This window comes from Candidatus Thermoplasmatota archaeon, assembly GCA_035541015.1.
In the GTDB taxonomy this organism is placed as follows: domain Archaea; phylum Thermoplasmatota; class SW-10-69-26; order JACQPN01; family JAIVGT01; genus DATLFM01.
Window position 1 is genome coordinate 1 of the sequence record DATLFM010000112.1, and the last position, 43,450, is coordinate 43,450.

General features: G+C 67.3%; 45 protein-coding genes and 1 tRNA gene. 12 read left to right on the plus strand and 34 right to left on the minus strand.

Going from position 1 to position 43,450, the window contains the following annotated elements; all coding sequences use genetic code 11:
* The 12 genes from VM681_11070 to VM681_11125 form a co-directional block, all read right to left on the minus strand.
* The coding region (locus VM681_11070) for a hypothetical protein (protein HVL88526.1) at positions 1-854 on the minus strand (854 nt) is incomplete at its 3' end.
* Between the two features lie 273 nt (positions 855-1,127).
* The gene (locus tag VM681_11075) at positions 1,128-1,673 is read right to left on the minus strand and encodes a hypothetical protein (GenBank protein HVL88527.1); all 546 of its coding nucleotides are present in this window, start codon (positions 1,671-1,673) and stop codon (positions 1,128-1,130) included.
* 491 nt (positions 1,674-2,164) lie between these two features.
* Positions 2,165-2,608, minus strand: a complete 444-nt coding sequence (locus tag VM681_11080) for a PaaI family thioesterase (protein HVL88528.1) — start codon at positions 2,606-2,608, stop codon at positions 2,165-2,167.
* 1 nt (position 2,609) lies between these two features.
* The gene (locus tag VM681_11085; protein HVL88529.1) at positions 2,610-3,764 is read right to left on the minus strand and encodes an acyl-CoA dehydrogenase family protein; all 1,155 of its coding nucleotides are present in this window, start codon (positions 3,762-3,764) and stop codon (positions 2,610-2,612) included.
* Between the two features lie 25 nt (positions 3,765-3,789).
* Positions 3,790-6,450, minus strand: a complete 2,661-nt coding sequence (locus tag VM681_11090; GenBank protein HVL88530.1) for an AAA family ATPase — start codon at positions 6,448-6,450, stop codon at positions 3,790-3,792.
* A 69-nt stretch (positions 6,451-6,519) separates the two neighbouring features.
* Positions 6,520-7,752 carry a hypothetical protein gene (locus VM681_11095; protein ID HVL88531.1) on the minus strand — a complete coding sequence of 411 codons (1,233 nt, stop codon included), beginning with the start codon at positions 7,750-7,752 and terminating at the stop codon, positions 6,520-6,522.
* The gene (locus VM681_11100; GenBank protein ID HVL88532.1) at positions 7,704-10,181 is read right to left on the minus strand and encodes a hypothetical protein; all 2,478 of its coding nucleotides are present in this window, start codon (positions 10,179-10,181) and stop codon (positions 7,704-7,706) included. Before VM681_11100 ends, VM681_11095 begins: the two co-directional genes overlap by 49 nt.
* A gap of 68 nt (positions 10,182-10,249) precedes the next feature.
* Entirely contained in the window at positions 10,250-10,507 is a 258-nt protein-coding gene (locus tag VM681_11105; GenBank protein ID HVL88533.1) for a hypothetical protein, read from the minus strand.
* Between the two features lie 29 nt (positions 10,508-10,536).
* Positions 10,537-10,761: a hypothetical protein gene (locus VM681_11110; protein ID HVL88534.1), complete on the minus strand. Its 225-nt coding sequence runs from the start codon at positions 10,759-10,761 to the stop codon at positions 10,537-10,539.
* A 10-nt stretch (positions 10,762-10,771) separates the two neighbouring features.
* On the minus strand, positions 10,772-10,990 hold the full coding sequence (locus VM681_11115) for a hypothetical protein (GenBank protein ID HVL88535.1): 219 nt from the start codon (positions 10,988-10,990) through the stop codon (positions 10,772-10,774).
* Between the two features lie 28 nt (positions 10,991-11,018).
* Complete coding sequence (locus VM681_11120) at positions 11,019-11,186, minus strand: hypothetical protein (protein ID HVL88536.1); 168 nt, start codon at positions 11,184-11,186, stop codon at positions 11,019-11,021.
* A gap of 54 nt (positions 11,187-11,240) precedes the next feature.
* Positions 11,241-11,477 carry a hypothetical protein gene (locus tag VM681_11125; protein ID HVL88537.1) on the minus strand — a complete coding sequence of 79 codons (237 nt, stop codon included), beginning with the start codon at positions 11,475-11,477 and terminating at the stop codon, positions 11,241-11,243.
* A 326-nt stretch (positions 11,478-11,803) separates the two neighbouring features.
* Here VM681_11125 and VM681_11130 point away from each other — a divergent pair, with 326 nt between their 5' ends.
* Genes VM681_11130 through VM681_11140 form a run of 3 tightly spaced genes read left to right on the plus strand, consistent with a single transcriptional unit; the run spans position 11,804 to position 14,304 of the window.
* Entirely contained in the window at positions 11,804-12,955 is a 1,152-nt protein-coding gene (locus VM681_11130; GenBank protein ID HVL88538.1) for a winged helix-turn-helix transcriptional regulator, read from the plus strand.
* A gap of 29 nt (positions 12,956-12,984) precedes the next feature.
* The gene (locus tag VM681_11135) at positions 12,985-13,263 is read left to right on the plus strand and encodes a hypothetical protein (protein HVL88539.1); all 279 of its coding nucleotides are present in this window, start codon (positions 12,985-12,987) and stop codon (positions 13,261-13,263) included.
* A gap of 9 nt (positions 13,264-13,272) precedes the next feature.
* The gene (locus VM681_11140; protein ID HVL88540.1) at positions 13,273-14,304 is read left to right on the plus strand and encodes a zinc-binding dehydrogenase; all 1,032 of its coding nucleotides are present in this window, start codon (positions 13,273-13,275) and stop codon (positions 14,302-14,304) included.
* Between the two features lie 18 nt (positions 14,305-14,322).
* On the opposite strand, the gene VM681_11145 is transcribed toward VM681_11140, so the two are convergent.
* On the minus strand, positions 14,323-14,691 hold the full coding sequence (locus VM681_11145; protein ID HVL88541.1) for a hypothetical protein: 369 nt from the start codon (positions 14,689-14,691) through the stop codon (positions 14,323-14,325).
* Between the two features lie 193 nt (positions 14,692-14,884).
* On the opposite strand from VM681_11145, the gene VM681_11150 reads away from it, so the two are divergent.
* Positions 14,885-16,012: a winged helix-turn-helix transcriptional regulator gene (locus tag VM681_11150; GenBank protein ID HVL88542.1), complete on the plus strand. Its 1,128-nt coding sequence runs from the start codon at positions 14,885-14,887 to the stop codon at positions 16,010-16,012.
* A 36-nt stretch (positions 16,013-16,048) separates the two neighbouring features.
* The gene (locus VM681_11155) at positions 16,049-17,146 is read left to right on the plus strand and encodes an MFS transporter (protein ID HVL88543.1); all 1,098 of its coding nucleotides are present in this window, start codon (positions 16,049-16,051) and stop codon (positions 17,144-17,146) included.
* On the opposite strand, the gene VM681_11160 is transcribed toward VM681_11155, so the two are convergent.
* From VM681_11160 to VM681_11215, 12 genes are all read right to left on the minus strand, one after another.
* A complete protein-coding gene (locus VM681_11160) occupies positions 17,140-18,048 on the minus strand; it encodes a ketopantoate reductase family protein (protein HVL88544.1) in 909 nt (302 codons plus the stop codon). The genes VM681_11155 and VM681_11160 overlap by 7 nt on opposite strands.
* Positions 18,045-18,950 (minus strand): THUMP domain-containing protein, encoded by a 906-nt coding sequence (locus tag VM681_11165; GenBank protein ID HVL88545.1) that lies wholly within the window; start codon positions 18,948-18,950, stop codon positions 18,045-18,047. Before VM681_11165 ends, VM681_11160 begins: the two co-directional genes overlap by 4 nt.
* A 7-nt stretch (positions 18,951-18,957) precedes the next feature.
* On the minus strand, positions 18,958-20,139 hold the full coding sequence (locus VM681_11170; GenBank protein ID HVL88546.1) for an MFS transporter: 1,182 nt from the start codon (positions 20,137-20,139) through the stop codon (positions 18,958-18,960).
* A 54-nt stretch (positions 20,140-20,193) separates the two neighbouring features.
* Positions 20,194-20,715 carry a hypothetical protein gene (locus VM681_11175; protein HVL88547.1) on the minus strand — a complete coding sequence of 174 codons (522 nt, stop codon included), beginning with the start codon at positions 20,713-20,715 and terminating at the stop codon, positions 20,194-20,196.
* 449 nt (positions 20,716-21,164) lie between these two features.
* Positions 21,165-21,249 (minus strand) — tRNA-Leu (locus VM681_11180).
* Between the two features lie 56 nt (positions 21,250-21,305).
* Positions 21,306-21,824: a hypothetical protein gene (locus VM681_11185; protein ID HVL88548.1), complete on the minus strand. Its 519-nt coding sequence runs from the start codon at positions 21,822-21,824 to the stop codon at positions 21,306-21,308.
* 46 nt (positions 21,825-21,870) lie between these two features.
* A complete protein-coding gene (locus VM681_11190) occupies positions 21,871-22,287 on the minus strand; it encodes an OsmC family protein (protein ID HVL88549.1) in 417 nt (138 codons plus the stop codon).
* An 18-nt stretch (positions 22,288-22,305) separates the two neighbouring features.
* Positions 22,306-23,754 carry a ubiquitin-like small modifier protein 1 gene (locus tag VM681_11195; protein HVL88550.1) on the minus strand — a complete coding sequence of 483 codons (1,449 nt, stop codon included), beginning with the start codon at positions 23,752-23,754 and terminating at the stop codon, positions 22,306-22,308.
* Positions 23,751-24,179 (minus strand): M67 family metallopeptidase, encoded by a 429-nt coding sequence (locus VM681_11200; protein HVL88551.1) that lies wholly within the window; start codon positions 24,177-24,179, stop codon positions 23,751-23,753. Before VM681_11200 ends, VM681_11195 begins: the two co-directional genes overlap by 4 nt.
* Before the next feature lie 26 nt (positions 24,180-24,205).
* Positions 24,206-24,655: a hypothetical protein gene (locus VM681_11205; GenBank protein ID HVL88552.1), complete on the minus strand. Its 450-nt coding sequence runs from the start codon at positions 24,653-24,655 to the stop codon at positions 24,206-24,208.
* A 364-nt stretch (positions 24,656-25,019) separates the two neighbouring features.
* Entirely contained in the window at positions 25,020-28,157 is a 3,138-nt protein-coding gene (locus VM681_11210; GenBank protein ID HVL88553.1) for a type I restriction endonuclease subunit R, read from the minus strand.
* Positions 28,158-28,378: 221 nt separating this feature from the next.
* Positions 28,379-28,642, minus strand: a complete 264-nt coding sequence (locus tag VM681_11215) for a hypothetical protein (GenBank protein HVL88554.1) — start codon at positions 28,640-28,642, stop codon at positions 28,379-28,381.
* A 141-nt stretch (positions 28,643-28,783) separates the two neighbouring features.
* Here VM681_11215 and VM681_11220 point away from each other — a divergent pair, with 141 nt between their 5' ends.
* Entirely contained in the window at positions 28,784-29,506 is a 723-nt protein-coding gene (locus VM681_11220; protein ID HVL88555.1) for a hypothetical protein, read from the plus strand.
* Between the two features lie 133 nt (positions 29,507-29,639).
* Positions 29,640-30,395 carry a DNA-processing protein DprA gene (locus VM681_11225; protein ID HVL88556.1) on the plus strand — a complete coding sequence of 252 codons (756 nt, stop codon included), beginning with the start codon at positions 29,640-29,642 and terminating at the stop codon, positions 30,393-30,395.
* A 4-nt stretch (positions 30,396-30,399) separates the two neighbouring features.
* On the opposite strand, the gene VM681_11230 is transcribed toward VM681_11225, so the two are convergent.
* Entirely contained in the window at positions 30,400-30,693 is a 294-nt protein-coding gene (locus VM681_11230) for a hypothetical protein (GenBank protein ID HVL88557.1), read from the minus strand.
* Between the two features lie 129 nt (positions 30,694-30,822).
* Between VM681_11230 and VM681_11235 the strand changes: the two genes are divergently transcribed.
* Positions 30,823-30,978 (plus strand): hypothetical protein, encoded by a 156-nt coding sequence (locus tag VM681_11235; protein HVL88558.1) that lies wholly within the window; start codon positions 30,823-30,825, stop codon positions 30,976-30,978.
* A 178-nt stretch (positions 30,979-31,156) separates the two neighbouring features.
* Here the strand turns inward: VM681_11235 and VM681_11240 are convergent, their stop codons facing one another.
* On the minus strand, positions 31,157-31,933 hold the full coding sequence (locus VM681_11240; protein ID HVL88559.1) for a DUF6293 family protein: 777 nt from the start codon (positions 31,931-31,933) through the stop codon (positions 31,157-31,159).
* Positions 31,934-32,009: 76 nt separating this feature from the next.
* Here VM681_11240 and VM681_11245 point away from each other — a divergent pair, with 76 nt between their 5' ends.
* Together VM681_11245 and VM681_11250 are read left to right on the plus strand one after the other, a co-directional pair.
* The gene (locus VM681_11245; protein ID HVL88560.1) at positions 32,010-32,873 is read left to right on the plus strand and encodes a hypothetical protein; all 864 of its coding nucleotides are present in this window, start codon (positions 32,010-32,012) and stop codon (positions 32,871-32,873) included.
* A gap of 9 nt (positions 32,874-32,882) precedes the next feature.
* Positions 32,883-33,062 (plus strand): hypothetical protein, encoded by a 180-nt coding sequence (locus VM681_11250; protein HVL88561.1) that lies wholly within the window; start codon positions 32,883-32,885, stop codon positions 33,060-33,062.
* Here VM681_11250 and VM681_11255 read toward each other — a convergent pair.
* Genes VM681_11255 through VM681_11265 form a run of 3 tightly spaced genes read right to left on the minus strand, consistent with a single transcriptional unit; the run spans position 33,055 to position 37,462 of the window.
* Positions 33,055-34,386, minus strand: a complete 1,332-nt coding sequence (locus VM681_11255) for a restriction endonuclease subunit S (GenBank protein HVL88562.1) — start codon at positions 34,384-34,386, stop codon at positions 33,055-33,057. The two genes, VM681_11250 and VM681_11255, sit on opposite strands and share 8 nt — an antisense overlap.
* Complete coding sequence (locus tag VM681_11260) at positions 34,376-35,977, minus strand: class I SAM-dependent DNA methyltransferase (protein ID HVL88563.1); 1,602 nt, start codon at positions 35,975-35,977, stop codon at positions 34,376-34,378. The genes VM681_11255 and VM681_11260 overlap by 11 nt, the downstream gene beginning before the upstream one ends.
* A gap of 27 nt (positions 35,978-36,004) precedes the next feature.
* Complete coding sequence (locus tag VM681_11265) at positions 36,005-37,462, minus strand: aldehyde dehydrogenase (GenBank protein ID HVL88564.1); 1,458 nt, start codon at positions 37,460-37,462, stop codon at positions 36,005-36,007.
* 339 nt (positions 37,463-37,801) lie between these two features.
* On the opposite strand from VM681_11265, the gene VM681_11270 reads away from it, so the two are divergent.
* Positions 37,802-39,364, plus strand: a complete 1,563-nt coding sequence (locus VM681_11270; protein ID HVL88565.1) for an FAD-dependent thymidylate synthase — start codon at positions 37,802-37,804, stop codon at positions 39,362-39,364.
* Here the strand turns inward: VM681_11270 and VM681_11275 are convergent.
* Genes VM681_11275 through VM681_11285 form a run of 3 tightly spaced genes read right to left on the minus strand, consistent with a single transcriptional unit; the run spans position 39,361 to position 42,039 of the window.
* The gene (locus tag VM681_11275; protein ID HVL88566.1) at positions 39,361-39,897 is read right to left on the minus strand and encodes a cob(I)yrinic acid a,c-diamide adenosyltransferase; all 537 of its coding nucleotides are present in this window, start codon (positions 39,895-39,897) and stop codon (positions 39,361-39,363) included. The two genes, VM681_11270 and VM681_11275, sit on opposite strands and share 4 nt — an antisense overlap.
* 7 nt (positions 39,898-39,904) lie before the next feature.
* Positions 39,905-41,062 (minus strand): hypothetical protein, encoded by a 1,158-nt coding sequence (locus VM681_11280; GenBank protein HVL88567.1) that lies wholly within the window; start codon positions 41,060-41,062, stop codon positions 39,905-39,907.
* Positions 41,059-42,039 carry a hypothetical protein gene (locus tag VM681_11285; GenBank protein ID HVL88568.1) on the minus strand — a complete coding sequence of 327 codons (981 nt, stop codon included), beginning with the start codon at positions 42,037-42,039 and terminating at the stop codon, positions 41,059-41,061. Before VM681_11285 ends, VM681_11280 begins: the two co-directional genes overlap by 4 nt.
* Before the next feature lie 180 nt (positions 42,040-42,219).
* Here VM681_11285 and VM681_11290 point away from each other — a divergent pair, with 180 nt between their 5' ends.
* Positions 42,220-42,942, plus strand: a complete 723-nt coding sequence (locus tag VM681_11290) for an FAD-dependent oxidoreductase (protein ID HVL88569.1) — start codon at positions 42,220-42,222, stop codon at positions 42,940-42,942.
* Between the two features lie 63 nt (positions 42,943-43,005).
* On the opposite strand, the gene VM681_11295 is transcribed toward VM681_11290, so the two are convergent.
* A partial coding sequence (locus VM681_11295) for a right-handed parallel beta-helix repeat-containing protein (GenBank protein HVL88570.1) occupies positions 43,006-43,450 on the minus strand: 445 nt, incomplete at its 5' end.

The following is a 43,450-nucleotide window of genomic DNA, read 5'->3' on the forward strand; positions in this document are numbered from 1 at the left end:
AGGACGATGATGACCGCGCCCACCTTCCCCAGGATGGGCAGGACGATGTCGTCCATGGTGGTCTCGGTGCGCTTGGCAAACACCAAGGCGATCGCAAGCGCCGCGCGGAAGAGCTTGTAGATGACGTACACCCAAACGAGGATGAGGGCAGCGTCCACGATGCGGATCGCAAGCCCGACATACCCGACCGGCGGCAGGGTTTCGAACGACTGGCGGAACCCGTAGAACAGGACGCCCACGAACACGGGCACGCGCAGCATCTGCACGATGCGCAGGCTGGCGCGCCGGCTCGCGTGGCGGGTGAACCACTTGAGGATCGGCTCCTGGAAGGCGATCGTCATGGCGGCAAAGAGCACCCAGAAGCCGAAGGTGAGCAGGAACGCGCCCATGGAGCCGTCAAGCGGCGGGGGAAGGGGGTTCTCGAAGAAGCCGAGCACCAGCGGGTTCCCTTCCACGACGAGGCCGACGCGGAGGACCACCGGCGCGTGCACGGCGCCTTCCTCGACGGCGCGGAGGGCGACCGACGCGGCCGCGCGCGTGGACTCGAGCACCTGCGGCGACTGGACGCGGAAGAGGAGCTCCGTGGCCTGCTCGGGCTCGAGCACGAAGCTCGAGGGAAGGACGGTGGCGTTCCAATCGAGGCCCGGAAGCGTCGTGTCGGCGAGCACGACGAGACGCGTGGTCCCTCGGTTGACGATCCACCAGCGGAAGTCGGCCACGCCGCCGGGCCCGATCGTCTTCTCGTACGATTCGCCGTCGAGCGTCTCCACGAGGAGGGGGCCGGCGTCCTGCGCCCCGGCCGCGGGCACCGCCAGAAGCAGGAGGATGGCCCAGGCGGCCGCTGCCCGTCGCATGGACGGGCGAACGAGGGGTATCTGTAATAAATGGAACGGTTGGACCGCGAGGAAAAGGTGCCGCTGTGCCCGCCTGCTAACAGTCCGGCATCACAGCAGCCGTACGGCTTTGCTCGCCATCCTGACCCGCAGACGGCTCGTCTCGCGGCATTTTGGGAAACGCGTTGTCCCGCGGTCAGCGCATAAGCCCTGAGGGCTCGCTCGCGCGGGGGCCCATGGCGTTGCCCGCTTCGCCTAGGGACCCGCGGTACTTGAAGGTTGGGACGCTCGCGTTCAATAGGCCGGCGGGCGGACGCCCAAGTACGCGACCGCGTCCACGGTGTTTGCGCGCTGGGGCTCGACGAGGCCCACGTCCACGAAGGAGACGAAGTTGTAGGCCGCGCCCGCCGTCCGGTCGAAGGCGCGCGGGCCGGCTTCCGACACGAACGCGCGGTGCGGACCGCCCTCGCCCGCCCGCGCGCCGCCGTACGCGTACTCGACGACGCGCCAGCGCAGGCCGTTTGGGTCCGTGAAGGGCACGACAAGCCCGGTCGGAGCCAGGCTCGCGTCCCCGCGCGGGTCGGGCGCGCCCGGCGCGGTCACGTACACGTACCGGCGAAGGCCCAAGCAGTCCGGCTGCGCTTCCACGAGCGCGTACATGGGGCCTTCGCGGTGCCAGGATGCGGACGCGTCCGGCGCGCAACGCACCATGCCGACCACGGCGACGGGGGCCCGCACCGTCGTCCGCCCGACCTCCGCGTACGCGGCCTTGCTTTCCTCGAGGAGCACCTGCGCCCCCGCCGCAACCGGCAGGGCGCTGGCTAGCGCTACGACGACCATCACCCACGGCCTCAAACCCAATCCCTCCCTGGGGAACGCGCGAGGCCGCGGCGCGTCGGAGCCGACGCTCTAGCGCGCTTTGCGCCGGAGCGTCCGCTCAGCCCGCAAGCGTCCGATCACCCCGGCAAGGGCAAGAGCGGTCGCTGGGAGAGCGATCCCGACAGGTACGGCAACACGAGTTCCCGCGGCGTGCCGCAAGCACGCATCGCGAGCGGCATGTCACGGTTTGACAGGACGATATTGAAGGTTTTGAAACCGGGCCCACCGAAATCGACGATTTGCCGATCTTGAGCGGATCAGGGCCGACTTTCGACAGAGTCTAGTCGGTTTGATCGATGATTTTCCGAGATGATGCAAAACCGCCGCCTTTTGCCAACGCGGCCCGGCCTGCGATGATCATTCATCGCAGGACGGTGGCCGCGCCGCAGGGCAGGCGCTGCTAGCCGGCCGGCGGCGGCGTGCCTTCGGCTTGCGACCTTCCGCGCGAACGCCTACGGCCGCTCCGGCCGCTCCACCTTCGCGATGGTCTGCAGGAGGACGGCGCAAGGCACGGACTTGGCCCCGTCCACTTGCTCGACCACGGCTTGCGTGACCGTGAGCGTTCGCCCCGCGCGGACGACCTCGCCCACGGCGCGGAACCGCCGACCCGCGGCGGGGCGCAGGAAGTTGATCTTGAACTCGGCCGAGACCACCGAGGAGCCGGCGGGTAAGACCGACTGGCCCGCGTAGCCGGCGGCCACGTCGGCGATGGCCGTGACGGCGGCGGCGTGCAGGGTGCCGTGCTGCTGGAGCAGATCCTCCCGCGCGTCGAGCGCCACCACCGCGCGGCCCGCCGAGACCTCCGCAAGCGTGGCGCCGATCAGGCGCAGGAACGACTGGCGTCGGAAGCTGTCGCGGATCTCCCTCTCGACCACCGGGGAAAGGACGGCGCCCATCTCACTCCGCCGGAAGCCCAAGCTCGCGCGCGATGACCATGCGCTGCACTTCGCTTGTGCCCTCGCCGATCTCGCCGAGCTTCGCGTCGCAGAAGAACCGGTGCACGGGGAATTCGGTCGTGTAGCCGTTTCCTCCGTGGATCTGGATGGCCTGGTTCGTGGCGCGCATGGACGCCTCGGTGGCGTAGAGCTTGGCCATGCTCGCCTCCTTCTTGAACGGGCGGCCGTGGTGCTTGAGCCACGCCGCGCGGTAGACGAGCCAGCGCGCGGCGTCGATCTCCGTCGCCATCGTGGCAAGCTTGAAGCCGATGGCCTGGAAGGCGCCGATGGGCTTTCCGAACTGCTGGCGCTCCTTGGCGTACGCGAGGCTCGCGTCGAGCGCGCCCTGCGCGATGCCAAGCGCCCACGCGCCAATCGCGATGCGGCCGGAGTCGAGCGTCTTCAACGCGCCGACGAAACCCGCGCCCACGCCCGCGTCCCCGCCGACGACGTTTGCGTGCGGGACGCGAGCGTCCTCCAGGAAGAACTGGCTCGTCGCGGATCCGTGGAGTCCAAGCTTTTCCTCGAGCTTGCCCATCTTCAACCCGGGCGTGCCCTTGGGCACGATGAAGGCGGTGATGCCTTTGGTGCCCTTGCCCGGATCGGTCTTCGCCATGACGGTGATGACGTCGGCGAAGTGGGCGTTCGTGCAGAACGTCTTCTCGCCGTTTAGGATCCACTCGTTGCCCTTTCGCACGGCCGTCGTCGCAAGCGCGGCCGCGTCCGAGCCGGATCCGGGCTCGGTCAAGGCCCACGCGCCGATCCTCTCGCCCGAGGCGAGCTTCGGAAGGTACGCGCGCTTCTGCTCCTCGGTTCCCTGCGCGATGTGGCTTGTGCCAAGCCCGCAGTGGGCCGCAAGCGTGAGCCCCGTGGAGCCGCAGACGCGGCTCACCTCCTCGATCATGATGCAGTAGGACACGAAGTCCGTGCCCGTGCCGCCGTACTCGGAGGGCACGGTCATGCCAAGGAGCCCAAGCTCCGCGGCCTTGCGGATCACGGGGGTGTGGAAGACACCCTTCTCGTTGATCTCGTGGATGCGCGGCTCGATCTCCTTTGCGGCGAACTCGCGCACCATCTTGCGGATGGCTTCCTGCTCCTCCGTGAGCGCGAAATCCATGGAGCGGGGGAGGCGCGCGATCGCCTTAAGGATTTTGTGGCGCCGCGGGCTTGGCGTCGGCCGCCAGGCCCGCGGCGGCAGGGCGCGCCTGCGCGGCGTCGAGCACGTAGCCGCCGCGCTCGAAGACGGCAAGCGCCGCGGCGGCAAGCTGGCGCCCTTGCGCGCCGCCGACGACCCTGGAGCGCGTGAGCTGCACGCGGGCCGCCTCGCCTTCCATGCCAAGCTCCTGGCAGGTCGCAAGCGCGAGATCCAGCTGCCGCAGCGCCTCCTCGCGCTCGCCGCGGGCCGCGTGGGCAAGCGCGAGCGTGCGACGGCCCTTGGGTACGACGTGGAGGTGGTGCCGGCCAAGCTGCAGCGCCTCCCGCGCGGCGGCCTCGGCGCCGTCGAGGTCGCCCGCGGCGAGCCGGGCCTGGGCAAGGTCGCACAGGTGGCGCGGGACGAAGAGGTGCTCCGAGTCGGCGCGGTCGCCGGCGAGGCCGCGCTCGAAGGCGGCGATGGCCTCGGCCGTGCGCCCCTCGGCAAGCTCGATGCGGCCGCGGATGGGCTCGTTCTCGCCGGCGTCCACGAGGTTCATCTTGCGAAGCGAGAGCTCGACCTTGGCCAGGCACGTGCGGGCCTCCGCGAGCTCGCCTGCGTCCACGAGACAGAAGCCAAGCTCCCGGCCCAGGAGGTCCACGAACTGGTGGCGACCCGTCTTCTCGGCCAGGGTGAGGCCCTCGCGCAGCGTGGTGATGGCCTCGGTCAGGCGCCCGAGGCCCGCCAGCGCCATGCCGACGTTGAGATGGGTCCGCAGGCGCACGGAGACGTCCGGGGACCCGGCCGCTTCGAGCTCGCGCGCCCGCGCGCAGGCTTCGAGCGCCTCGCGGAAGCGGCCGCTGTAGTTGAGCGTGGAGGCGTGGCGCGCAAACGTGCGCAGCATCTCCTCGCGCGGGGCCTGGAGGTCCGTGAGAAGCTCGAGCGCCTGGGCCGTCGCGTCCACGGCCGCCTTCACGTCCTCGCCCAACGTCAGAAGGTAGTAGTTCTTGACCGAGAGCGCCCGCGCGCGCTGGGCCGGGTCCATGCTGGGCAAAAGCGCGTCCATCTCCTCGAAGGGCTTGTGGGCCTCGCGCATCTTCCCTAGCGAGCTCCACATCTCGACGATCTTGACGAGCACGCGCGCCCGGCGCGCTCCGTCCTCGGGCGCCGTGGAGATCGAATCCCGGTACAACCGCTCGGCCTCGCGGTACTCGCCGTTGGCGGCGGCGAGGTCGCCTCCCTCCTCGGCCACGGTCGCGCGCTCGCCGTCGGGCTCCATGAGCGCAAGCGCGTCGCGGTAGCATCGCAGCGCCTCCTCGTTCGCGTACTTGGCGCGAGCTCGTCGCGCCGCCTCCACGGACCATCGGATGCCAAGCGCCGTGTCCTTGCCCGCGATGGCGTGGAAGGCCGTGAGCGCGACCTTCTCGTCGGTCGCAGGACCCTGGCGGTCCAGCACCTTGGCGATCTGAAGATGGTATTGCCGCCGGAGGGCCGGCGAGAGGGTCGCCTGGAGGTACTCGCGCAGGCTGCCGTGCGAGAAGGCGAGGTGGTCCTCGCCGGCGGGCAGGAGGACGCGGTGCGCGCGCGCGATCTCCTCGAAGCGCTGGAGGACCTGCAGCGGGGGCTGTGCGAGCACCTCGGCGACGAGCACCGGATCGAAGTACGTGCCAAAGACGGCCGCGCAGTCGAGCAGGAGACGCTCGTCGCGCGAGAGGCGCTGGCTGCGGCGCGCCAGCACGTCGGTGACCTTCTGCGGCAGGTGCACGCGCGAACCTTTCTTGAGACGGTAGCGCCCGTCATCCTCCTCCAGGGCCGACTCCTCGCGCAGCATGCGCAGGGTCTCGACGCAGAACAGCGGATTGCCGTCGGTGGCCGCCGACAGCGTCGAGGCAAGGTCGGGGGTCGGCGACGCTCCAAGCTCGATCGCGGCCAACCGCGCCACCTCCTGGGGACCCAGCGGCTTGAGAGCAAGGCGCTCGACGAGCCCCTCGCGCGACATGATCGTGAGAGCCTCGTTCGCCGGTCCTTCGGCCTCCTCGGCCCGCACGGTGGCCAGCAGCAGGATCGGGTGCTTGGGCACGATGCGGGCGAAGTAGTGGAAGAACGCGAGCGAAGAGGAATCGGCCCACTGCAGGTCGTCGACGAAGACGACCACCGGCGTCTCCGGCTTGGCCAGGCCGGACAAGAACCGTCCCATCGCTTCGAAGCGGCGCTCCCGCTCCTCGCGCGGGTCGGCGGGCGTGGCGTCCCGAACCTGGGCAAGACGCTGCGCGCGGTACAATCCGGCGCCTGCCGAAAGCATGTTGCCCACGACGGGCACGAGCTGCAGGAGCTCGGGCGAGGCGTCCTTGAGCCGTTCGCTGATCTTCTTGGTCCGGTTCTCGCTGCTGTCGTCCTCCCGCAGCGCAAAGTAGCTCGTGAGCGCGTCGTGAAACGGTAGGAACGGAACGCTCGCTTCGGGCAGGCAGGCGCCCTCGAACCAACGCACGGAGCCCGACTTGGCGCGGGTTTCGAACTCTCGCACAAGCGTCGTCTTCCCGAGCCCCGCCTCGCCCAACAACACGACGCACGACCCGCGACCGTGATCGCGCGTGGCCGCGAGCTTCTGCCACAGGAGCGACAGCTCCGCGTCGCGACCTACGAGATTGGGCGTCCCCGCTTCCGCCGGCATGCGTCGTCCGAGGGGCGGACAACGTATATGGAGGTTACGCGACGGGGAGTAGGGCACGGCGCCAACGGCCTACCCAACGACCGACTCGTAGCACCTCACGTTGGGCGTTTGGGTGGGCGGCTGCAGGATCGCGGGGAAGCCGGGCACCTGATCCACCACATCCAACGTGCACGACGCTGCGCGACCGGCAACGCCCGAAGCCGCGCCGAAGAGCTGCCCCGGCATCGCCGTCGCGCAGCCAGGCTTGAGGAACGCGACGTCGATCGCGCAGAACGCGGCATCCAACGCTACGTCCACGACGAGGAACGCCGCATCAAAGGCCACGTCGACGGCCACGAAGGCAGCGTCGAAGGCAAGTCCCACGGCAATCCACGACAGGTTCACCGCGTGCCGCTGCATCTGGCACTTGATCGAATGAAGATCGCCTTGGGCTTCCTCCACGCGATCCTCCACGAACCCGGCGGCCTGGCCGGGGAAGGTCTCGGTCATGTTCACGGCACAATACAGGATGCGGTCCACGTCGCGCGCGACGGCGCAAGCCAGTTGCAGGGGAACGCGCGGGCAGACCGTCTGGTTGACCATGCCGTTGTTGGGATCGCCACCGGAGCCAAAACCCGGAACGGGCAGGGGACCGGCCGCAGACGACGCCGTCGGGGTCGAGGGGGGATCCTCCAGCGCCTCCTCGACGTGCGAGCGCGTGTTGTTGCGAGCCTCCTGGATCGCTTGGGGCGCGCGGCACAGCGCGCGCTCGGGAGCGTCCTGGCCCAGCACGACGCCCTGGATGGCCCAATGTCGGGCCGCGTTCCAGTCTGCCGCGGCGTGGTCGATCCACGGGGCCTCCAACGCCAAGGCCGCCTGCCCGGGATCCAGGGCCTGGTAGGTCGATGTGGCGTCGGCGTCGGCCTGGGCAGCGCGCGCGTCGGGATCGGCTGCAAGACCCAGCGGGTCGGTGGCGGCGTCCACGGCGTGGCGCGTCGCCGCATCGTAGGCGAGCTCCGCGGCCGCAAACGCCCGGCCGCTTGCGCCTTGGGCGCGTGCGTTTGCCCCCTGGTGGGTTGCAAGCGGCGGGGCGCGCAGAAGGCACCGGGCCTCCTCGATCGCGTCCTCTGCGATGCGGTCTGCAAGGTCTCGCGCGTCGCGCTCGACGCCTCCGAGGGTCTCGCGCGTGTCGTCGACTGCGTCGGCGGCGGCAAGACCGGGCAGCAGGATGGCAAGGGCCAGTATGGTCGCGGGTGTTCTCGTGAAAATCCCTCCTACACGGGACAGTTTGGATTTGCGCCGCCGAGCATGGCCCACGACCATTGGTGGAACCCGCAGAACAGGCCGCCGACTCCGTCGAAGCTCTCGTACCATTGCGTCAATTGCCGGTCGATCCACGTGACCGTGTCGTAGGTGCGCGGATCGGAAATGTTGACGGCGCCCCCGGCGCCGGCGTCGCACGCGAGGGGAATCCCTCCGGGCGGACACAATTCCACGGCGACGCTCCAGGCGTCCTTGTTGGCGTCCACCGAAAGCACGGTGGTGGCGACGTGGAAGCGCCCCGCGTGGTCGGGGGCGAGAAAACCTCCGGCCGTGGCCAGGCGGTAGTGGTAACAACCAAAGGCCATGGTTCCGGTGGGACCGATCCAGGGCGTCGACGTCCCGTTGGCGAACTGGCAAACGTGTCCGGGGTCCGCGTCGGTCTCGTCATAGGCCGGGTGACCCTTCTCGCATGCGAAGGCGAGCGTGTCGTTGCCGGCGCCTCCGGGCGCAAGGCGGGAAGCGTCCTTGCACGTTTGGTTCCACCGTGCATGGAACTGGTCGTCCACCGTGCGCTTGGTGTCGTGTGCGCGAGCGAAGGCTTCGCCCGCGGGCTCGCGCGTTTCCAGGGACGCGCCCGGCTTGCCACCGGTCTCGGCGCAGGCGCGCGAGCCTTGCCACGAGGCGCACGTGGGCGCCGACTGCGACGTTGCCTTCGCTTGGCCGTCGCAGGCGGCGGCGACCGCGACGGTCAGGAGCGGCGCGCAGGAGGCAAGCTCCCGAGCTTGGAGGCCACCCACGCGCGGTTGCACGCCGGAGCCCAGCACGTAGCCACCGGGCAGGCGCAAGGCCGTGTGCAGTGGCTCGCCGTCTCCCACGAACAGCGCGTGGAACGTCGGGTCGGACAAGTCAAGGACGGTGCCAGCCGGAACCTCTTCGAGGGAGCGGCCCAGGCGTCCCTCGAGCGCGGCGCGCTTGTCGGGGTCGCGCGAAAGCCCGGCCAGGTGTCCTTCGGCCAAGGCCAAGAGGATGGCGCGTTCGGAGCCTTCCACGGCACCGGGCAACGTAGGCGTGACCGGCCCGAGGCTGGACGAGGAAGCCGCGTTTGCTTGGCCGTTTTCTCCGAAGGTCCAGCTTCGGTGGAAGGGGCCCCATAGGCGTTTGGCGAAGGCGCCGGATTTCCAGCCGATGGAGCCGTGGGCGACAAAGTCGAGGTAGGCTTCCAGCGTGAGCACGAGCGAGCCGGAGCTCACGCGTGCGGAAAGGTCCACCGTGACGACGATGCCCACCCACGATTCGACGCGGATCTTGATCTCCTTTCCCCACCACAGGCGTCCGATCTTGAACTCGTAGGCGTGGGGGTGGCCGATCTGGGCCGCCAAGGATCCGCCTCCCCCGGCGCTGCGGTTTTCAAGCACGCCGCCGTACACGGCGCCGCAAAGGTCCAATCGGACCACGTCGAACTCGACCTTTCCCGTCACGGCGCCGTTGCGGGCCGCGAACATGTCGAGCTTCTGCTTGTTGATCGTGTACCCGGGAATGACAAGATCCATAAGCCCCAGCACGGGCACGCAATCGAAGGCGCCGGGGGGCCACTTGCCAAAGATGTACACGTAGTTCCAGTTCTTGTTGAATTGCGGGCCCGTTTCGCGCGTGAGGACGCCAAGTCGCGTGAGCGTGTCGAGGCTTGCGGTAAGCGCCTGCTTGGCGACCATCTGCGCCGCGGCGCCGGCTTGGGCTTTCTTGCTGAGCTTCTCGTCGTCCTCGCTGGTTTGCTTGTCGCACTCGAGATCGTTGGGCGCGGTGTGCTTGTCGTAGCACTTGTCGCGCGCGTACCAGTTCCAGCCGCGGCTGACTTGGCTGTCGTGGTGCAGGGGCTCTTGCGGCAGGAACAGGCGGCCAAAGTACGCGTCGGCGCCGCCATATCGTTGCAGGAGGTCCTCGAAGGCCGCGGCCATGCGCGTAACCGTGGACGGCTCTCCGTAGAGCTGGCTCCAGCCTTCGATCGCGTGAAGCGTGGCCACGCGCGCGTCCACGGGACCTGCAAAGCTTGTCACGTCCGTGTCGCCCACGCGCGCGGGCAAGCCCAGATCGCAGGTGGCGAAGAAGACGTGGCGCGCGCCGGATTGTTCCAGCGCCGCGAGGAGTTCGTCGCGAGGAACAAGCGCTCCGCCCACGAAGAGGCCCAGGCCTTCCTGCCCGTGGGCGACCACGATCACGAGCTTGGCGTTGGAACGTGCAAGCGCGTCCAGGAACTCGCGTGGGGTGGCGACGTCCACGCGGTCCAAACGAACGTCGCTTTGGCGCGCAACGTCCGCAAGGTCGGCGGCCACGCTTTGGGCAAGCCGGTCGCCGTCGGAGAGCAGCGTGACCTCCTGGAAGCGCTCGCTGCTTCCGGCGCCCGACTGCACTTGGGAGCCGCCTGCGGCGCCCAACAGGGCAAGAGCCAGACACAGCGTGAAGGCGCGGTAGGTGGGGGAGCGCTTGAGCATGGTTTCGCCTCGGTCGCCGCAAGGGCGCTACGGAGTCTCGGGTCACGACCGCCGTCGGCTGGCGTGTCCTACGCGTCGCCTTCGCCCTCTGTGGCTGGTTCTTCGGCCGGGCAAGGGCTCGTGGTGTCGGGATTCTTCTCGAGGACGTAGGGATACACGAGGAGGATGCTGTGATCGTCGCCCTGGCAGCGCCAGACGCCGACGCCAATCCAGCGCCCTTCGGTGGCCTCCGCCTCGTTCACAAGCAAGCCCGGGACCATGGTCGCGGCCGCCACGCCCGCAAGGGCGAGCACCGCGAAGGTCGTCTTCGTGGTTCGGTGGTTCATGTTCAATCCCTCGTTTGGTGTCGGGTGATCTAGAGTCGGAATCCGACGGTTCGCTTCTGACCCAAGAACTCGAGGAGCCCGCGGCCCTCGCCGCAGGGGTCGGCTTGGTCGTCCCAGTCGCAGCCGTCGGGCGGCACACGGCAGACGAGCCCGTCGCCGGCAGGCTCGCAGCCCAGCGGGTAGGCCGTCGCGCCCGGGGACGAAGCGGCGACCAGGGCCAGCAGGAGTCCGGCGGTGAAGATCCGTGTAGTCATTCGAATCCCCTCACAGGCGCATCCTAAGGTGCCCGCGGCAGTTGCTCGGCTCAGGCGGGAAGCCGCTCACGTCGCAGCAGTACTCGGTGCCGCTCAAAGGATGGGCTGGGAGCCCAGGACCTTCGCATGGATCCGTTCCGTGGCCGGCAACGGCGCCGCCGGCCAGCATGCCAAGGGCCAGGAGCAGGGCGATCGACGACAGGCTCGCAAGACGCGGGTTCTGGTTCATGGACTCACTCCGTCGATGAGATGGAAGTTCAAGGCGGAAGGCCGGGCAGCGGCCGCTCGTAATTGCACGTTTCTTTGTGAAGGCGGTCGTACAGGCAGATTACGAGGTCGCAGCCCGTGCCGATGCAGACGAGGCTGCCGTTCTTGGAGCGGCCGCCCTCCTGGGCAAGGACCGTGCCCGAGCCAAGGAGCAACATCGCGGCGAGCAGGCAGATTGCAGTTCGAGCGTGCATGGTTCGACACTCCAGCGTCTAGGGGGGACCCGGAAGCGGCCGCTCGCAGCCGTCGCGGCGCGCGTCGTAGACGCAGTCATAGGCTCCGACGAGCGTTTCGCACAACCCCGCGTCGCTGGCGCAGACGAGGACGCCGTCCTTGCTGGTGATCCTGTGCGACGCTTCCGCGCCGCCGGGAACAAGACTCGTCGCAAGGAGCAGCGCAAGCCACGCGACCGTGGCGCCGGCCAAGATTCGGATTCGGGTCTTTGTCATGCGGTTCTCTCCACCGGCGCGCGGCCGTGCCGCCGCCGGCGGCGTTGCGTTCCACGCCGTCGCCCATCAACCTTGGCTGGGATGTCCGAACGGTCGCGCAAGACACGTTCAAGGCCGGGTCGGGCCTTGCGCGGCAGGCGTTCCATACGTCATTTCAAGGCTCCTGCCGAGAATGCCGTCTGCTTTCGATGTCCGGGGTCCAATCTCTTTGCGCCCTTCGGCGTGTCGCCGCGTTCGGGCGTCCGCGCATAACCTTTTGTACTGGCAAGCGGACCTTCCGGCGGGAGAGGTGTTCGCGACTGCGCTTCAGCGTCGTCCCCGCAGCGGTGGCCGTCCTCGCGCTCTCGTTCGTGATGGCCGGCCCGGCTTCCGCGCTCATGTTCGTTTCGTCCTGCGAGGGCCTGCCGACCTGCTCGGCCCACGAAGAGACCACGGAGTTGCTCAACGCAGGCTACCAAGGGGCGCGGGGCGCCGTTTCCGAGGCCCGAGACGAAGCCCATTCGAACTCCAGGGAGCGTCTCGATTCCACGTCCGAGGAGGTCGCGACCTTGCGCGAGCAAACGCGCGCCACCGATCTGGAGACCCCCTCGCCCGAGGCGCCCGTCCTGGAGACGCCCGCCGTGCCGGAGCTTCCCGGCGCCGACGTCCCCGATCTTCCGCACCTTCCCGACCTCGGCGTCCCCAGCGCGGATCCTGCGGCGCACGTCGGGCGCGCGCACGCGGCCCTGACGCTTGGGGGGCAGGCCGGATCGGCGCCGACCTCAAACGAACTGCAAGGCGCCCGGGAGCGGGCCCTCACGCGCGCGGAGGCTTTCGTCACGCGAGTCGCGGTTCCAAGGTCGGACGGCGACGCATCGCACGCTGGCCTCTCGCAGACGTACGCAACTGCGGAGTTCCCGCCGCTTCCGGCGATCCTGGGTCTTGTCGCAGGCCTCCTCGTCCTTGCCCTGCCCCTGCTCCATCGTCTCCTGCCCAACGAGGCCCTCGACCACCGTCTGCGGCAGCGGCTCTACGAGCTCGCGCAGCGGGACGAGGGCGTCACGGCAAGCGAGGCGGCGCGGGCGCTTGCCGTTTCCGCCACGACGGCAGGCTATCACCTCCGCCGGTTGCAGGCCAGCGGCATGCTGGCGGCCGAGAACGTCGGCAAGCGCCTTTGCTTCCATGTCCCGGGCCGACCCCCGAGCGCCCGGCGCGCGCGGCGGCTCCTTCGCGACCCTTCGGCGCGAAGATTGCTCGGAGCCCTCCGGGAAGGCCCCGCCGGGAGCCTGCGCGAGCTGGCGGCGCGCTCCGGCGTCTCGTTGGCGACGGCGCACGCGTGCGTCGGTCGTCTCGCGAGCGAGGGGCTCGTTGAGGTTCAACCGCGCCCAGACGCAGCCCGCTCCTACGCGGCAACGGAGCACGGGCTTGCGCTCGCGGCGCCCGCGGAGGGTCCCGGCGACGCCCTGGCGCCGCCGGCCTCGGCGGCCGCAGCCTTTTAGGTGCGGGGCGCCCTGTGCCCTCGATCCGCATGACGGCCCCCGCCTTCGAGCTCTTCATCTTCCGCTGCCGCGCGTGCGGTCGCGTGGCGCCGGACAAGTTCTGGGCCCCGCGCGGCACGAAGTCGGGCTCCCAACCCGGCGCTCTGCTCTCCTATCCCTCGCCCGAGTGCCCCAAGTGCCACAGCGCGGACGTCGACGTGAACCACGACTACAAGGACGGGGCCGAGGCGCAAGCGTGGCTCAAGGCGTGGCGGGCGGAGAACATTCCAGTGGGCGGGGCGGCGACGAACACGAACGTGAAGCTGTAGGGTTCGATCATGCGCGCAGCCTTCATCGAGAAGCACGGCGGGCTCGACGAGATCCGGCAGGGCGAGATCCCGCGGCCCGAACCGGGCCCGGGCGAGGTCCTTGTCAACGTGAAGGCCGCCGCGCTCAACCGGCTGGACCTCTTCACGCTTGCGGGCATCCCAGGGCTCAAGCTTGCGATGCCGCACGTGCTTGGCGGCGACGCGGCAGGCACCGTCCAAGCGCTGGGCCCGGGCGTCGCGGGCGTTCGACCCGGCGACCGCGTGGCGATCAATCCCGGCCTTTGGTGCGGCGAGTGCGAGGCCTGCCGCGCGGGCGAGGAGAGCCTCTGCCGGAGCTACCGCATCGTGGGCGAGCACGCGCGCGGCACCTTGGCCGAGTTTGTGGCGGTCCCCGCGCGAAACCTGCTTCCCATGCCCCTCGGGTTCCCGTTCGAGCAGGCCGCCGCCGCGCCGCTTGTCTACCAGACCGCCTGGCGCGCGCTTCTCAATCGTGGCCAGCTCCGCTCGGGGCAGACGCTGCTTGTGGTGGGCGCCGGCGGCGGCCTGTCGCCCGCCGCCGTCCAGATCGCCCGCCACGTCGGCGCGCGCGTGATCGCGCTCACGAGCAACGAGGAGAAGGCCAAGCGCGTGAAGGAACTGGGCGCCGAGCACGTCGTGAACTACCGCGAGAAACCCGACTGGGACCGGGAGGTCTGGCAGCTCACGGGAAAGCGCGGCGTGGACGTCGTCTTCGACAACGTGGGGAAGGAGACGCTTGCCAAGAGCGTCCGCAGCTGCGCCAAAGGCGGGCGCGTCGTCGTGTGCGGGGGCACGACGGGTTACGACGTTTCGTTCGACCTCGCGCCGATCTTCTGGCGCCAGGTGTCCGTCGTCGGCTCGACCATGGGAAGCGACCGGGAGACGCGGGCGGTCATGGATCTCGTCTGGAAAAAGCAGCTTCGCCCCGTCCTCGATCGCGTCGTGCCGCTCCACCAGGCCAAGGAGGCCCTCCGCGCCATGCAGGCCGGGGAGACGTTCGGGAAGATCGTGCTGACGATCTAGGCCCGGGATCGGCCGCCTTCAGCGATACATCCGCTCGAGGCTCTCGTACTCCCGCTTCTTCTGCGGCACGGGGGCGAGCTTGCCTGCAAATTCGCGGCGAGCCTCCAGGAGCGAAAGCAGGGCCTCGCGCTCGGCTTCGCGACCGGCGAAGAGCTGCGGCGACCGCACGATCGCTTCGATCTCGCGGTTGCTGGCCTCGACGAGCCCCTCGCACTTGGCAAACAGCTGCGCGCCAAAGTCGTTCGTGACGTTCTCGTCCACGACCTGCGTGGAGATGCGCAGCCGCTCGATCGCGAGAAACGAAGTCTGCGCCATGATCGCGTTCATTGCGGTGAGCAAAGCCAGCCGTTCGACAAGGCCCTCGAGCGATTGCGGGCGCGCGTCCATGGAGGGCCGAAGGCCGACCGCGACGAAAAGCGTGCTGTGTCCGTATTGCGTTCGGAAAACCTTCGAAATGACCGCCCTCATGGCAACATTACCATGCAACGTCCGGTTTTTTTCCGGTCTTTGCGGCTGATTCAAAGGGAGTATCCATAACTCCTATATAGCGTCCAGCGCACGTTCCACCGGGCTTTGGGCCATGGCGCGCAGCATCCTCGCGGGCGTCCTCGTTTGCATCCTTGCGGCAAGCGTCGCCGCCGCCGCGCCCGGCGATCTGCCCGGGCTTCCCGTCGAGCCGGGGTCCGGGCCGCCCCACGCGGCCAAGGACGCGCCCGCACCGGTCCGCCAGATTTCGAGCAAGGCCGCGCCCCCCGTGGAGAAGGCCCCGCCCGGGCTTGTGGAGCAAGTCGCGGCGCTTCTTTCCGGCGCTGGCTTGGCGCTCTCCGGCGCGGCCGGTGCGCTCGGAACGGCACTGGGCGCGGCGGGCTCCGCGCTGCTCGCATTCCTGGAGGCCGTCGTCGCGGCGCTCTCGTCGGCCGCGTCCTGGCTTGGCGCCGCGCTTGCCAGCGGAACGATCGTGGTCACCGACGGGCTCGCGCGGGCCGCGGACGCGGTGGTCTCCGGCCTCGTCGCGTTTGCAAACGCGGTCGCCCGAGGCCTCCTCGTGTTTGCCTCGGCCGTGGCGGCTGGGATCGCCGCGCTGGGATCCGCCGCCGCAGCGGTTCCGTCCTCGATTCCCCCCGAGCACCACGCGCTCGCCGGCGGCGCCGCCGGCGCCGCGGCCGCCGTCGCGGGGCTCTCGCTCCTGCACTACCTCGGCTTCCTCGCTCCGCTCTACTCCCGCCTGGCGCCCCGCGAGCTTCTCGACAACGGGGCCCGCGCGCGGATCTTCGAGCTCATCCGCGCGAATCCGGGCACCCACGCAAGCGCTATCGCGCAGGCGGCCGGCACGGGCTGGGGCACCACGATGTACCACCTCGCGCGGCTGCGCGAGGCTCGCATGATCGTCGCCAACCGGCACGGCAACAAGACGTGCTACTTCCCCATGGGAATCCCCGAGGGAACCCGCGCGCGCCTGGCCGCGACGCGTCACGACCGCGCGCGCGAGATCGCCGATTTCGTCCGGTCCCGGCCGGGCGCCACGCAGAAAGAGGTGGCCGCCTCGCTTGGCATGTCCCCCGCGCTTGTCTCCTGGCACGTGCGCCGTCTCCAGCAGGCCGGCGTCCTGGGCGCACGCCGCGAAGGACGCGCGACGCTGCTTGTGCCCGCCGCCGCGGCGCCCGCCGCGCCGCCGGGCCTTCCGGCGACCGCGCCGGCCGCCGCGTAGGGAAGCCTTAACGAAGCGTCGCGCCTTGCCGGCGCGTTGCAGTTCGCGCGCGGCCCCACCTACGCGGTGCAGATCGCAAGCCATCTTGGCCTCTCGGCCGTGGGCCTGTTCGTCCCGCTGCACGCCAAGACCCTTGGCGCCTCGGACGTGGAAGTGGGTTTCATCGTGGCCGCCTACGGCGCCGCCGTGTTCTTCGCGGGGTGGCTCTCCGGCCGCGCGGCCGACCGGCTGGGCGCCAAGCGCCTGGTCCTGCGGGCGGGCCTCTTGGTGGCGGGCCTCACCTCGCTTCTCGTCGCGGTCGCGACGGATCCGGTGTCGCTCGGTCTTGCCCGCGTCGCTTTTGGCATCGGGTCCGGCGCCTTTCCGGCCGCCTTGATCGCGTACGCGTACGATCAAACGCGCCGCCCGGGCCGTTTCGCCGCCTGGGGGAGCCTCGGCTTTGCGCTTGGCAACGTCGTCGCCGGGCTCCTTGGCGATCCGCGCGAGGTGTTCGTGGCCGGAGGGGCGCTCCTGCTGGCCGCGCTTGCCGTCTCGTTCCTCCTGCCGCCACGCCCCGAAGTCCGCGTCCAGGTGCCGTTGTTCCCGCGCGAGGTCATCGCCCGCAACCTTCCCGCGTACACGGCCATGACCATCCGGCACACCGGCGCGGCGGCCGTGTGGGCCGTCTTCCCGATCCACCTTGCCCTTCTCGGCGCGACCCACCTCGAGATCGGGCTCCTGTACGCGGCGAACGGAATCTTTCAGTTCACCTTCATGCACGTCTCCGACCGCTTCGCGAGCGTCCCCATGGTCGTGGGCGGGCTTGCGACCTCCGCCCTCACCTTCCTCCTCCTTGCTGCGGCGGCGGACCTTCCGGCGCTCTTTGCGATCCAGGTCGTCCTGGGCCTGTCGTGGGCGCTTTTGTACGTGGGCACGCTCAAGTACGTGATGGAGCGAAACGTCGAGCGCGCCACCTCGACGGGCCTCCTGCAGAGCGCCCAGTCCATGAGCAACGTGCTGGGCCCCCTCATGGGAGGCGTCGTCGCGCAGGCGGCCGGCTACACGGCGACCATGTGGGTGGCGCTTGCCATGAGCCTCGTCGCGATCCCGATCTTCGTCTGGGAGAGACGCGTGCTTGCGCGCGCGAATCAGTAGCGCGTCGTGCGCTCGATGCCGTGCACGAGCGCAAGCAGCGTCGCGTTGACGGGCGTCGGGACGCTGTGCTGGGCGCCAAGGGCGACGATGCGCCCGTTGATGGCGTCGATCTCCGTCCGCCGGCCCCGCTCGAGATCCTGGAGCATGCTGCACTTGTTGGCCGCAGTCCGTTCGGCCGTGATCCGCGCACGCTCCAGGAGATCGTCCTCCGGCAGCGGGGCGCGCGCCGCCGTGGCCACGGCGATCGCCTCGCGGCAGGCCGCCTCCATCGCTCCTTGGAGCTCCGGATCGGAAAGGAGTGCGCCGTTGGGAAGTCCCGCGATGGCGGCGACCGGGTTGATCCCGGCGTTCACGATGGCCTTGGCCCACAGCTCAGCGTCGATGGAGTCCACGGGCTCGGTTGCAAGCCCGCACGCGGAGAGCTCGTCGGCCAAGCGCGCGACCTCGTCGCGCGGCGCGCCGCGCGATCCCAGGCGCGTGTAGCCCGCGCCCGCGTGCTCGACGTGCCCGGGCGCCACGAACGTGACGCCATGCGTGGTCACGGCCGCAAGCGCCCGCGAGGGGCCCACGGCCTCCTCCACGAGGTCGAGGTTCGAAAGTCCGTTCTGCATCGAGAGCACGAAGGGGCGCGAGACGAGAAGGGGCGAGGCCTCCGCAAGCGCGCGCTCGGTGTCGTACGCTTTCGTCGTGAGGAGGACAAGATCGGCGGGCGGCGCCTGCGCCACGGAGATGACCGCGTTCGGCTTTGAACGAAGATCGGTTCCACCCGTGACCCGAAGCCCGGCGGCGGCGACGGCTTCCGCGTGCGCCCGCCGGGCCACGAGCGTCACCTCGTGACGCCGGGAAAGGAGCGCGCCCACGAAGCTTCCGACCGCTCCGGCGCCCAGGACGACGACCCTCACGCGAGGACCTCCCGCGCGACCGCATACGGCGGCAACTGCCCGCGGACCACGGCCGACAGCCGGGCCACGTCGCTGTCGCGGAGCGCCACGAGCGGCGCAAGGAACGGCGGATCGCCGGCCGGAAGCGCGACCGCCTGCTCCAGCGAGGCGCCGACGAACACGGCGCTTGCGCCATGGCGCGAGGCGATGGAACGCCACTCGAGCGGATCGTCTCCCGCGGCCGGCAGAACGCGAAGAGGCGGATGCCACGCTCGCAGGGCCGCGATCGAGTCGTCGCCGCCCGGCGGCACCGGCAGGGCGAGCACGTCGCAACCGCGCCGCAACGCCATCCACGCGGCGCAGGCGCCGCGAAGGTCCCCCACGGCCGCCGCCGCAACGCCTTCCACGCCAGCCGGCAGGCCGCCGGGTCCCGGCTCCACGGATTCGTAGTAGTACGCGCGCTCGTCCCGGATCTCGAAGAAGAACTCGCGCTCGGGCGCCGAGAGGTCCACGCGGGCGGCCGGAACGCGCGCCAGCACGGCCGCGCCGATCTCGCCGGCCACCTGCGCGCTCGTGAAGGCGTGCTCCCCCGTGCGCCGCGCGCGGATCGCAAACCGCGTTCCCGCGCCAAGGAGCGCGCCCGCGCGCAAGGCCGCGTGCTCCTTCAGCGCCGACGGGTCGGCGGGAAGCTCCGTGACGCGGCTCCAGGAGACGAGGCCAAAAAGATGCGAGAGCGCGTCGGAGGCGGCCGCATCGTCGTCGCACCGCAGCCGCAGGCGCCCCCATTCGCGCTCGATGCCGCCCTTCGCGCCGCGGGCCGACAGGAGCGCAAGGAGGTTGTCGCCGAGCTTGCGCTCGAAGCGCGATCGGACGATCGCGCTTTTCACGCCGATCTCGCCGTACCGCAGGAGGTAGACGGGCAACGGCGCCTCATGCGGGAACGCCGGATATACCTTTTTGGGCCTCGCGCCGCGCCCACGCCAATACGACGGCGGAAGCAAGCGCCACCGCCGCCGCAAGCGCGAAGGCGACCGGCGCGCCAAGGAGCTGCCACACGGCGCCAAGCGCGGTTCCCGCCGGAAGGGCGGCAAAGGCGAGGACCGCGCTGTGGGCGCCAAGCGCCGTCCCGCGCAAGCCGGCGGGCGAAAGCTCGCTCACGGCCGCCCGCGCGACCCCGTCGGAAAGTCCCAGGAAAAGCCCCGCGGCCGCGAACCAGACGGGAAGCGTCTCGCGCGTGGCAAGCGCAAAGCCCGAGGCGACGACCGCAAAGACGAGGAAAGACGCGAGAAGGACCGTCAACCGTCCGACGCGGTCGGCCAACCGCCCAGCCGGAATCGCGGTGGCGGCAAAGACGATGTTCAGGAGCACGTAGAGCGCGAGAGCCTCCGCCAATCCGGCGCCCAACTCGTGCGCGCGCACGAGGAGGAAGGCGTCGCTCACCCGGGCGACCGCAAAGAGACCCGACGCGGCAAGCACGAGCCTGAGCGGGCGCGGAAGCGCGGCAAGCGCGCCGCGGAGACGAAGCGGAGCGCGCGGCGTGCCGGGAACCTCCCGCACGAGCGTCGCCACGAGCACGGCGGCCAACGCCGGCACGGCGGCCAACACGAAAACCGACTGGAACGGCGTCTGGCCGGCCGCGAGCACCACGACGGCCAACGCCGCCGCGGACCCGCCCACGGCGCCCAACGTGTCCATCGCGCGGTGGAAGCCGAAGGTCGCTCCGTACCGCCGCGCGTCGGAGGAGTCGGCCAACAGCGCGTCCCGAGGCGCGGTGCGCACGCCCTTGCCAACGCGGTCGAGGAACCGCGCGGCAACGACGTGCGGCCAGACCGAGGCAAGAGCGTACAGCGGCTTGGCAAGACCGGAGGCGGCGTAACCGGCCACGACAAACGGCTTGCGCCGACCGGTCCGGTCGCTCGCGTGCCCGCCGCCCAGCCGAAGCGCGGCCGAAACGGTCTCGGCGAGACCCTCCATGAAGCCGACCGCGACGACGGGCGCGCCAAGGGGCCCCACGAGAAAGAGCGGCAGGAGCGGGAAGACCATCTCGCTTGCGAGATCCTGGAGCGCGCTCACGGCTGCGAGGATGCGGACGTTGCGGGGGCGAGACGGCAACGCAGGCCCGAATCGAATGCGAGCGCAAGAAGCAAGCGGTCGTACCGGTCGAGCCTAGCTGCCCGACGCGTCGGTCGAGGACGGCAGCCACTCGAGCAGGACCCGGATCAAGCCTCCTTCCTCGCCCGACAAGGGCGAGAACGTGAAGGTCCACTCTCGCGCGCTGCCCATGTCCTCGCGGAGATTCCAGGTGAACTCCTGCGGGCCGCCGCGGCCAAAGCCGTATCCGCCCAGGCTCCAGCCGCCTTGGTCGAGCATGTGCTCGGCCTGCGGCGCCACGTCCGAAAGTCCCGTCGCGCGAGCGCCGTAGCCTCCGGCCAGCTGCGAGCCCAGCGTCATGCGGTAGCCGCGGGCGCCCTCCGGTGCCACGAACCGCAGCGCCGCGCAGGGCGAGTAGGCCTTGCAGTGGAACTCGAACGTCTCGCCGACGGGCGCCGTTTGAACGCCCGACCGCTCGGCGGCCCACTGTTGGAACCAGGGATCGTCTTGCAACGACGGCGCGTCCGCCGGCGTTTCGACGAGCACGGGAAGGCCTGACACGCCGGCCGCCAGGACTAAGACTGCCACGCGAAGCATGACGAAGCTACGGCGCCCTCGCCCGTTTGAACTTTTTCACCGCGGATGGCGATTTCCGAACGGAAGCGGCCAGACGGCGGGCTTCCGGGCGCTCAGGCCGGACGTCGGCAGATGTATACGTATGTATACATGTGTATACGTCGTGCTTCGCTGCCGCTGGCTCTCCAGCACTCGCGCAGGTGCCCCGATGGGCCTGCCGCCGCGCCGACCCGCGCTCGGCTACCGATGAGTTCGCTCGCTTGCGCCTGCGGCGCAAGCGTCGCTCCTCATCCTCGCGCACTGTTGGCTGCCGCTGGCAGCCAAGAAGTGCGCGGATCAGGATTCTCCGTGGAACCTCGCTTCGCTCGGTTCCACGTCGCCGTCGGCCGCGCCCCGCGCGGCCTCCGGTGAACCTCCGGTCAATATCCTGACCGCAACATGGGCCGTCGGCTGCGCCGACGGCCCCATAGTGCGCGGATCAGGATTTGAACCTGAGAACTCCTTCGAGACTAGACCCTCAATCTAGCGCCTTAGACCAAGCTTGGCTATCCGCGCGATTGGGCGCTTGGCGTGGGCGGTAAGCCATTCAGGTATAAAAAGGGACACGACGGCTAGGACGGGCGCGGGAAAAACGGCGGAAGCCACAGCGCCACGGCCATGAGCACGATCGTGGCAAGCGTGACGACGGGCAGGAACGGATAGTACTGCCCCTTGCGAAGCAGCCGGCCCAGCGGGTAGCTCAGCGCCTTGGCGAACAGGAAGAACAGGACGACGAGGAAGGCGGAGAGCAGGCTTGCCGCGGCGGCAAGCGCGGCGACGTCGGCCCGCGCAAGGGCGAAGACGCCGCCCACGCGCTCCCACGAAAGGACGGAGAGGAGGGCCACGAGAGCCCACTTGGCAAGAAGCGGCGCGCCAAGCGCAAAGCCTGCGGCGGCCGCGTCGAGGACGAGCATGACAAGCGCAAAGACGATCCAGAACTCCATGAACTCGCGCTGCGCGGAAAGGTGCCGGATGTCCGAGAGGCTTGCGACGGCGAAGCTTCCAAGCAGGAAGAACAGGCCGTAGGTCTGCCACTCGCTCAACGAGACGACAAGGTAGGGCGCGAGATCGGCAAGCTCGGCCAAGGCCACGGGCGCGCACATGCGCGGCGAGGCTTCACCTTGTCGAAACGAGTCGCTACCGCGGGGCGGTGACGGCGGCCTCCCACGCGACGGGCGCGGCCTCGCGGATCGTGCCGGCCACCGAGCAGTACTTGTCCACTGAGAGCCGGACGGCCTCCTCGAAGGCCGCCGACGGCACGTCGCCTTCCACCTCGAACCGGAGCTTGAGGGAGGTGAACGAGCGGGGGTAGGGCTTCTCTCGCCGCTCGCCCGTGCAGGTCACGCGCAAGTTCCGGAAGGAGAGGCGCTTCTTGCGAAGGACGATGCCGACGTCCACGAGCGCGCAGGCTCCAAGCGATGCGAGGAGGTGCTCAAGCGGGCTTGCGCCGTGGCGGCCCTCGGGCGGGTTGTCGAAGGTCATGACGGCTCCCGAGGGCGCCACGCATTCCATCGCGTCGCGCTCGGGGTCGAGGTTCCGGACGACAAGCTCCATCGTTGCCACGCTCGCGCCTCAGTACATGGGCATTTCAGGGTCAACTTCCTGGCCCCATGCCGCGATTCCGCCATGAAGATTCCGCACCTTCCTGAAGCCAAGGTCGAGCAGGAACTTCGTCGCGTTCATGCTGCGCATGCCCGTGTGGCAGTACACGACGATCTCGTCGGCTGTGGAAAGCTCGTTCACGCGCTCCGGGAAGACGGGAAGCGGGATGAGCGTCGCGCCCTCGATGCGGTTGATCTCCCACTCGTTCGGGTTGCGGACGTCCACGAGCCGGATCTTCTCGCCCGCCGAAAGGCGCGCGGCAAGCTCCGTGGCCGTGACCGAGGGGACGCGCCCCTGGGGCGCCTGCGGCTCCTGTCCGCGCAGGCCGCAGAACTCCTCGTAGTCGATGAGCGCGCGGATCTCGCGCGTTCCGCACGCGGGGCACTTCGCGTTCTTGCGAAGGGTGAGCTGCGTGAAGGTCATGCCAAGCGCGTCGTAGAGGATCAGGCGCCCGACGAGCGAGTCGCCCTTGCCCAAGAGGAGCTTCAAGGCTTCCGTGGCCTGGATGGCGCCCACGACGCCCGGGAGGACGCCGAGCACGCCGCCCTCCGCGCAGCTTGGAACGAGCCCGGGCGGCGGCGGTTGCGGGTACAGGCACCGGTAGCAGGGGCCCTTCTCCGCCCAGAAGACCGACGCTTGCCCCTCGAACTGGAAAATGGAGCCGTACACATTGGGCTTGCCCAGGAGAACGCACGCGTCGTTCGTGAGGTAGCGGGTGGGGAAGTTGTCCGTTCCGTCCACGATCACGTCGTAGTCGGCGAAGACGCGAAGCGCGTTCCCGCTCGTGAGCCTCTCTTCGTGCGCGACGACCTCGATTCCGGGATTCAACGAAAGGAGCCGCTCCTTGGCCGCCTGCACCTTGCTCTTGCCGACGTGGTCGGCCGAGAACAGGATCTGCCGCTGGAGGTTCGTCTCGTCGACGACGTCGAAGTCGACAAGGCCGATCGTTCCCACGCCTGCTGCGGCAAGGTAGAGCGCGACGGGGCTCCCGAGGCCGCCCGTGCCGATGACGAGCACGCGGCCCTCCTTGAGCTTGCGTTGGCCCTCGAGCCCCACGTCGGGCAGGATGAGGTGGCGCGAGTAGCGGCGGATCTCGTCGCGCGTGAGACCGTAGGGCGAAGCGACCGAACGTCCACCCCCCACCTGGCCGCCCGCCACCGCCGGCACGATCACGAGCGTGTCCCCGCTCTTGACGGGCGTCGCGTCCTGCTGCAGGTGCCGCACGTCCTCGCCGTTCACGTACACGGCCACGAAGGGACGAAGCGCGCCCGATTCGTCGAAGAGATGCTTGCGAAGCTCGCCGTGGTCGGCGGCAAGCGCGCGCAGCGCCTCGCCCACGTTGGCGGCCGAGACGGTCACGCTCGCCTGCCCCTTGGCGTAGGCGCGAAGCGGCGTGGGGATGCGGACGGTGACAGTCACGGAAGGACCAACAACTCCTCGGATTTAAAGGTCCTGTCCGCGGAAAGCGCGAAGCTCGCCGCCTCGCCCGGCCCCTTGGCGGTCACGGCCACGATGAGGTACGATTGGCCGGCGAACCCCGCGTGCAGGCGGTCGTACTCGCTGGGCCGCGCCACGCCCGTCGGGTGGCTGTGGTAGAATCCGACGTGCTCAAAACCGCGCGCGGCCTGCTCCTCCTCCGCGCGCACGAGCGCCAAGGGGTCGTACGCGTAGTGGCGCGCCCGAAGCTCCGGAGGCGCAAACGTGTTCGCGGCGCGCACGACCGCGCGCACGGTGCGATCGTCGCCCGCCGCCTCCCCCAACAGAAACCCGCAGCACTCCTCCGGAAACGTCGCGGCGGCGTGCGCGCGAACCTCCGACAGCAAGGCGCGGGAAATGCGCAGCAACGCGGGAGCACAACGCGGGCGCGGGCTTAAGCCCCTCGACAGTGCGGCCGCGCCCACTCCTCGCCCGCAAACGCGCTCACCGCGCAAAACTGCGGCAGGAACCGCGCGTGGCCGGCGTCAAGCAGCGCGGCGTTGAGATTCACGCCTCCGCACTCGACGACCGCGACCATGCGCGTGCCCGTCGTGTCCGTCGGCTGGCCCGCGTCGCGCCGCCACGTCGCCTCGCCGCCCACGGGGCACGTCGCGTTGGTGAAGCCCGTCGCCTCCTCGAAGCCCGCTTCGCCCCGTTCCGGCGAGTCGACGAGCGCAAGACGCACGCGGCCGCAGCCCGCGGCGTCGAGCGTGTCGCCGTCGACCACGCGCGCGACGGGAGCGAGGAACGTGCCGGTGCAGATGCCTTCGCTGGGAAGGGAAGGGGTGAGGCAGCCGGGGGTGAGGGTAAGCAGAATGAGCAGGCCAGCTGCACCGGGCTTCACGAAATGCGCACCCACGTTTTGCTCGAAAGAGTTTCGGGCGAGCGAGGGGTTAGAGTTTCAAGAGCCGCTGCGCCCGACGAGTCGGTCGCAAGGAGCGCGAAGCAGGGTCATGATCGCCGGATAGAATTCAAGCGTGGTGAACGCCGGGCGGACCGACTGCCTGCTTGCCGCGCCCGGCGCAATTTCAGGATGACCTTTCGCCGACCCAGCGGGGAATCTCTTCTTCCGCCCGCAAACTCCGAAACCGAATGCGGGCGAAGAAACCCAGACGGTGCCAATGCGGGCGCGTGGTGCTGTCAACTGTCGATGAACCCGTCGATGGCGAGCCTTACTGCATCTTTGGCATGTGCCCGCCGGTGGCCCCTCATGCCTGAAGCCAGAAGTCCGTGAGCGTCTCGGCCTGTTCCAGCACGAGATGGGTGGCCCGCTCCTGCTTGTCCGGCGGGTATCCGTACTTGCGAAGGATGCGCTTGACGATCACGCGGAGCTTGGCTCGCACATTTTCGCGGACGGTCCAGTCGATCGTGACGTTGTCGCGAACTGCCTCCACCAGCTCACGGGCGATCGTCTTTAGCGTGGGCTCCCCCAAGACCTTCACGGCGCTGTCGTTGGCTTCAAGCGCATCGTAGAAGGCGACCTCGTCGTCGGACAGACCAAGGTCATGCCCGCGCGCCGCGGCCCTTCGCATCTCCTTGGCAAGCTGGATGAGTTCCTCAATCACTTGCGCGGCCTCGATCGCCCGATTCTGGTAGCGACGAACGCTTTGCTCCAGGAGCTCGGCAAACGACCGCGCTTGGACGACGTTCCGCTTTGACCTCGTCCGAATTTCGCCCAAAAGCAGCTTGCGCAGCAGTTCCACAGCCAAGTTCCGCTGCGGTAGTCCTCTTACCTCGGTCAAAAACTCGTCCGAGAGAATGGAAATGTCCGGTTTCTTGATCCCCGCGGCGGCAAAGATGTCCACGACGTCGCCGGACACGACGGCTTTGGACACGATCTGGCGAATGGCGCGGTCGAGTTCCTCGTCCGTCCGGCGCTCGCCGGGATCGCCCTTTGCGAGCACCGAGCGAACGGCTTGAAAGAACGCCACGTCGTCACGGATGCGGATGGCTTCCTCGTGCGGGACCGCAAGCGCGAAGGCGTGGGAGAGTTCGGTGACGACGCGAAGAAGGCGGGCCTTGCCGTCGCGCTGGGCAAGGACGTGCTCTTGAGCGGCCGGGAGGAGACCCAAACGGTCCTGCGGTGTCCCGGACGACCAGTCAGACCAATCGAAACCGTGGAAAAGCCCGCGGCAAATGTCGTACTTCTCCAGCATTACCGCGACCGCTTCCTCTTGGTCCACCGCAGTCTTTCCGGTCCCGCCACTCTCGGTGTACGTGGCAAGCGCTTGCTTGAGCTCGTCCGCGATTCCCAAATAGTCCACGACCAAGCCGCCGGGTTTGTCCTTGAACACGCGATTGACGCGCGCGATGGCCTGCATGAGGCCATGGCCTCGCATCGGCTTGTCCACGTACATCGTGTGCAGGCTGGGCGCGTCAAAGCCCGTCAGCCACATATCGCGGACGATCACGATCCGGAACGGGTCCTTGGCATCGCGGAACCGCTTGGCCAGCGATTCGCGGCGAGCCTTGTTGCGAATATGGCGTTGCCAATCCAGCGTGTCGGACGCCGACCCCGTCATGACGACCTTGAGGATTCCGCCCTCGTCGTCCTCATGGTGCCAATCGGGACGAAGGGCCACGATTTCGCGGTAGAGCTCGACGCAGATTCGGCGGCTCATGCAGACGACCATGGCTTTGCCATCCAACGCGGCAAGCCGCTGTTCGAAGTGTTCCACGAGATCGCGGGCGACTCGCTTCAAACGATTCTCCGAGCCCACGACGGCTTCGACTTGCGCCCACTTGGTCTTGAGCTTTTCCTTCCGTTCGACTTCCTCACCCTCGGTGACCTCTTCGAACTCGGAGTCGATTCGTGGGCGCTCGGACTCCTTGAGCTGCAACTTTGCCAAGCGCCCCTCGTAGTAGATTGGCACCGTGGATTGATCGAGAACCGCCTGCCGGATGTCGTAGACGCTGATGTAGTCGCCAAAGACGGAACGCGTGTTCTTGTCGGTCGCCTCGATGGGCGTTCCGGTGAAGCCGATGAACGACGCGTTGGGCAACGCGTCGCGCATGTGCCTTGCAAAGCCGTCGATGAAGTCGTACTGGCTGCGATGGGCCTCGTCGGCGATCACCACGACGTTCCTTCGATCCGAGAGGATGGGATGCTTGTCGCCCTTGATCTCGGGCAAGAACTTCTGGATCGTCGTGAACACCACGCCGCCGCCCGACACGCGCAGCTTCTCCCGCAAATCGCCGCGGTCGGCCGCTTGGACCGGCGGCTGGCGGAGAAGATCCTTGCACTTGGCAAACGTTCCGAAGAGCTGGTCGTCCAGATCGTTGCGATCCGTGAGGACCACAAGCGTCGGATTCTCCATTTCCGGATGGAGGATCAAACGGCCGGCGTAGAAAGCCATCGACAGGCTTTTGCCGGAACCCTGCGTGTGCCACACGACGCCCACGCGGCGGTCGCCCGGGTCTCCGCCATGTGGCTTGGCGGGGAGACCTTCCTTCCCCGCCGTGCTTTCCGCTGTCCGTGGGCCCTTGGCGCGCAACGTCTCCCCGAGGGCGACGTTCACGGCGTGGAACTGGTGATAGCCTGCGAGAATTTTCGTGAGCTTGCCCCCGCCTTCGTCCTGAACCACGACGAAGTGGCGAACCAAGTCCAAGAATCGTCGCTTCTCGAACATTCCTTCAAGAATCACCTGCAACGCGGGCGTCTCGGCCGGCGCTTGCTCGGCGCCGGTCGTCGTGCGCCATGGCTTGAACCATTCCTTCCCTGCACCAAGTGCCCCCACGCGCGCCTGGACGCCGTCCGACGCGACGAGCGCGACGTTATGTCCAAACAGGGCGGGAATCTGCGCTTGGTAGGTTTGCAATTGCTGGATTGCGGTCTCGACGGTCGCGTTCTGGCTCGCAGCGTTCTTGAGTTCGAGCACCGCAACGGGCAAACCGTTGAGGAAAAGGACGATGTCGGGCCGTCGAACGTGCTGGCCTTCCGCGACCGTGAACTGGTTCACAGCAAGCCAGTCGTTGCGCTCGACTGAATTGAAATCCACGACGCGCGCTTGGGCACCTGCGATCGAACCGTCGGGGCGCCGATACTCGACCGTGACCCCGTCCACGATCATGCGGTGAAGGAGACGGTTCCGCTCCAGCGGCGATGGCGCGTCCGTCCGGGTGATCTTGCGGAAGGCTTCTTCCACGGCTTCGGGCGGAAGGTCCCCGTTGAGGCGAGAAAGCGCGTGGCGCAAGCGCCCTTCGAGAACGACGTCGCGGAAGCCCGGATCCGTGCGCTCGGCGGCGGCCTCACCGTAGGCGATGTCGGGCCCGTGGAGAACCGCGTAGCCCAGCTTCTGCAGCCAGGCGAGGGCCGCATCCTCGACGACGGACTCGGTGAAGCTCACGCATTGTGGATATCTTGGGGATATTTGGGGTTATCACCCGCGGGATGGGGATACCCACCGGCGCCCCCGGCCGGATGCCCCGTAATCATGGTCCACCTGTCGAACTCGCAACTTTATTATACTTTTATCATACCAGTTCAGCCGGAAGCCTTATTCCATCGCGGGCAGCCGTCGGCGCCGGAGCGAAGCGGAGGCGCCAGCCTTTCACGCCACGCGGAGCCCTAACGAATCCCAAGGTACGGAGACACGACAAGAACAAGAAAGGCGGCGGCCAACAATGCGAGAAAAAGCGAAGTGGGATCCAGCCACGCCGGCCGTTCGTGCTCGATCGCTTTCCCGATAACATCTGCCGCCCGCTCCGCATTTGCCTCGGTATCCCTTGGATTCGTGACGGTGCCAATTCCGAAGTTGAGAACGGACAGGATCAGTGGAACGGCGAGAATCGCCATTGCCACGGCCCATATCTTGACCAGCACGGCTTTCATAATCCCCCGCGCACGGCGACTAGCATCCGCTCGGGCGGCCAATCATGATCCGTGGAATGAACGCTTGTGTAGGATCACTGAAAGTGTTCACGGTGGGACGAGACACGAAACCTTGATCGGTGGGCGACTGAATAGGGGCACGTGCTGCCCGGCGCCAGCGCCATTTGGAAGACCCGCCTCGTCTCAAGCTACGCGGTGCCAATGATCGCCTATCGCTGCAACCAATGTAGCTCACCCATGCTGGAAAAGTTCTGGGCCGCAACCGGACTATGCGCGATCTGCTACAACCGGAATTCTCCGATCTATTCGCCAAAGGGCATTTCAAAGGCTTGGAGCCTGACCACGTACCTGAAGGCCAAGAGCGAGCACCCGGGCACCGCTATCATCCAACGCGCCAAAACGGATCGCGCATTAACGGAAGCCATGATGACGGCATCGGCGCAGGCCTTCCTGGACGAGCTGACATGGCAGGAGGAACCTTGGCGGCCGGAACTTGTCGTGCCTTGTCCCAGTAGTCGCCAGCGAGGCACGACCCGGTCATTTGCAATGGGAAGTGCGGTAGGCAAGGTGCTGGACCTTCCAGCCCATGACGTCTTGGTCCGCGTGGACGACAACCCTCCACGGTCAGCGCAGGAAGGCAAGAGGGAGCCCGAAACTTTCGGCAAGCTCTTGGATGAAGTTAGAATTGAGGCGCAAGCGCAATTCATGGGCGAAAAGATCCTGGTGGTCGACGACCTTGCAACCATTGGAACTACCGCTGCTTCAGCCGCCCACGCGCTCCGGCAGGCCGGCGCAAGCGACGTCCGCCTGCTCGCCTTCGCGAAGTTCTGCACCAAAGAGCACTTGGAGGGCTACTGTGACTGAAGCCGATCCGGCGCTTGTTGCCTTGGCTGCGGCAAGCGACCTGCAGGCGTCCGCTTGGGAACGGTGGGGCCCGACGCTTACGCCTCCCTTGACAACGCTCCCGGCCGCGCTCCCGCCTGAGGCGCTCGCAGGCATGATCCACGATTGGGGCAAGCTACAGCCCGAGTGGCAAAAGCAGGTCGAGCGTACGCGCGAAGCTCTCGAGCGGATGTGGAGTCAAGGCGTCGTCTCCATCCCGATCACAGATCCGAGATACCCCCCGCAACTTCGATCGATCGAACTGCCCCCACTCGTCCTGCATGTCCAAGGCTCGCTTCGCCATCTCAGCACTGGAGTCGCAATCGTGGGAAGTCGCGAACCAAGCGAACGGGGCCAAGCAATCGCGCGCAGCTTTTCGGAGAAGCTGGCACACCTTGGAATCCCAATTATCACCGGAATGGCGCGCGGAACTGACCAGCTCGCTGCCCGACACGGTGCCAAGGCGGGCGGCGTCGTGGTGGGCGTGGTACCGGGGAGCCCACTCGACACGATCCCATTGCTTTGCAGCGACGAATACGCCATGGTCCGCGCCTCGGGCTGCATCGTGAGCGAAACGACGCAAGCCGTCGAGGTGACCCCCCGATCCTTCCTGCGCCGGAATCGGATCATCAGTGGACTCGCGCGCCTCCTCGTGGTCGCAGCAACGCGAACGTCCGGCGGAACGATCAACCAGTTGGAATGGGCGTGGCGTCAGCAGCGGCCGAGCATCGTGTTCGACCGCGGCGCGGAACCGGGATTCCAACAAAAGGTCAAGAAGCCCGCCTACCATTTCGTTCCCGAGCACCGGCTTGTCCCGCTGGCCGAGGACTTGTGGACGGCGCCGCGAATGTCACCGCAGACGGCGCTATAGCTCGCTACCTCTTCGCGAGAGCGGCCACGACAAGCACGAGCAAACCGATGGCAATCAAGCCTTTCAGGGCGTCTTGTAGTTGCTCGTCGGAGAGCGGCTGACCGGCATTTCGTAATTCCTTTCCAAAGTTGTACGCTGCCACGAACTGTTGCGCATTGCGAAGGCTCGATGGGTCTTGCGCATTTCCGAACGATTGCAGAATCTTCTTTCGCCACCTTCGAAGCCGGGGATCATATTCGTCTTCGACTGCAACGACGTATTCGTAGCCGCCGCTTGGGCGCAGTTCGACGCGGGCCATCTCCCCACCCCAGAAAGGATCTGCTTTCTGAGGTTTTGGCTGATATCTTCCAAAACCCTTATAGTCTTCGACGGGCAATCAAGCTTGGATGATATCGCCCAATCGGGTTTTGGGAGGAGGTGAACCAAAATGACTCACATCCCGCACCAGCACGCAGGCCAATTCGAGCTGTGCTACGACAAGCTCTGCGCCCGCGTGCACACGTCGCAGGAGAGCGCCGATGCGCTCGGCGTGCTCGCGGTCGGCCTGATCGCCGTCGCCATCTTCGCGGCGCTCAGCGGCTAGCCGCACGTCCTCGGCAACGACAACAAGTTGTCGCCCGCGGTGTCATTCGGAGCGGTCCGAACGTAGCGGGTCCCGTTGCGTTCTGCGTGAACCAGGCGGGGCCCGCCCTCGGAGCCGCTCCGGATACAACTGCAGGTAAACGAACTGGGCATTGCGGCCGAATCTCTCAAGGTGCCGCCTACGACCCCATGCAGAGGTGCGCCACGTAGTCTCCCTCGCTCGTAAGTAAGATCTCGCGCCGCTGGCCTCTCGGCCGTATCTTGACCAGATTCTCCGCGAGCAACTTTTGCAGAATGCCCTTGTTGAATCGAACATTCAAGCGGTTCTTTTCCGCCCGTGGAGTATTTTTTTCGTACTTGGCGCCTTCAAAACCGCTTACGCCAGCGTCGCGAAGAAGGTATATTGCCTCCTTGTAAGTCAGGGGATTCGGTAGACGCTTTCTTAATTCACGCAAGATAAGTTGTCCATCCTCGGGCGGGAGTCGCAGATCGAATCGCGGAAGGGGAACTGGCTCACCCTTCATTCCCCGGGTGAGCCCGTACTTCTTTACGTCCTCATCCGTATGCACGTAGCTCTCAGGCCGGACGTAATAAACAACTCCACGGTCACGAGGCAGATGCGCTAGAGCAGCGATGGTAGCTGCGGCCGCGGCAACCTTTCCCGCGGCGGACATGTTTACGTACACCCGGTCGCCGTTTTTCAACGCGGCCTTAATCAGGCGCGTGGTCTCCCTGAGAATCCCGCGAATGTCGTCGTTTGCATCGACAATCACGAGCGAAACTTTCGCGCCGGTCGCCTTTAACGCTTTCTCGACCTGGCGATAGGCTTGCTTCTGCTCTGGCCGGGACTCCGGGTTGCACAGGATATGCACTTCGTGAGCACGGTAATGATGGATCGGCAAAACGGCTCGATCGATTTCCCAGCCCAACGGAACAATGTGCACAAGTCGATCCATGCTTTCCTTAACCAGCTTAGCATTATTGCTTAGCTAAATAAGTTTGACTATGAACGACCCGCCTTAGCCAGAATCGATGGCAACCCGAATTTTGCCGATCAAGCCAACCGGAGCGAGCAACACGAACACCAGCCGCCTTCTCTACGCATGGATGGACCCGGTCCACCTCGAACAACAAGTCGGGCCGCACGTCTACCCGTCGATCCAGGCGCAACACGCCGCTGCGTGGCAAGCGCGGCTGGCGTTGCCGCAGGCGGCGCCGCCGCGACCCATTCTCCAGTCGCTGACGGATGCCGCGGAACTCGCATGGGCTCAGGAAGTTGCAAGCCAGCCCGCATTCCAGAAAGCGTTTGGACACCCGCCGGGCGCGTTTTCCTTCGCGCGCGTTCCGATCGAGGCGCTTGTCACGTTCCAGCCGTGGCTTCACCCCTACCACACGCCGGTGCCGACGGAAGGCCTGGATATCTTCAAGTGGTGCCTACCCAAGGAATTCACCGTAACCAGTGAGATGAACGTGGAGGCCGGCACCGACGGAATCCCCCGACGCATGGTGATGGCCACGGACGACCCCAGCGCGATCCTCCAAGTCGCCATGACGCCTGTAGGTTTGGCGCTTGGCGCTGGACCCCGGCTCAACTGGGTGCAGGTTGTGGACGTTCAGGGCATGTACGTGCTGAAAAACGGCTACCACCGCGTTGCGGCGCTTCACGCAGCCGGCCACACGGAGGTTCCAGCCGTCGTGACATCGGCGGCCCGACTCGAGGAAGTCGTTTTACCCGCCCCCGGATTCTTCAACGCGGGGTACTTGGCGGGACTTCCACGAAAACCGATGGTGGCCGATTTCCAAAACCCGTCCTTCGTGGTCGACGTTCCGCATGGCAAGCAGAAACGGGTGATCGAGGTTCGCTTCGATGTGGCCTCGTTCAATGTGCCCGTGTAGGAGATTAGCATGTCGAGCATCCCTGAATCGGTGATTTATCTCGCCGTCTTCGTGGTGGCCTTTGTGATCATGTTTGCCCTTGGTTCGTCCTTTTGGCCAGAACCAAATAGCCGTCCGCTCTTCGGCCTGATCTTCGGAATCTGTGCAACGGGCGGTGGTACCGTGGTGATCAAGTGGATCATTAAGTAGTCCGCACGGCCACCTTCGATGGAACACGAACCTCTCCCGAAATGAGCTTCGGCAGCAGCGCGTCGCGAAGCGCGGCAAGCGTGTAGCCTTGCTCGCAGTTCGCTCGAATGCGCGCGAAGAGCCGGTCCGCCGCCTTCGCGAAAGCCCGCATCGGCTCGGGAGGAGGTACGACCACCTTTACCGAATCAAATGTGGCGCGCGTGATCGTGCTGAAGACCGACCCATGTGTATTCTGCTTGAGCACACGGATGGCTTGGCGAAGCACGTAGTACGTGAAGACGTCCGAGCAATCCGTGCCGCGCACGCCGAAGCATGACTGGTTCATCGCCATTGGGACCCCCACAAGCGCGAGTTTGCCCACCGTGCCTCGGGCGGTGATTATCGTGGTTCCCACAGGCAATACCTGCGCTGCGCTGTTGTCCACGCCTGCCTGTGTGATGCCTTCCTCTGTCCAGAGGACGAACACATCGGAATCCGCCGGGGTATCCCGAACGGAGAACCACGGAATCTCGCCATTCCAGTAGGACGGGTCACTACGTTTCGGAGTGCCGCCGCTCAGGATGTGGATGAAGGACGAGAGCGGCGCCACCCCCCACCCCCCTGGCACCTCCCCAATCTCCGACTCGACGAACCGATCCGGAAACAGCGCCTCCACTTCCGGCGGCAACCCCGTTTCCCGCCTCTCCATCTTCGCCCGCACTGGCTCGAAGTCCACAAACCAGCTCTTGAAAATGGCCCGCGCCATCTCTTCGAGCGTCTGATTCATGCGCCGGTTGAGTTCGATCTTGTCGTCGAGGGTGCCAAGGACGTGGGCGATGGCGCGTTGTTCGTGGACGGGCGGGAGACCAAAGGTGAAGCCTTCAATTCGCGCGGGGGAAGTGTGGAGAATCTTGGTGCCGCTCGCAGATATGACAAGCTCACGGTTGAAGGCGGGAGACAGGAAAAGCCAATACAGGTAGGAGGAATCGACGCGAGTGCTATCGCGAACAACCACCCGTCCCAGGCGCTGATTGTGCAAGTACACGCGGCCATCTTCTGGGACGCGGGCGGGAATGCCCAAAATCTCACCACCGGGTGTTTGACAGGTCATAATGAGAAGCGTATCTCGCGGTTCCAACTCGAATTCTTTCGGGTAGTCACCTCGATACTCTTTGAATTGAGTTTCAGCGAAGCGGAAGCCGCCCGTGTAGCGAAAATTCCCGACGCCAACCACAATCGGCCGGCCAGTGAGTTCTTCATTGTAGAACTCGCTTTTGAAAGGCCATCCATGCTTGATCTCCACGAGGTCGCCGAGTCGGGTCAGGGTCCATCCTTCAACGCCCATATCCAAGCGCCTCCAGATTGGTCGCAATCGCCTTGTCCAACCTGTTGGCCTCCGCCTGCTGCTCCTTCAACGTCGCCACGAGACGTTTCATCTTCTCGTCGAATGGCTCGCCGTCGTCCTCCACTGCCCCCGCGCCCACGTACCTCCCCGGCGTCAGCACGTGTCCGTGCTTGCGGATTTCCTCCAACTTGGCGCTCCTGCAGAAGCCCGGAACATCCTCGTACTTGCCCGCGCCGGGGTCGCCGCGCCAAGCGTGGTACGTCCCTGCGATCTTTGCGACGTCCTCGGTCGTCAATTCGCGGTGGACGCGGTCCACCATTGTGCCCATCTTGCGCGCGTCGATGAACAACGTGTGACCGCGCCGGTCGCGGAACCGCGGGTCTTTCTTGCTCTTCGTCAAGAACCACAGGCAGACGGGAATCTGCGTCGAGTAGAACAACTGGCCGGGCAGCGCGACCATGCAGTCGACGAGGTCGGCTTCGACGATGTTCTTGCGGATCTCGCCTTCTCCCGACTGGTTGCTGCTCATGCTGCCGTTGGCCAGCACGAAGCCGGCAATGCCGTTTGGGGCGAGGTGGTGGAGGAAATGTTGCACCCACGCGAAGTTGGCGTTGCCCGCGGGCGGGACGCCGTGGACCCAGCGCTTGTCGTCCTTGAGGAGTTCGCCTCGCCAGTCGCTGTCGTTGAACGGCGGGTTGGCGAGAACGTAGTCGGCCTTGAGGTCGGGATGCTTGTCGTTGTGGAAGCTGTCGCCGTGGGCGATCTGCGCGTCGATGCCGCGGATCGCGAGGTTCATCTTGGCAAGGCGCCACGTCGTGTAGTTCGACTCCTGGCCGTAGATCGAGATGCCGGCCTTCTCGCGGGCGGCCTTGGGCTTGCTTCCGCCGCCGTTACCGTTCTCGGTCGCGTGCGCCTCGATGAACTTCTCGCTCTGCACGAACATGCCCCCCGAGCCGCAGCACGGGTCGAATACGCGGCCCTTGTACGGGGCGAGCATCTCGACGAGCACGCGGACGACGTGCGTGGGCGTGTAGAACTGGCCGCCCTTCTTGCCCTCGGCGGAGGCGAACTGCGAGAGGAAGTATTCGTAGACCCGACCCAGCGTGTCCTTGGCGCGCTCGGCCGGGCCGCCAAGCTCGATGTCGCTTACGAGGTTGATGAGCTGGCCCAAACGCTGCTTGTCGAGGCCGGGGCGAGCGTAATCCTTCGGCAGGACGCCCTTGAGCGACGGGTTGTCCCGCTCGATGGCGGCCATCGCGTCGTCCACGAGCTGGCCGATCGTGGGCTGGGGGGCCTGCTTCTTGAGATGCGGCCAGCGCGCTTCGGGCGGGACCCAGAAGATGCTCACCGCGCGGTACTCGTCGGGATCTTCCGGGTCGGCGCCTTTGGACTTGTTCGCGACGAGTTCCGCGTGCTTTGCTTCGAACGCGTCGCTGATGTACTTGAGGAAGATGAGGCCCAGAACGACGTGCTTGTACTCGGCCGCGTCCATGTTGTTGCGCAGAGCGTCGGCGGCGGCCCAGAGCTTGGCCTCGAAGCCAAGCGTTGCACCGTTGGAGGACTTCGCAGGTTTCTTCGATCCGCGCGCCAGTTCCCTCCCCCCGATGCCACTTCTTCCCTACCCGTACCTCACGCTCACGTTCTTCACGCGCGTGTAGTGCTGCAAGGCCCCAATCCCTTGCTCTCGTCCCAACCCCGATTCCTTGTACCCGCCAAAGGGCGTCATGGGGAACGTGACGGGGCCCTCGTTCACCATGACCATGCCGGACTCCAACTGGCGCGCGACGGTGTGCGCCGTGCCGACGTTGCCCGTCCAGACGGAGGCGGCAAGGCCAAAGCTCGAGTCGTTGGCGATCTTGACGGCCTCCTCGGGCGTCTCGAAGGTGAGCACGGAGAGGACCGGGCCGAAGATCTCCTCGCGCGCGATGCGCATGGACGGTTTGACGCCGTCGAAGATGGTGGGCGTCACGAACGATCCCTTTGCAAGGGCGCCCTCGTCGAGCGCTTTGCCGCCCGTGGCAAGCCGCGCGCCCTCGTCGCGTCCGGTCTTCACGTAGTCGAGCACGCGCCGCTGCTGCTCGGGCCCGCACACCGGCCCCATCTGGCTCGTCTCCAGGACGCCCGGGCCCACGCGCAGGCCTTCGGCGAACTTCCGCACGCGCGCCACGACGTCGTCGTGGACCGAGGCGTGCACGAGCAAGCGCGACCCGGCCCAGCACATCTGGCCGGCGTTCGCAAAGATGCCAAAGCCCACGCCCTTTGCAGCCTTGTCGAGGTCGGCGTCCGGGAAGACGACCTGGGGGCCCTTTCCCCCAAGCTCGAGGCAAACCTGCTTGATGCCGCGCGCGGCGACCTCGAAGACCTGGCGGCCCGTTTCGACGCTTCCGGTGAAGGTGACGCCGTCGACCATCGGGTGCGAAGCGAGCGCTTCGCCCACCGTGCGACCGCCGCCGGTCACGACGTTGAACACGCCGGGCGGGAAGCCGGCCTGCTCCGTGAGCTCGGCCAGGTGCAGGAGCGACAGCGGCGTGAGGCTCGCGGGCTTGGCGACGACCGTGTTGCCGGCGGCAAGCGCGGGCGCGATCGAGCGCGACGAAAGCAGGAGCGGGTAGTTCCAGGGCGCGATGTGCGCCGTCACGCCAAGCGGCTCGCGCAGCGTGTAGTTGACGCGCGGGCCGGGCACGGGGATGGATTCGCCCTCGATCTTGTCGGCAAGGCCGCCGTAGTACTCGAAGAGCCAAGCCGTGTAGGCGACGTCGCCCTTGGCCTCGCGAAGCGTCTTTCCGTTGTCGAGCGTTTCGACCTCGGCGAGCTTGTTGAGGTTCGCGCGGACGAGCGAGGCGAGCTTCCAGAGAAGGCGCCCCCGCTCGGACGGGTCCATGCGCGACCACGCCTGCGAGCGGAACGCCTCGTGGGCGGTGCGCACGGCCTGGTCGGCCTCGTCCTTCCCGCCGGAAGCGACCTTGGCCAGAAGCTCGCCCGTGGCCGGATCGCGCGTGTCGAAGGTCTTGCCGCCGGGCGCTTCGATCCACTTTCCGCCGATGAACATCGGGTAGCTCTTGCGATCGAGGGGCATGACCTGCCTCCGGATGCGCCCCATTGCTACCTGGGTATAAAAGGAATCGGTCGGCGTCTATCAAAATGCGCAAGTGAAACCGCGATCGCGGTAGGGCTTCCGCGCGGCCACACGAATGTGCGCACGAGGCGGCGAGATTCCGACCAGCGCTGCATCAGAAGAAGGGGTTCGAATGAATCCACTCGATCGAGGTGATGCAGCGGAAATGAGGGGGTGGTTCTTAAAGTCGAGGAGTTCCCTCAAGAATCCGCTGGCCGCACGCCGGGCGAGTCTCGTCGGTTCCCGACCGAGGATGGGACTCAATTGAAAAGGGGGGAGGGGATGGGTAGTACGTTGCAAATGAAGTCGGGAACCGGGACCGCCGACGCCCCGCTTGTGACCGGGGAGCCCATCGTGAAGCTCCTCGCCTTCACGGACCAGCCGTTTGGCATAAGCGTCGCCTCCGCACGCACTTGCTACAGCCCCACGCTCCGATTTGCGAGCGAGTCGACGCCCGAGCAGCGCGAGCGCATCGGAAAGAGCATCTACGAAGCGGGCCACCACACGCCCTTCCAGCACCCCACGTTCGTGTTCGGCCTCGAGAACGTGAGCCGCCAGTTCGTCTGGTCGTTCCTTCACAGCCACCCGTTCTACAACAGCGAGCAATCGAGCCAACGGTACGTGGTCTTGCACGAGGCCAAGGTGCACGTCCCGCCATTGTCGGGCGAGGCCCGATCCGTCTACGAGCAGGCCGTGCTGCAAGCCTGGCGGGCCTACGCCGACCTGTCGCGCATCCTCGATCGGGACACGCGCCGCATCCAAGCCCCGCTGTCGCGCATCAAGGGCCAGAACGAGAAGCAGATCGCCAAGGAGGCCGAGAAGAAGGCCATCGAGACCGCGCGCTACGTCGTGCCGGTCGCCGCGTTCACCTCGATGTACCACACGGTGAGCGGCATCGAGCTCAAGCGGTACGTTCGCATGGCAAATTCGGGCGACTGCCCGACGGAGACGCGGGCCATCGTGGCCAAGATGGCCGACGAGGTCCGGCGGGTGGATCCGGATTTCTTCCTCGTGGGCGACGACGCGCTCCCCGAGGGGGACGTCGTCGAGAACCGCGCCATCGTCCCGCCCGATCCCGAATTTGCCGCCCGCTTCGACCGCGAGCTCGGCGAGGGCTGCGCGAAGCTCGTCGCGTTTGACCCCAACGCCGAGACGATCCTCGCGCAGGCCGTGCGGGAGGTCCTGGGCGCCTCGCCCGCCGAGCTTTCCGACGACGCGGCCCTCGCGCTTGCCCTCGATCCGGCCAAGAACCCGCATCTCCTGGACACGCTCAACGCTTGGACGCACAGCCCGATCCTGCGCGCGCTGTCGCACGTCAACTACACCTTCCGCAAGAAGATCAGCCACGCGGCCGACAGCCAGGACCAGCGCCACCGCACGGTACCCGCGAGCCGCCCGCTCCTCACGCGGGTGCACACGCGCGAGCCGGACTACATCACGCCCGAGATCGTCGCGCGCAACCCGGAGGCCAAGCGCGTGTACGACGCGACCATGCGCGCGCTCTGGGACGCGAAGAACCGCCTGCTCGACCTTGGCGTGCCCGCCGAGTTCGCCTGTTACCTCCTCCCGAACGCGACGGCCGTCCGCTACACGCAGACGGGAAGCCTCCTGCACCTCCTGCACAAGTGGCGCATGCGCACGTGCTTCCTCGCGCAGATGGAGATCTACCAGGCGAGCATGGAGGAGATCGCGCAGGTCGCCGCGGTCCACCCGCGCTTGACGTCCCACATCGGTCCGCCTTGCTATTTCCGCAAGGGCTTTGCAAGCCTCCACAAGGAGCTCGAAGGGCCCTGCCCCGAGGGGCCGCGGTGGTGCGGCATCCGCGTGTGGAACAACTTCCCGAAGGTTCGAAGGCCGATCTAGAACACGACCTCGCTCTCGGCCACGCCCGCTTCGTGGTTGGCCTCGCGCGCCATGAGGAACAGGAGGTCCGAAAGCCGGTTGAGGTAGACGACGGCCTCGGGCGCCACCGCGTCGGGCTCGGCCTCCCGCAGGCGGATCACGGCCCGCTCGGCGCGACGGCAGACCGTCCGCGAGAAGTGGAGGTGCGAGCCCGCGGGCGAGCCGCCGGGCAGGACGAAGCGGCGAAGCGGCGGCAGGACCGCTTCGAGGACGTCGATCTCGGCGTCCAGGCGCTGCGCGTGCGCCTTGCCCAAGCGCGGCCCCCCTTTGGCGCTTGAAAGGTCCGCGCCAAGGTCGAAGAGCTCGCGTTGCATCCGACGAAGGGACGAAGCGATCTTGCGCGGCGCGCCGGCCGCAAGGGCGACGCCAAGGGCCGCGTTGAGCTCGTCGACGGCGCCAAACGCCTCGATCTGAAGCGACGTCTTTCGGACGCGCCGGCCGTCGGCAAGGCCGGTTTCGCCCTTGTCACCCGTGCCCGTCGCGATGCGCGACATGCGTCTCCTAGAGGCTCTTGCGCGCCCGCTGCGCGCCCTCGGCAAGCGCCGCAAGCTTCGCAAAGGTGGTCTCCCACGTTCGCGTGCGCAGGCCGCAGTCGGGGTTGGCAAAGACGCGCTCGGCGCCGAGCTTGTCGGCGGCGTACAGCAGGCGGTCGCGCACGAGCTCGGGGGTTTCGACGAAGTCCGAGTGGACGTCGAGCACGCCAAGGCCGACGGCGCGGTCGTCGTTGTACTCCTCCATGAGCTCGAGGAACGCGTAGCCGGGCCGGTCCTCCCGCCGCGTGCCGGGCTTGCGGCTGTCGCGGTTGGCAAACTCCATCGCGTACTGCTTGCAGCTGCGCATCTCGAGGATCTGGGGGAAGAGGCGCTTGTACTCGGAGAAGCAGAGGTGCACGGAGTGGTAGCCCGGAAGGCCCCGGACGGTCTCTTCGAAGCTTTCGACGAAGATGTCCGTCTCGTCGTACTTCGTCGTGGCCGCGGGCTCGTCGATCTGGATCCTTGTCGCGCCGGCCTTCACGAGGGCCTCCACGGTCGGGCGGACGAGGTTCTTTGCGATGGCGACGGCAAGCTCGCGCTTGGCGTCGTGGCGGGCCTGCTTGGAGAGGCGGTCGCCGTGGGCAAGCTTGCGCTCGTAGAACTCGTTGAAGCTCCAGTCGGCAAGCGTGAAGGCGCCCGTCACGGGGACCTTGATCTCGCGCCGCGCGTTCGTGCGGATGAAGTCGAACTCGCTCGTGTGGTAGGGCTTCTTCAAGCCGGGCGTCGCGACGCAGGCGGCCTTGAGGTAGTACTTGTTGTCCCAGCTTCGGACGTGGCCCAGGAACTTGAAGCCCTTGGCGTTCTCGATGGGGTACTGGTACATCTCGGCGCGGCGCTGCTCGCCGTCCCAGACGAGATCGAGGCCCGAGGCCTCGAGGAAACGGATGCCGTAGAGCGCGGAGAAGTCCTCCACGGCCTTCTTGTCCTTGGCGCTGCGCGTGCGCTTGCGCAGGAGCTTCCCGAGGGTCTCCTGCTCGGCGGCGGGGATCCCGATCTTCTTGCCCCACTTTCGGGCCTCGGAGAGGTCCTTGTCCTCGATCTTCTTGCCCTGCCGGTACTTCACTCGCCAGCCGGGCTTGGCGATGCTTCCGATCTCCTGCGTCGCAAACTGCCGCGGGACGGTCATGCGGCCACCGCCTTCTGGCGCGCGACCTTGGCCGCCGCGCGCGCGAGGTTCGAGAGCTTGCGGTCCGCAAGCGCGCGGGGGAGGAACTCGAGCTCGCAGGTGGGCGCAAGCACGAGCTCGCGCACCCCGGCCTCGCGGGCGAGGTTCCGCGCCGTCTCGGCGATCTCGTCGGGGGTCTCCAGCAGGCTCGACCGGGCGTCCACGATGCCGGCCTGAAGGCCGCGCGTGAGGCGCGCGGCGCGAAGCTCGGGAAGGGGCGTCTCGTACAGGTCCACGCCGACGTAGTCGACCGGCAGGTCGTCGAGGTCGCGGAGGATGGGGCCCGCGTTTCCAAACTGCGTGTGGTAGACGGTCGTCGAGCCGTCGGCCGCCTCCACGATGCGCGAGACGGCGCGACGCAGGGCCATCCATTCCTCGCGGTCGGGCGGGAGGACCGAGACGGCCGGGTCGGTGAGCTGGATCCACGAGGGGCCGGCCGCGTGGATGCGGGCGGCTTCCTTCGCCAGCACCTCGCCGAAGGCCGCGATGAGCTCGACCGAACTTCCGTAGTGCCGGTCGTCGCACATCTTGGCAAAGGCGTAGGGCGACGGGAGAAACGCCTTCCAGGCGACGGCCTTGGGGCGCGGGGCAAGCGTCGTGACGACCGGGCGCTTGGACGCGGCGAGAGCGCCGTTCACGACCGGGCGCTTGTAGAATGTGTTGTTGTCGAAGTACCGGGTGAGCGAGCCCACTTCAAGGCCGGGGACGGACTCCGCGAATGGGCGGAAGATGTCCTGGGTCGCGAACTCGCCGTCCGTGACGGGATCGATCGCGAGCTTCTTTTGCAGGGCAAGGAGCGCTTTCACGTCACGCGAGCGGACGCGGTCCAGGGCGGCGTCGTCGATGCGGCGGCGGTCGTGGTCGCGCGTGGCAGCGACGAGTTCCTCGGAACGTGCATGGATGCCGGAAAGCGCGGCGCGGACGGACGTACTCGTCACCTCAAGCGGCCCGGGTCGGGCGCGCCGGGAACCCTCGGCACGCTATTAGTACATTTCGAGCCACCGATGCTTGCAATGCATATCGCGCGAATGCAGTCATGCGCGTTGAGGCGGGCGCGCGGGGCTCCTGCGGGGCGCGTCCCCCAAAGTTCTTCCGAAGGCGCGACCCGCCCCGATCGCATGCGTCAGCGTGCCGTCGAAACCGGCGTGCTCGGGGTTCGGGAAGAGACGCCGACGGTGCGATCGATCCGGGTTCCCCGGCCGCCCGCGCTGCGTTGGGTCGCCGGGCAGCACGCCTCGGTGGGCCTGGCGACGCCGGCGGGGGTCGAGCGCCGGCTGCTTTCGATCGCAAGCTCGCCCCTTCGGGACGAGATGTGGTTCGCAAGCGCGCGCGGAAGCTCCACGTTCAAGCGCGCCTTCTTCGCGCTTGCGGAGGGGGGCTCCGTCCAAGTGGCCGCGCCCGAGGGAGACTTCGTGCTCGATCCGGACGCCGCCTCGCACGTGCTCCTCACCGAGGGCATCGGCGTCACGGCTGCGCTTGGAATCCTCGAGTACGCCATGGACGCGAGGCTGCCGCAACGCTTCGCGCTCGTGTACGCGGCGGCCGACCCGCGCGAGTTCGTCTTTGCCGACCGCATCGACGCGCTTGCCGCCGCGCGGCCGGGCTGGAGCGTCGTCTACACGGTCACGGAGCCCAAGGAGCACGACCTCGCGTGGCCCGAGTTCGGCGGGCGCGTGGGCCGCATCGACGCAGACCTCGTGAGCACTGTGGCCCCGCCCGACGGGCGGACGACCTACTACGCGTCGGGGCCGCGGAAAACCGTGGAGCGCTTGCGCGAGACGCTGCTGTCGCTCGACGTGCCCGAAGCGCGGATTCGGCAGGAAGTGTTCCTCGGGTACTGACGGGGGACCGGAGCCGACGACGGACGCGCCGCCCGCCCAGAGCCCGACGAGGCCCTGCCACGGCTACCGATCGCACACCAGAAGCGGCATGCACGTCGGCAGGCCCACGCGGCTTCCGGCAAATGCGTTGGGCGCGGTGAGCCACGGCGTGTAATCGATGGTGGCGTTTCCGTCGGGTCCAGGTTTGCCGTCCGTGATCGCAGGATCGCAGCCCGTCGTATTGGGCCCCGTCGCGCAGCCCCACCAGTTGTCGGTGGCGTTCAGGCTTCGGAAGGTTTCCGTGAGCTTCACGCCGAAACCCGCGTTTCCGAAGATGTTGTTGAAGTGAGCTTCCGGCGGAATTCGGCGCTCCGCCCAGATTCCACCGCCCGCGTTCCCGGAAATGACATTTCCTTCAATGCGGTTGGGCGTAGGTTCCACCGAACCCACGTCGTAAAAGTACACGCCTACGCCGCTGTTGTTGGCGATCGTGTTGTTGCGAATGAAGATGCGGTCGCTGTCCCGGGTT

What these genes read in the sequence shown, in the direction of transcription:
- VM681_11110 (HVL88534.1), bottom strand. Translation starts at nt 10,761, where the DNA reads ATGACTACACGGATCTTCACCGCCGGACTCCTGCTGGCCCTGGTCGCC.
- VM681_11225 (HVL88556.1), top strand. Translation starts at nt 29,640, where the DNA reads ATGATCCACGATTGGGGCAAGCTACAGCCCGAGTGGCAAAAGCAGGTC.
- VM681_11075 (HVL88527.1), bottom strand. Translation starts at nt 1,673, where the DNA reads ATGGTCGTCGTAGCGCTAGCCAGCGCCCTGCCGGTTGCGGCGGGGGCG.
- VM681_11290 (HVL88569.1), top strand. Translation starts at nt 42,220, where the DNA reads ATGCGTCAGCGTGCCGTCGAAACCGGCGTGCTCGGGGTTCGGGAAGAG.
- VM681_11255 (HVL88562.1), bottom strand. Translation starts at nt 34,386, where the DNA reads ATGGGCGTTGAAGGATGGACCCTGACCCGACTCGGCGACCTCGTGGAG.
- VM681_11275 (HVL88566.1), bottom strand. Translation starts at nt 39,897, where the DNA reads ATGTCGCGCATCGCGACGGGCACGGGTGACAAGGGCGAAACCGGCCTT.
- VM681_11190 (HVL88549.1), bottom strand. Translation starts at nt 22,287, where the DNA reads ATGGAGCTTGTCGTCCGGAACCTCGACCCCGAGCGCGACGCGATGGAA.
- VM681_11280 (HVL88567.1), bottom strand. Translation starts at nt 41,062, where the DNA reads ATGACCGTCCCGCGGCAGTTTGCGACGCAGGAGATCGGAAGCATCGCC.
- VM681_11080 (HVL88528.1), bottom strand. Translation starts at nt 2,608, where the DNA reads ATGGGCGCCGTCCTTTCCCCGGTGGTCGAGAGGGAGATCCGCGACAGC.
- VM681_11250 (HVL88561.1), top strand. Translation starts at nt 32,883, where the DNA reads ATGTCGAGCATCCCTGAATCGGTGATTTATCTCGCCGTCTTCGTGGTG.
- VM681_11085 (HVL88529.1), bottom strand. Translation starts at nt 3,764, where the DNA reads ATGGATTTCGCGCTCACGGAGGAGCAGGAAGCCATCCGCAAGATGGTG.
- VM681_11100 (HVL88532.1), bottom strand. Translation starts at nt 10,181, where the DNA reads ATGCTCAAGCGCTCCCCCACCTACCGCGCCTTCACGCTGTGTCTGGCT.
- VM681_11120 (HVL88536.1), bottom strand. Translation starts at nt 11,186, where the DNA reads ATGTTGCTCCTTGGCTCGGGCACGGTCCTTGCCCAGGAGGGCGGCCGC.
- VM681_11135 (HVL88539.1), top strand. Translation starts at nt 12,985, where the DNA reads ATGACGGCCCCCGCCTTCGAGCTCTTCATCTTCCGCTGCCGCGCGTGC.
- VM681_11235 (HVL88558.1), top strand. Translation starts at nt 30,823, where the DNA reads ATGACTCACATCCCGCACCAGCACGCAGGCCAATTCGAGCTGTGCTAC.
- VM681_11090 (HVL88530.1), bottom strand. Translation starts at nt 6,450, where the DNA reads ATGCCGGCGGAAGCGGGGACGCCCAATCTCGTAGGTCGCGACGCGGAG.
- VM681_11215 (HVL88554.1), bottom strand. Translation starts at nt 28,642, where the DNA reads ATGAAAGCCGTGCTGGTCAAGATATGGGCCGTGGCAATGGCGATTCTC.
- VM681_11150 (HVL88542.1), top strand. Translation starts at nt 14,885, where the DNA reads ATGGCGCGCAGCATCCTCGCGGGCGTCCTCGTTTGCATCCTTGCGGCA.
- VM681_11270 (HVL88565.1), top strand. Translation starts at nt 37,802, where the DNA reads ATGAAGTCGGGAACCGGGACCGCCGACGCCCCGCTTGTGACCGGGGAG.
- VM681_11105 (HVL88533.1), bottom strand. Translation starts at nt 10,507, where the DNA reads ATGAACCACCGAACCACGAAGACGACCTTCGCGGTGCTCGCCCTTGCG.
- VM681_11245 (HVL88560.1), top strand. Translation starts at nt 32,010, where the DNA reads ATGGCAACCCGAATTTTGCCGATCAAGCCAACCGGAGCGAGCAACACG.
- VM681_11240 (HVL88559.1), bottom strand. Translation starts at nt 31,933, where the DNA reads ATGGATCGACTTGTGCACATTGTTCCGTTGGGCTGGGAAATCGATCGA.
- VM681_11265 (HVL88564.1), bottom strand. Translation starts at nt 37,462, where the DNA reads ATGCCCCTCGATCGCAAGAGCTACCCGATGTTCATCGGCGGAAAGTGG.
- VM681_11145 (HVL88541.1), bottom strand. Translation starts at nt 14,691, where the DNA reads ATGGACGCGCGCCCGCAATCGCTCGAGGGCCTTGTCGAACGGCTGGCT.
- VM681_11115 (HVL88535.1), bottom strand. Translation starts at nt 10,990, where the DNA reads ATGAACCAGAACCCGCGTCTTGCGAGCCTGTCGTCGATCGCCCTGCTC.
- VM681_11140 (HVL88540.1), top strand. Translation starts at nt 13,273, where the DNA reads ATGCGCGCAGCCTTCATCGAGAAGCACGGCGGGCTCGACGAGATCCGG.
- VM681_11175 (HVL88547.1), bottom strand. Translation starts at nt 20,715, where the DNA reads ATGCTTCGCGTGGCAGTCTTAGTCCTGGCGGCCGGCGTGTCAGGCCTT.
- VM681_11125 (HVL88537.1), bottom strand. Translation starts at nt 11,477, where the DNA reads ATGACAAAGACCCGAATCCGAATCTTGGCCGGCGCCACGGTCGCGTGG.
- VM681_11230 (HVL88557.1), bottom strand. Translation starts at nt 30,693, where the DNA reads ATGGCCCGCGTCGAACTGCGCCCAAGCGGCGGCTACGAATACGTCGTT.
- VM681_11095 (HVL88531.1), bottom strand. Translation starts at nt 7,752, where the DNA reads ATGGTCGTGGGCCATGCTCGGCGGCGCAAATCCAAACTGTCCCGTGTA.